Genomic DNA, 57,671 nt, shown 5'->3' with positions numbered 1-57,671 from the left:
TTTCGGTAACAACGCCATTTAAATCTGATGCTTATGCCAATCGGTATATGGAGGTTCAGGAACAGTATAGTAATAGAGAAAACCAAGTGGTTTTTACCTCTACAGCTGCTCCAATGGAAGTCTATAAGGTGTTTGTATTTAAAGGTGTAGAAACAGAAGAAAATTTAGAAGAGGTTGTTCGGGATGCTTACTATCAACAACTTGAATCTTTTTACGGTACGCCAGTAGAGCCAACAAATGTTGAAAGTATAACAATTAGTGGTTTCAAAACTAAGCAACTAGCTTTTAAACAAAAAATCCCCGCAACAAAATCAGTTATGCAAGATAGACCTGAGCTTACTATTACTCATTTAGCGTATTACGTCGAAACAGGAAATAGAGCAGCATACATTTTTGTTAACAAGCCATCTGATGGAGATATTTTCGTTGAAGGCTCAGATACTAGGATCAAGGATTTTGTCGACTCATTTAAACTGAATTGAACATAACAAATGGATAGGGAAATTACCCATACAAAGATCTTTTGGTGTGTGTCCTGAATTGAATTCGTGGATGTAGAAGCATTGATTCTCAAAAGTTTGGCTGTAGAATTTGAACACTGCGCATCTACGCATTCTTTTATATAGAAATTATGAGGTGACTCATAAGAGCAGGGCGCTATAAGCCTTAAAGTACTACTTAGGATATTGAACATTGGAAAACAGAGAGAAACAAAAAGGACCTGGTTGTCTTGGATTTGTAATTGGTGGGATGTCGTTTATTCCTGTGATTGGCGTTGTATTTGGAATTGTCGCCATTATTTGGGGTTTCAACGCAAAAAGTACAAAACTGAAATTGGTGGGCCTTTGTGGTATTAGTTTTACTGTTATCTTGTATGGGACGCTTGCGTACTTGGGCTTTGTACAACAAGGAGGAGTGTACGATGATCTACGCTCTGAATTAGTGAAAGTACAATTGACAAGTGCAGTACAAGCTATTGAATTATACAAAATTCAAAATGGTGTATACCCAGAATCATTAGAAGTCTTACAAAACACTTTACCACAAGACAGCTTGGTATTTCTAAACGATGCAGCACAAGTCAGTGTTTCCGGAGAGACACTGTATTACTATGTTGTTATTGATGAAAATCACTATCATATTCGGTCATATGGAAGAGACGGAGTAATTAATACACTGGATGATATTTTGCCAACACCGATAGAAAACGTAGGGCTAGTAGTCGACTATCAAGTAGAAAACGGATCATAATGAGCAATCAAGGTGGCCCGTTACACTCGGCAGTTTGGGTATGAAGTCCGGTGCGCTTTGTCAGTTTAGCTCGGTCACCTTATTACAGGCGTTATACCTTTATGGAAGAACAAAATAGAATGAGTGAAATTAAAACGATAGAGCAATTAAAAGAAATTTACGCAGAGCCAAGTGCCAGAGCTAAAAATAAAGCTCTATCTACTCTGGATGTTCATGCCATTACGCTAATAAATAATTGCCATTTCTCGGTTCTAAGTACTACTGATTCACAAGGCTATGTTGACCTCTCCCCAAAGGGAGGAGAGCCTGGCTTCATTAAAGTTTTAGATGAATCAACGGTATTGCTTCCCGATAGCTCGGGGAATAATCGAATAGATGGCCTTAAAAATATTATCAGTAACCCGAAAGTAGGGCTGTTGTTGATGGTCAATGGAATTGATGAAGTTGTTCGTATCAAAGGAACAGCGAGTATTCATACTGACTCCAACTTGTTATCGGTTTGTCCTGATGGGAGTAAGTCTCCTAAGGTTGTTATCAAAATAGTGATAGAAAGTATGTATTTTCACTGTGCTAAAGCAGTGATGAGAGGAAAGCTTTGGTCTGATGACTATAAAGTAAATCGCTCAATTCTTCCTTCTTTAGCGCAAATATTTAAAGACCAACAAAACTTAGAAAGTAACGCGATAGGCCAAGATGAAATGGTTAAGTATTACGAGTCAAGCCTTTAGAACGTGTCTAACAATAGATTATGGCGTCGATAGTTAATTTGGGGCGCCTTTGATATCCCACATAACACCGTCTTTTAATATTTAATTTAAGCATCACTATGTACAAACGCTAATTAAGTGGCTAAAAATGAACTGCTATCGTTCGACGAATGTACGTCAAAGTTTGGCTTGTATTTACAGTGGCCTGAATACGTTTTGTGTTATGTTGCTAGCCGCTTGGCAGGGTGATGGGTAAAGATAGTACGCACATAGGAACAATTATGAACAAAGATGAGTTAGTTGAACTAGTAGTTAAGTATTTCAAGAAAGTAGATGCCGGTGATCCTAGTTATCTGGATCTATTTTCAGAGGATGTCGATTTTTTCTTTCCTAAATTTGGACAAGCAAAAGGCAAGGACGCCTTAGTTGAGTTCGGCAATAGAATTGGTAGCTCGTTGAGCAGCATTTGGCACGATATAGATGGTTTTCAAATAACAACCGCTGGAAACAAGGTAATAGTTGAGGGACAGGAAGGTGGTGTAATGAGCGATGGCACTTCTTGGCCAGATAACAATGTTTCCACTGGTCGTTTTTGTAGTGTATTTGAATTTGAAGGAGAAAGAATAAGTCGTATGTATGTGTATGTAGATCCTGATTTTCCAAGCCAGGATTTAGAAAGAATTTCTGTGCTGTCAGGAGAAAGTTACGCATAACAAGATGCGAATGTAGTGGTCAACTAAAACTGGCCACTGCTTTGTAAGTTTCCCAGTATCGTCTATCCGATTCATGTGGAGTTAGGTCGCCGTGTTACTGGTGCGGTCTAAAGTAGCTGCAGTATCTAAAGACATGACCAAAGATGCTCTGCCAATCTTCATCTAAGCTGCGATGGTCTTTTGGTGTGTGGTCTTTTGGTGTGTGTCCTGAATTTAATCCACTGAATTTAATCCAAGCTTTTTTGTGCTACCAGTGTATTACCCTAAGTGTTATTATTCACATTAAAAATATATAAAGGTAATATTATTTATGAAATTTTTTTATTTTTTTAATCTAATCTTGAGCTCTACACTAATATGTTCTAAATCATATGCTGATGACTATGAAGAACTAAAATCATACGCTAACGATTACAGTGTTGATGTGAATTCTTTGAATAATATAACCTCTGGCCCTGAATATTTAGCATTGAAAAAACTAGCCGAACAAGGTAACTCTTATGCAATATTTTATACAGCTAAAAATGTTTATGGTTACTCTCGTTCGGGAGAGGTTATTAAATATAGGCGGGCATTCAATAAGTTTAAATTACTTGAAGCTAACGGTGATAAACAAGCAACTAAATATATCAAGAAACTTAAAGAAGATTTTGGCTATGATTTTTCTAAATTTGATAATAATATTCAGAAGCTTAGAGTGCAATCTCTCTCAGGTGATCTTAAGTCAACTCTTAAACTGGCAAGGCTTTACTATAGAGGTAAATCGGTTCCAGAGAGTTATGATGAAGCTCTTAGATTGGCCAAGCTTGCTTGGCCAAAAGTAAGACAGGGAGAGTATACAGAGTTCTTTTTAGATCTTTATTCGGTTTACAACAATATAACCTTCGACAAAAACGAGACGAAAAACTTGGTCGCTAAAGCAGCAGAATCAGGTAATGTAAAAGCGATGATTATCATGAAAAATTTAGAAAGAAACAGAAAGGACTATTGGGAAAAAAGAATTTTTATTACGCTTATGGCTCAAGCTCAGCTAGGTAATTCACAAGCACAATATATGCTTAGTAGTGAATTTAAACATCTAGAGCAGTTTCTGGATATGTCTGTTGAAAATGAGAATGCAGATGCGCTAAGGTCGAAAGCCCTTGATGTTAGTAGTGCTGCGACCAGGTATAAGGAAAACAAGAATGCGAAAGAACAATTTGAATTGGTGTTAAATCTTTTGGAGAGGGCCTATAAAGCTGGAGATAGGTCAGTTTCTGGTGATTTAGGAATGATGTATTCATATGGGCATTTTCCGCTAACTTTTGGCTATAAAACTATAGAGCCTATTGTTTCTCCTGATATTCAGAAAGGATTGGAATGGTACAACATTTATGCCCGTTATGGGGATGGCGCAGAAGGTTTAGGCGAACTTTATTATGAGCTTGGTAGGTATGAACAAGCTTATTTCTGGAGTCACATTGGTTTTCGGTATCAGGGTTCCAGACATGCTGATGAGTTGGAGTACATGTCGGCACAGAAGATAAGCACTGAAAAAAAAGCATTGTTAGAAATGCAGGCTTTTAATTGCGTCGCTTCTGACTATACTGCTTGCTCGATTAATTGATTATTATGAAATAATTAAAGCTCAAATTAATAAAATGATAAAATCCTTCTTGGGTGTATCTTAAATGTATGTGAACATAGGCTATTTATCAGTGTCTTTTGACGTATGTCCTGAATTTATTTAAATCAAAATTACTTTACTCCAATGTAGTCATTTATGATAAATTATCTGTCGGTCAAGCAGATAGAAAAACTCGACTGCCTGTTATTAATATGATGTGTTTAGGATAAGATAGTGCTAGAAGAAGCAAGTAGTAAGAGTGCTCTACGAAAGAGAGCTGATGAGATAAAAGATTTTAGATGTAAAAATCTTATTGTTGTCTTAGAAAATACTACGTCACTGAAAAATATAGAATATTAGGTGTCTGCCCCAATTAGATTTGCCAGGATCGTGGTAACTGGTTTTGCCCTAAAGTTTGCTACGCACCTCTAACCAACCACTTTATGGGACAGGAGTTTGAACTTCTTTTTCCAATCGATGTGCTGTCCGATAGTAGGCTGTTTTCAAACTACTAAATCTTGGTACGCGATAACCTCTTTTGATTGTGCTCTATCAATAATTGACCGCACAAAGAAATCCACGGATTTAGGCGTAAGTGGTAGGCTTAATGATGGCTCTGTGATCTCGAGTTCCAACAGCAGTGGCATACCGTTCTTATCTTCAATGAAGTCTAGTCTCGCGTACAAAAGCGGTTTAGAAAGCTCAAGGTTACTTTGGACTATATCCAGTATACGCTTTGCTAGGGCCTTTTCTTCACTGTTCGCATCCTTTAGCGTGCGAAATTCCATGTCAGGTTTTTTGGTTTCCCCCGTTCCGCGAGTAATGGCTCTTTCTTAATCGCATGAGAATACGTGTTGTCAAAGTAAATCATGTTTGTTTCACCATGCTTCTCAATTGTGTTGAGATAGGGTTGAAAAATGACGCCTTTTTCCAACTGTAACAGGTAGCGCACATGCTGAGTTATTTTTTCTGAATTGTCGATCGAAAGACGAACGACACCAAATGAATAGGCGCCGACTGTTGGTTTAATCACGACTTCGTTTATTTCCCATTCGCTATCTTGAAGACTGGCGAGAGCTGCTTGAATCTCTGTTTCTGAATAAATGATTTCAGTCGGGACAATGGGGACCCCTTGCTTCTCCAATAGCTTCAAGTAACTTTTGTCTGAGTTCCATTCAATGACTGATAGAGGATTAAGCAACACAGAACTCTGTTCAACCTTTTGGCAAAACTCGATGAACGGTTTTACTTTTTCCATATAGGTCCATGGAGAGCGCAGTACGACCACGTCATACATTGACCAATCAGGATGAGCGTTATCCCAGAAGATGACATCCGCTTCAACGTGAGTGCGCTTAAAAGCGTCGATTATTAGGGGCATATCATAGTCGACGGATAAGCTATCGCTATCCGATACCAATGCGACTTTCTTTGTTTTGAGCATTTAACGACTCCTTTTTTGCTACCAGGGGAGGACAGTTCCCATATGAATAAACTGACCACTGACTGAGTTGTCTGTATCAAGTACCAATTGTATTGCTGTGAGAGCACCTTCCTTGGGGGTCAACATCCCGTCCCCATCGTTTAAGTCAGTCTTCGTATAACCCGGATGGATGCTATTGACCGTAATTGAAGTATCTCGAAGCTCATAGGCAAGATGAGCTGTCCAAGAGTTGAGCGCAGTTTTTGAGGCACTGTACGCAGGGAGTGATTTGAATTCATCCGTGTAGGTATAGGAGGTGGTATCACTATGTAACGTCACTGAACCCAACAAACTTGAAACGTTGAGTATTTTGCCTTTTGTCGAACGCTTAAGTAATGGTAAGAAGCGACAAGTTACGTTTACCGTACCAAACAAGTTGGTGTCGAACGTTTCCTCCCATTGTGTGAGTGGTTGCTCAGATGGAGATTTGCCGTATTCTTCAATCCTAATCGCTGCATTATTAATAAGAATGTCGATTTTGCCGAACAAGTTTTCAACAATGCGAACAGCTTCTTGGATAGAGTCGTCGCAGGTAATATCCATTGGTAAGCAAAATGCTTCGATTCCTTGGTCGCTCAATGTAGTAACCGCTTCGCTAATCGCTACAGCGTTTCTACCAGCAAGTAGTACCGTATGACCTTGTTTGCCAAGTGCAGTTGCAATTTCAAAACCGATGCCTTTATTGGCTCCAGTGATGAGCGAAATCTGTGAATTTGTCATATTGTTCCTAGCTCTCAACTTTCATAAAGTGAGTTTGTTTCTTCGCTTCGAACAGTTTGCCGGTGCCAATAATGGAACACAGAGCAAGTAGAAGTGTTATGAAACTGAGTATTGCCACCCAGTTTCCAAAGCGTTGTGCTATAAAACCAGATGTAATGACAGGTATCGAGAATCCAATATACGAATAGATGTACATGCCAGCCGTAGAGCTTGCTTTATCAATGTTACGGTTACTGGTAAATTGAAACAGACTTGCCATGTACGTGAAACCATAACTTGAGAGGCTAGTACATCCTGCTCCAAGAAGAATGATTGTGATGGATTCACGATAGTAACCAAGCGCTATGAGGCTAAATCCCAACACCGTCAAGAAGCACCCTAGGAGTAGACTTGTGTTTGAAGACAAGCGCTTGGCAATGTGTTGAGTCAGAAAGCCGGTGCAAATAGATAGGAAGACCATTAAGCCAGTCCACTCGCTAAGACCTACCTCATTGAGTAGTATTGGGACAATGGCGATGACCATGCCCGTAGTTGCCCAAGCCATCATCATGCCTAGACCATACGTCCAGGTATTGGAGGGAAAGCAAGGCAATGTAATTAGAGTGAGGTTTGGTTGAATAGTTTGAGTGGTCGGTAAACGAACAAGCAATAGCATCAACAACGGTGCGAGCAGAAATACGCTTAGATAACTGTATGGTAGTACGCTCATACCCGCTACGTTCAAACTCGTACTCGTGGCAAGTGCGCCGCTACCAAAACCTAAAGACGTCGATGCTGCTACCAGCAATGTCCCGAATTTTAGTTCTTTCTCTTCAATTAGGTCATAGATGTAGGCCGAGACAGATGTTGTGGTCAAGGCGGTAGCAATCCCTAGTAGTAATCTTGCGACAAACAAAGCGGTCCAATTTGGCTGAATAACTAGCAGTGCCGTTGCGATGACACTCAACAGAAGTGCAATGGATATGGGCGGTTTTCTACCCACTTTATTTGAAATCCCCCCCAGCATTAATAAGGTAGGTAATAGCCCTAACACATAGGCTGCAAAGGCGATGGTTACCGCCGCGGTTCCCATGTTACTGCTTTGGACATACACTCCATAAAGTGGAGCTTGCAAGTTTACGGAGTAAGTCACGCAGAACATGATCAACGCCAAGATACTTAATGAAATTCGCTTTTCCATACGATGATTCCTTTCATGGACAATTCTTTCTGATTGAGAATACTTTTCACGCGCACAATCAACATACTCTCAGTGCTAAGAGGGAGAGCTAGGCATCACATTCAGTCGTGACAGACTCTTCACCCCAAGTCTTAATAAAAGGGTCCGTTTCCTCATTGCCAAGTTGATCGAACAGCTCGGTAGACAAATATCGTTCACCTGTATCTGGCGCCATCGCCAATATCACGCTTCCTTTAGGAGCTGATTTTGCCACTTCTAAAGCGGTTGCGACCGTCGCTCCAGCAGAGATGCCGACAAGGAGCCCTTCGGAACGGGCAAGAGCACGTGCAGTCGTGATCCCCAAATTACTATCGATAGTAACGAGGCTATCCACCACATCCTTATCCAAGACGTTAGGTATGAAATCTGGGGTCCAGCCTTGAACGGGGTGCACGGTCCATTCATTCTTAGCGAGAATCCGGGCTCCTTGAGGTTCGGGGACCACAATTTCCACTCCCGGTCGTGCTACCTTCAGCATCTGTCCGATACCTGTGAGAGTTCCGCTTGTCCCAAAGCCTGTGACAAAGTAATCCAAACGCTTACATGCAAAGTCGGAGAGTATCTCACTTGCAGTGGTCTCGCGGTGATATGCAGGGTTAGCCGGGTTATCGAACTGACGCGGTCTGAACCATCCATTCTGAGTAGCAAGATAGTCGGCAATTCGATTACCACCGCTACTTCCTTGCTCGCTCGGAAATAAGATAACTTCACCACCGTATGCACGAATCAGTTTCCTGCGTTCTAGCGAATAACCATCGCCCATGACGGCAATAAATTTGTATCCTCGTGCTGCAGCAACCATAGCGAAGGCAATGCCAACATTCCCTGACGTGCACTCAATAATGGTGTCTCCTTTCTTGAGCAAACCTTTAGTTTCAGCGTCCAAGACGATGGAGAGTGCAAGCCTGTCTTTGACTGAACCAGCTGGGTTAAAAGACTCAACTTTGACATAAACCTCGATTCCCTTTGGAGCAAGATGATTGAGTTTGACAATGGGAGTGCGCCCCACTGTTTCTATGATTGAGTTATATAAAGGCATTTGCGTTCTCTCTAATTACTTTTTATTTGATTTGATGGGACATTGGCTTGGCCGTCTGACTCTTGCTTCTTGCAACTGATATTGACGCCATTCAAGATTTTCTTGTTCGCCATAAAAGCCCAACTCTGTGGGCATTACTCCATCGTTGTAGGTTTTGACACGATTTCGAATGCGCTCGCGAGCCTGCCTTCCACCTTTCGTTTCGCCATTAGCGACGATGTCAAAGATTTCTCTGGCATTAATTACAAAGTTAAGTCGTGAGCCGAGATTTCGATTTTTAAGCTCTTTATGTTGATCCGAACTCATGTTGATGAATAGTTCGACTGCGTTAAAGCAATATGTCCATTCAGCGGCTTCGGGGTCGGTAGGAACATTCCGAGGCCATTGAGTGATGTCGTGCTCATGTGTCCAATTCAAGATCTCCCAACCAAGTTCGTGTGGTTCCATTGAAGATGAAAGCTCAGGAGAAAAGAAGACCACTAATGGTGAGAACATACGCTTATTAACTGGTGTGACGTTAAGCATATCTGTATAGGCAATCAGACCATGCAGAAACTGATAGTAACCGTTGCGACCGTCTGGCTCACAAAACAGTAGGTGAATTGTCTTAGCGCTCCACGCTCTGCGGCTAAACAGGCAAGGAAATTCTGGGGCTTTGACTCTCACACTGAATTCTTCCCACGCCTCCCTCTTCCACTTAGGTAACGTATGTAGTTTTGGCAACAACTCCGCATGTGTATACAAAGTTTTATGGTGAGTGTTAGGTGCGAGAGAGGCGGGACTCGTTTTCATGGTTACAGACTCTTATTTTGTTTGAATAGGGCATCCACAGCTTGAAGGATAAGATCTAGCCCTTTCATATTGGCTAATGACGAATGGCTATCCGCACAAAACTCAGCAAGTTCTAACCCCATGACTTGGTTGCTTGGAAGTGACTCGAATAGTTCCAACAATTGGTCGATTTTCAATCCGCCTTCAACCTTGAAGTCAGCGGAAATCTGCCCTGGATCCATAACGTCCCAATCCACGTGAACCCAAACTTTAGAATCTCCAATGAAGTGGATGACAGATTCTGGCGTCAGAGTTGAAGGGGGAAAGTGCATGACACCTGCGTTGTTCACGTTATTCAGTTCTTCTTCATCAATGTCATGCACGCCAATGAGAGCAACATTGTTGGGTTTGACGCCAGAGCCAAAGCCGCTATCCCAAAGACCACAAGTGGCGGCCAATACCATACCGCCGAGGTAGCCTGTTTCGGTTGTATCTGGTGTATTAAAGTCACTGTGTGCATCGATCCACAGAACTTTTATGTCAGGAAAAGCTGCTGCGACAACAGGGAGTGTTGCTAAGCTTGCTGAGCAGGTATTCGAGGCAAATAGGACGGGGTGGTCACCACTGGCAAGCAATCGGGAGATTTCAGTCTGTAATAGGTCGAGGGTTTGTTGAGCTTCAGGGAGTGCCAGACTCCAATCATCTGACTTTGCAGGTGATCGCTGCCCTACGTAATTAGGTGTGAGTTTATAATGTAGCGCCAGTTTATCAGCCGTGAGTTTTGCGCCCTCTAGCATACGATCTGATCTGTCCGCCACACGTCCTTGAGAACATAGAATTTGAAAAGACATTTAAAAGATTTCCATACCATTTTAAAAGGAAACCGATTTATAACCTAGATTAAATAGACATAAAATACAGGATGATTATTATTATGTTTATCATTATAAGAATATGCAACTTTAATAATTATGGGAATGATAATTATATGTGCTGATTTGGATTTCTATTGTAGGGAATATGTTCTTTTATTTACATTTGTGTGGGATAAAATTCCAAATATATACTTGTGACATTGCTCGTAAAATTAATATTTTATAAAATAAGCATTTGTAAATATTGTCTGTAATTCTGTTTTTGAGTTCGAATGCTTTATATTAATTTAAAGTTACCATCTCATTAATATAAAAATAATTGTATCTATTACAATTCTTTTTGTAGTTATTGTTAATAATTGAATAATATATTAATTGATTAAGCATTGTATCTATTACAATGTTGCAATTGCTCCCTTTAGCAAGATAGTTGTCCATTATTAAAATTTAACCAGTATGGGCGATAATGAGTGAGTCCTGTCTCGTATTCCAGCAGATAGAAAAGAAGCGACTTCCTCCATACTCAATGTCAGTGAGTGAGCTATCAAAAGAAGGAGGCATTAGCACCGCGACCCTATATCATCACAGCAAGCTAGATTACGTGACGCCTTCAGAACGTCAAAATGGAAAAGATGAAGAGATCTTGAAGCGCGAGCAGAGGTATTGCTTGCCACAAAACTGTTAAACACAGAGCGCTGGCCTGGCGATAGCAGGAACTGCGAACCAGTTGGTGAAGTAAACTTAAATCTAGAAAGAGAAGCTGATGAATAAGTAAGCATATGACGGAATGCTTGGGTGAATGGCAGACACCGCGGACAATGTGCCGTGCAGATTGCCCGCTATTGAATAACCAAATTGTCATCACCTGAGAGAAAACAGCATCGAGTTAGACCATTACTGAGCTCCACAAACTTTTCCTTAAGCGATGAGTTTCACGCGTTAAATACTTGTATCAACAATAGTTATCTTGTAAGAATACTAAAGCATGCAAGTAGCAACATGCTTTAAAAATCATATATTTGCGAGGCCTATCAGTGAAGGCGAGATATAAAAATATTGTAGATAGATATGCGGATGCGATTAGATCTGGTCGGTTACATGCAGGTACAAAATTGCCAACGCATCGAAAACTCTCCGCAGAAGAGTCAATATCGTTAGCAACGGCTACAAGAGTCTATGCAGAGTTGGGGGCGATGGGGCTCGTCAGCGGAGAGACTGGAAGAGGCACATTTGTTAGAGACATTAGCTTACCGACAAGCCATGGCATGGACCAACAAATGATAGCCTCTGATGTAGTGGATTTGAACTTCAACTATCCAACCTTACCTGAGCAAGACGAACTGTTGAGGAATGCGCTACGCACTCTATCACTGTCGGAAGGGGTCGATACTCATCTGCTTTACTCACCTCATGCGGGATCGAAGAGTGACCGCGAGACCTTCGCGCTCCATTTTTCAAAGCACGGAATGACCTTTAGTGCTGATGAGTTGCTCATTGTTAACGGTGCTCAGCACGGTTTAATGGTTGCAGTAATGGGGTTGCTACAGCCGGGAGATGTGGTTGCAGTAGATGCGCTTACTTACCCTGGCTTTAAAGCACTAGCTCAGCTCTATCATATTGAGTTGGTCCCTGTTTCGTTCGATTATGAGGGGCCTGACTTACGAGCACTTCGACATTTGTGCATTCAAAGAAAAATCAAAGCATTGTATACGATGCCAACCTTGCACAACCCGTTGGGCTGGGTCTTGAGCGATACACAACGCATGGAGATAGCAGAAATTGCTCGTCTCTATGATTTTCTAATTATTGAAGATACCGCTTACGGTTACTTGGTCGACAACCCTCCATTACCGATTTATCACCATGCACCTGAAAGAACGGTCTTCATTACTGGTTTTTCAAAAAATGTTGCGACAGGACTTCGTGTCGGTGTAGTCATAGCGCCCCAAACTCTAAGAGCAGATCTAGAAAGAGCAATCCGCGTGACAACATGGAATACACCATCGTTATTGACTACCATAGTTAGGAATTGGGTTGAAGACGGGGTGGTTAAACAGCTAGAGGAAAAGAAAAGAGCAGATGCTGGAATGCGCCAACGTTTGGTGAAGGAGATTTTAAGCCCGCTCGACTACATTAGTCATCCTGCATCTTATTTTATTTGGCTTCCTTTAGATGAGGGTGTTCGGTCAGACCATGTGACAACTTCGCTTATTAAACACAATATTTCGGTCTCTACAGCTGCTCCGTTTTGCGTTACTAAAGTCGTACCTCATGCACTCAGAATTGCGCTCGGTTCAGTTACACCTTCAACGTTGCGTACAGCATTACAGACTATCAAGGACTGTATTATTGATAACTATCGCTGAGATTTTCTGTGATGTCCTTGTCTAACCCTCATCCTTTACTCGACACATTGTTAACACCGCCTCTTAACATGAAATTTAATATCACAACCATCTTTCTGATATTGGTAACGATTGCTATTTTTTAGGTTTTCGTGCCGAAAGTCTTTGTTCATATATAGCCTTAAATACAGGGTTACATTGCGTATTTTGGCGTGTGTCCTGAATTTAATTAAGCCAAAATTACTTTACTCCAATGTGGTTATTTATGATAAATTATCTTTCAGTCAAGCAGATAGAAAAACCAGACTGCCTGTTATTAATATGATGTGTTTAGGATAAAGATAGTGCTAGAAGACGCAAGTAGTAAGAGCGTATTTTGGTGTGCGTATTTTGGTGTGTCCTGAATTTAAGTTAACTAAAATTACTTTACTCCAATGTGGTTATTTATGATAAATTATATGTCAGTCAAGCAGATAGAAAAACCAGACTGCCTGTTATTAATATGATGTGTTTAGGATAAAGATAGTGCCAGAAGAAGCAAGTAGTAAGAGTGCTCTACGAAAGAGAGCTGATGAGATAAAAGATTTTCGATGTAAAAATCTTATTGTTGTCTTAGAAAATCCTAAATCCCTGAAAAATATTGGCTCAGTTGTTCGCAATGTAAATGCACTTGGTGCAGAAAAAGTCTATATCGTAGACGAAAACCGAGATTTGCCAGAGGATTGGCAGGATATGCGCCACTGGAACCCACTCGTAAAACCCTCTGTTTCTGCAGTTAAGTGGAGTTTCGTAAAAAGATTCGATTCGACACAGTCATGTCTAGACCATTTGGCAGCGAATAAGTTTTGTTCTGTTGCAACTTCTCCTCATATGAAGGGTAAAATCAACGTTGAGCTTAACAACGGTGATTTTACACAGAAACGTTTGGCTATATGGTTTGGTAATGAATCAAAAGGCTTGAGTGAAAATGTAATAACATCCTCTGAGTTTTGTGTCAGCATTCCCATGTTTGGTATCATCGAGAGCCTAAATTTGGCAACTTCAAGTGGAATTGTGTTGTACGAAGTGACGAATCAACGTCGAGAATTTCAAAATCTAAAATATGGTCGTCGCTAATATCATACCTAGCAAGTAGCTCAAGATGTACTAACAGCGTTTTACTGTTAATCAGGCTTAATGTTTTGGTTTAGTATGATGGTTGGCGTCACTAGCCGCTTAGCAGGACGTTAGTATTCGATAGGAGAGAACATGTACATTTTGGTAGTCAGTTCGAGCTTGGACCCAAATAGTCGAAGTCGTCAAATCGCTAAGCTCTGTATTGATGAGCTACAGTCGTTGGATAGACAAGTTAAATTTGTTGATTTAGCCGAATTTAATGTGCCGAATTTTGACAACGACAAAATATATCAGACCGAACAATATAAAGCGTTACATAAACTGACGTCTGAGGCGAGTGGTATCGTGTTATGCAGCCCTATCTATAATTGGGGATGTTGTTCCGAATTAAAGAAGTATATTGAATATGTTGGGTCGACACCTCCTGATGGTAGTCTAACTGGTGCACTATTCGATAAAGTAGTGACGTTTGTTACCTCAGCAGGTCTACCTCATAGTTACATGGCTGATTCAGCGCTCTCTACGTCATTGAGTATTGACTTCAAGTGTATTATCAATCCATACAACCTATATGTTCATAATCGTCATTGGGTCAATGATGTCCTTTCGGATGAAAGGAAGCCTAGGCTTGAAAAATCTATGAAAGTAATGGATGAACTCTGTAGCTTGTTGAGTGCTAGAACCTATAAATCTGGGTGGGAACTGTAATGCTGACAAGTCTACCCTCCGAGCCCGGTGTCAATAGCAAGTTTTAGCGAGATTCTTATCTTATATTACACCATCACTTAGCATCGAGTTTAAGATCACCAACACCTTTCTTATGCAGGCAGCGATCACGATTTTTTAGGTTTACGTGCTGCAAGCTCTTTTGGTGTGTGTCCTGAATTTATGTCCTGAATTTAGAATTAGCGTGTGTCCTGAATTTAGAATTTATTTGAATTTATTGGAATTTATTGGAATTTAGAATTTACTGGATTTATGGTGTGATTTGGCTGTTAGATGAAAGGGCCAATTTCACCTTTTGGGAGTCTAAATGGTTTTTATAGCGAAATTATTCATTGCCATAGTAGTGCTATTGACGCTGGCTGGTAGTTATATATTAAAGGAAAAGAAATGGCTTCTTTCCGCTATTATTGCGCCTTTGCCTAGTGATGATAAAGCTAAAGTGTTGGATTTCTTTGATCAAAGCAAGAGTGAGCATTTTGATGAAAAGCTTTTGTCTACTCTTGGGGAAGTTGATGAGAGTAAATACTGGTTAATGTTCCGTATTGATTGGTGTGATACTGACGAGGTAGAGGCCCAAGCTAACGCAATGACGAAGACTTATAGCATGGAAGATAAATTTCATATTAATGTCTCAGTCGAAGGTGCGTCTGTATGGAGTTTATTAGTGGTTTATGATCGTTGGCTGCAAGAAAGAGGTTATCAAGTGGTGCTTTGGGATCAAGGCTCAGATGAATACTGTGGATTTATATGTAAGTCAGAAGTTCTTCGTCGATTTATAAGAGCAGGGAAATTATCTGGATTGAAGTTGATGAAGCTAGACCATGCAAATGAACAATAGGTTTGGTGAAGGTGTCCTCCAGCAAACCGCACAACAGAGATTCGTAACGCTTGGCACTTTTCATTCCATTGTTGGGTTTTATGGAGGAAGCGGTGATTTTAGGATTAAATCATATCACCATTGCAGTGAGTGATTTGGAGTCCTCTCTTAAGTTTTATAGAGAGACTTTAGGTTTCACTGCTCATGCAAAATGGGATAAGGGGGCTTACTTATCTGTAGGCGAGCTCTGGTTTTGTCTTTCTCTTGATGCGCCCTGCGCAAAAACTGACTATACCCATATCGCTTTCGATATTGCATCTGAACAATTTGAAACCTTTGCGAAGCGTGTCGTTTCATCGGGGGTGGAAGTATGGAAAGAGAATAAAAGTGAAGGACAGTCACTCTACATTTTGGACCCTGACGGTAACAAATTGGAGATACACTCAGGTTCGCTTGAAAGTAGGCTGAAATCCCTAACAACGAAACCATACACTGGGCTGGTTTGGCTTTAAATACAGGCGTTTCTCCTAGCGGACTGTTCACAGTTGGCATGATCTATTAAACCAAACCCATCAGTTATGTTTTTGGCGAAATTCATCTGTTTAGAATGGGTGATGTATATCTACTGGTTGTTTTATATGGAAATTATAAGAGGAGTCGTAATAATGCAGTGTCGTAAGTTGCCGGAGGCATTAGTGTGCTGAATATCATCCAATCAGCTCGTTATGTCATTGGACTGACGTGGATTTACCATGGATTGTTTCCAAAACTATTACAAGTTGCACCATTAGAGCAAACAATGACGGGTAGCTTAGGTTTTTCCGATGAGCATACCTATATGTTGATTAAAGCCGCAGGGGTTGGCGAGGTCATCTTTGGGCTGGCGTTTATTCTGTTTTATCGGATTACATTCATTCAAGTGCTTAATCTGGTTGGTTTGATTGGGCTGTTGGTTTTCGCGTCAGTTGTGGCCCCTTTCAGTCTAATGGCGGCCTTTAATCCGGTTACCACTAACGTTCCTCTGATTTTATTGGGGTGTGCTTTGTTGCAGCACACAGTAACCGTCAGTGAAAAAAAACTATAGTAAGCGCTATCAATGGGCGCGTTGTCATTGTTTCTTCTTTAAAAAATAATAAATACAGTGAATTAAAAGATTTTAGGCCGTTTGGTGAACTCCTTTTATTCTAAGGTGAAATGTTTAAGTGGCAGAATAAGAAAGTAGGAGACTATGGAGAAATCATGGAAGTAGTGACCATTGAAAAGCATGTATCAGAATACCCTGATCCGTTTTACTTGAAGCAAGGAGATAAAGTCTCTCTGGGTGCAATTGATGATGAATTTCCTAACTGGATCTTTATCACGAGTAATAAAGGAGAGCAGGGCTGGGCGCCAGTTCAATATATCGAAAAGAGGCAAGGCAGCTCTGAAGGTATTTTGCTTCAAGATTATGATAACGTGGAGCTTAACACCGTCATTGGCGAAAGCTTGTCAGTGCTGTATGAGCTCAATGAGTGGTATCGCGTTTCGAGGTCAACGGGAGAGATTGGTTGGGTACCCGTGCGTTCGGTACAACGCGCGTAACAAGTTTAAGAATGAATCGCACCGCGTTGTGTTTTTATAAGGCGTAGCTCACCCTTAGCAGAGCGTTAAACGTCATTCAATATCGAGGTAACGATGCAAGATAACAGCGTCAAAGATGTATATGGCTCTTATTTTCAATTTAATAATCAGCGAACTCTTTCCACAGATTTAGAAAGTGAGCTTTTTACGGCTGAGTCTCTAGGGTGTTCAGTTTTTGTAGACAAAACACGTAAGTATGACAACCAGATCATCATTCATGATGTTGTCTCTAAAGAAGGCTTAGAAAGCCATTTGAGTTTGTATCAGCATAGCTTTTCTCCAGAAATCTCTATCGAGCCACAGGCCAAAACCCATGAATTGCAGGCGTGGTTATCAAGCCATGAGTTCGTGCCAGCTTATGAGCATGAATTTCTCGAACTAAGAGCAGTAAATTACGTAGCGATTGCAGAAGCATCTGACGAGATAACGGTTGAGCGATGGACACAAGATAATGCCGATGCGTTTCTAGCTTTACTCAAAACGTCAGGTCTAGAGTGCTCAGATGCAATTTGGCAGAAGAAACGTTCGCTTTACTGCACAGATACCTTTCGTTGTTATGTTGCAAAAATAAATGGCGAGCCGTGTGCGTGGGCAACGAGCTTTATCGACAATGAATTTGCAATATTAGCCAATGCGTATACACAAGAGAACTCTCGTTCAAATGGCTGTCAAACCGCTTTGCTGAGAGCGAGAATCTCAGATGCCATCTCTCTGGGTGTAAAGGTGCTTTTAACGGATGTCATGCCAAACAGCACGAGCAGTAAGAATTGTAAAGCGGTTGGTTTTTCTCGTGTTGGTGTCCGAAGTGTGTGGTGTAAAGACTAGAGAACGACTATGAAATTTAGAGCAGCTTACAACGCTCGGCAGGGTACTCCTAACGTTAGCCAGTGTTTAAGCAGGGATGTTTACGTTTGTGGTATGCTGCCGGTCGACATCTTTAACGAAGGAATACGATGAAACAGAGCATTGTCCATGTCGCTTTAGTGGTGAAAGACTATGATGAGGCGATTGATTTTTACGTAAACAAACTCAAATTTGAGCTTATTGAAGACACTTATCAACCTGAACAAGACAAACGTTGGGTGGTTGTCGCACCACCAAACTCTCATGGTGTTACCTTGTTACTGGCTAAAGCCTCTAAACCAGATCAACATGACTTCATTGGTAATCAAACCGGCGGTCGAGTCTTTCTGTTCCTCAATACTGATGATTTCTGGCGTGACTTTGAACGTATGAAAGCGATAGGTATTAAATTTGTTCGAGAGCCAGCTGAACAGGACTATGGCACGGTCGCTGTATTCGAAGATTTGTATGGAAACCTATGGGATCTTCTTCAATTAAACCCCAATCATCCAATGGCGACAAGGTAGCATAACACAAGCAATCAATTCGCCTTTTCCAACATGATATGCAGCATGTGGAGTATTGGTGTAAGGTTTCTATCGCGTTCACACTGTCACTTGGCGAAGAGAATCAACTTAACATCGCTATCTTCTTCGCTAAATTGTCGTTTTTTTTCGCGGTCGTTTATATTCTGCGACTAAAACAGACATCTACCACATTTGGTGACTAATACGAGAGTGGATGTCTAGGATTTGTTACTTAGTGACATTGAATAAAAGGTTTTCAAAAAGGAGTAAAGTTTGAATAAGGAAGTACGAGTAGGTGTCGCTGCGGTCATTCTGAGGGAAGGACGTGTTTTACTCGGGGAGCGTATTGGTTCTCACGGTGCTCATACATGGGCGACACCCGGCGGGCATCTTGAGCTGGGGGAAAGTATTGAAGAATGCGCAAAGCGTGAAACACTCGAAGAAACAGGTTTATCTGTCGACTCGTTTAACAAACTAGGTTTCACCAATGATGTTTTTGCAAAAGAAGGTAAGCACTACGTAACATTGTTCGTGGTAGCTTCTTGTTCTAGTGGAGAGCCAGAGGTTATGGAGCCGGATAAATGTAAGCAGTGGCAATGGTTTGAGCTGGACCAACTCCCTGAGCCGTTGTTTTTGCCTCTAACAAACTTATTGGAGGAATCGGTAAACTTCAGTCAATATGGCTAACAAATTCGTCAAGAGAAAAATGCAATGCATGGCATATTTTTTATCCATTCGTTTTAACGTTTAAGATGGTGTGCGGCGGTATTGATCTTGCGTTGCTCACCCTTCAATAGTGCGGTATGTTTATCGTCCAGTCAGCGAAACTAAGGAGAGTATATGTCAAAGGAACTGAAGTCTTCGTCAATGAAAGTACAAGAGTTTTTATCTCAAAACGGCCAAGATTTTGTCGTGCAGGAGATGCCTAATTCTACACGTACAGCATCGGATGCTGCTGAATCTATCGGGTGTACAGTTTCCCAAATAGCCAAGTCGTTAATCTTTAAGCATGGAGAAACAGGTGAGCCTGTGCTCGTTGTTGCCTCTGGCTCTAACATGGTTTGCGCTGACAAAGTCAAACAAGCGACGGGGATAACTCTTACCAAAGCCGACGCTTCTTTTGTACGTGACAAAGTGGGTTACGCTATAGGCGGAGTACCGCCCGTCGCTCACAATTCATCAGTCCACACCATTTTAGACCAAGACCTAAATCAGTACTCCGAAATCTGGGCAGCAGCAGGAACACCCAGTTCAGTGTTTAAGCTGAATCCACAGAATTTAGGTCAACTTACTCAGGGACAGTGGATAGATTTAGCCAAATAAACAGCACACATATTTCAAGTCGGAATCGCAACCCGCGGCATTTTGATGATGCGTCAGCTTCGTATTGTGTTTGTCCTCTTAGTAAGAAACTGAGGGGACTTTTAAAATTAAAGGTGAAAAACACAATGCAATCAACTAAAAGTTAGATCCGTTAGACCATGATGACTGCCACCCAAAGCAGTTTGGGAACGAGCAATCATAGCAGAATAACCTACAAAGGTTCCGAACCTATGCGTTTGTATGCATTACTATAAAGCGGTCAATCCATCACCGATAGTCAACGTCAAAGGAAAAAGAATATGATTCGTTTTAACAAAGGGTTTGTACAGTATTGCAGGCTTTTGATTGCCTTGCTGATGAGTGTATTGTGGGCTCCGGTAGTGACGGGCGCGCCCCAACTGGCAAGCGGTACCTTTGTAGCCAACCAATCTTGCCCAGCCTACCAAAGTAAAAACAAACAGACTAATCCTGGTCAGTGGATGACCCAAGCCCAGCGTCATTATCAGATCAACGAGGTGATTGATTCTCCAGTTCTGTCTTGGGTACGGATCACGGTTCCAGGTGCTGAGCCTGAACTACGTTGGGTCAATGCCTCCTGCGGTGAGGCGACCTATCAAGCACGCAAGCCTCAGGAACAAGATGCTCTTAGCACCTTTTGCCGCACTCCAGGGAAAGCGACTTCGTATGTGTTTGCGGTGTCTTGGCAGCCGGGTTTTTGCCAGACCGTCTCCAATTACGATCCTAAGCAGAAACCGGAATGCGAAGTGCGCGATGAAAGCGTTAATTTTGCTAGCAATTTTGTTATTCATGGCCTGTGGCCTAATCACCCAAAATGTAATGGGCAGAATAAACGCCCGTGGTATGGCTATTGTGGTGACGTTCAAGGTAAACCCGAGAAGAACCCGAATACGCCGACATTCTGTGATTACCCGCCTGTTGAGTTGTCAGAAGACGTTCGTCGCCGACTGGGTCAAGCGATGCCAAGCGCGAAATACGGTTCGTGTCTACAACGACATGAGTGGCACAACCATGGTACTTGTCAGACGGTTTGGGATGCTGATGGCTACTACAACCAGTCTATGGCGTTGCTTGAACAGGTGAATACGTCGTCGTTTGCCCGCTTCGTGCGAACTCACATTGGTGAAGAGGTGGCGGTCAAAGATCTTAGAGTCGCATGGCAAACGGCGTTTGGCCAAAACACCGATCAGCAGTTAAGGCTTCAGTGCCGCTCTCACGCCAAGCGTTCTTATTTAACAGAACTTCAAATCGCTCTGCCGCTGGAGGTTGAAAAGCAGACCGAACTGGCCGCGTTGCTTCATATGGCCGAGCCGGGGAAATTTAGGCAAGGAAAGTGCGGTGAAAAGGTGTACATCGATCCTATCGGGCGTTGAACGATGTTCTAAATCATAAGCGTTATTGAATCAATCAGTGAGGCTAATGTCCCCGTGCTTAGCCTGAGAGTACGGGGACAGACATACACGGTTCGATGCTCATCGAAGTAAAGTCTTGCTGTATAGATATACTGAGCCGAAGATGATCGAACGGGCGGTACAAGTTGGCCCGTACAACCACGCTCGCATCGCTGGTGGCGACGCGGCGACAATCAGGATAAAGCCTTTGAAATCTCTCCCCTTACAAGACTATTTGAACACTCATTATCTTCGCCGCAGTGAGCTGGCGGAGAGGCTCAGTGTCCGCGCAGAAATGCTCACCCAGCTTATCGCATCCGGTATGATCCCATCATGGTCATATAAAGTAGAAAAGGGCTCAGTGTATACGCAAGTGTTTGGCCAACATTCAGCATACGGCTGCGTCAGCGATGAGTATTTTTCCCCGTGTGTCATTGACTGGTATCACCGCCATAGGCGGCAGTTCCCAGATTATGAAAATATCCCCAACCTTTCCGACCAACTTCGTGGTCAGTTTTTGTTGACGTTTGCAGAGACGGCGAGCGCAAATGTCGGTTTTAGGACAGTCTTTGCAGAGGCGATGAAGGATTCGGACACCTTGCAGGCAATGGCCGCCTCCACTTGGCAGCATCACCTGCAAGGAACTTTTGGGGTTTGCGTGCGTCAACCATCTAGTGTTGCCAAACTGATTGAAAAACAAGTCGCCGTGGCGGCGCTGACTCGTATAACGAACAATGGTCAAAAAAACACATACACTGAACAAGAGCGATGCGATTGGCTTCAGTGGGTCTCGATATACGATCAAGTGGCCATGCCATTTTCGCCCGTTGACTATCCGCAATCGAGCCGAAAACGTTTGGTCGATGACGTGTTGGAGGTTTTAAGGCCTGACAAACGTCTGTAACTGTCCACATTAGGGCATCAGTAGGGTGCGCGAATAAACCAAGCTGTGATGATGGCTTGCTTTCTACTATGAGCTAGATGACGGCGTGCAGTGTTTGGCGCTATGTTCGAGACAATACCTTCACACCAAAGCGAAAGCAGCTGATAGGTGGCACTTGGTGTAACGAGGTAAAGTGACACACAGGAGCACTCACACTCATTGAGGACACACAACGCTTAGCAACGGGGCGAATACCAGAGGAATGTATGGAAGATATCATTAATCAGGCGATTAAGTTGCGCCAAAGCGAAAATTACTGCGAGTCCAGAACCTTGTTGGGGACATTATTGACTGATGAAGATTACGCTGCCAAAGCGCACCTGCAGATCGCGTGGTCCTATGACAATGAAGGCAAAGAGCAAGAGGCTATTAAGCATTACTTAGCGTCGCTGGCGGGGCAGTTGTCCAGTTGTGAGCGTCTAGATGCATTATTTGGCTTGGCCAGTACTTATCGAAGTCTAGGGGAGTACGCCAGCGCTTTGAACTATTTTGAACAAACGCTGAGTGAGTACCCAGATGCCATTGAGGTGCGTCCTTTCTACGCGATGTGCTTGTACAATGTCGGCCGCTCTAAACAAGCCGTTGAGTTATTGCTAGAGCTGCTTGTATCGACCACTAACAGCGATGCGATTAGCGCCTATCAGCGTGCGATTCTACTCTACAGTGAAGACTTGGATAGAACGTGGTAGGGCCGAATCCGAGGGTGGTGGCTGAAAACTCGGTGAATTATTGCCATGTGTATGTCGTCTAATATAGGGGATATTTGACCTAAATGATGAGAGGGTGCGTATAGAGTAAAAAAATACACCAAAGAAGGTCACAATGTTTTCATTTCTTAAAAGTAATCCGATGAAAAAGCTCAAGAAACGTCATTCCATGTTGCTTGAACAAGCGATGCAAGCCCAACGACGTGGAGATATTCGCACCTACTCGCGGCTGACCGCAGAAGCGGACGAGCTTTACGGTCAAATCAAGGCTTTGCGCTCTGAACACTAAGACACTAGTCGATATGAATCGCAGCAGGCTCAGATTCATGATCACGCTAAGTGTGTCCTCAAAAAAATTGTCTAACGCATAGATAAGCCGAATGTTATGGGCGTGCTGCGTCTGACAACTTGAGCTGTTGCAGGTTTGTGTGTTTCGCTCTAACTCCTTAGTTTTGTAAGAGGGTAATGAACCCTTGAACGCACTAGGCGGCTTGTTTGAGGTAGAGGCCCATTCGGATCAGCAGTTCAATCGTGTTGTTTTCACAGATGTAGGCCATAAACATTTTTTTGTTGCTGACGTTGAGCAACTCGAAGGCGCGCTTGAGGTGGGTTTGCACCGAACTGTCTTTGATGTGCAGCGTCGACGCTACTTCTTTGACTGACAAACTCAGAGTCGAGAGCGACAGGCACTCGACTTGACGGCGAGTTAAGAATGGAGAAAGCAATTGCGGGATGATCGAATACAATTCATCTGACACCTTGTTTGACTTTATCGATGCTGAGCTCGGTGCATAGCCATCGATTAGCTGATTTAGCAGGCCTTTTGTGTCGACAACGGACGCGTAGTGACTGACTTTATTATTGACGAACGTCAATTGGGAGCGGCCCTGATAAACCAGTCCTTTGCCTGTCGCGGACACGCCCAGAAATTCACCTAAATGTGTGCCTTTGGCGCTCCATTCGATAACGATGTTGTTGTCGAAGGTGGTTACCCGGTCTTCCCTGTATTCGAGCGTCGGAAAGGCGCGTTGCCACACTTTGAGTGTCTCACAAAAAGAGCTGGAACCGACCGACAGTTGAAGCGGGCTTTCAATCACAGTGTTGGAGGTCATAACGTCGGTCACGGCCTCTGTCACTTTGTCGTTCCAAATACGATCCATAAGCTGACGTGCGGTCTGAACGCACGGTTGGCGATGAGTGAAAATACGCACCTTCCTTTGTTGTACGTGTCGGTCTACGCTTTTCTCAGACGTTGAGCGAGCGTGGTGAACTTGGTGGCAGGGAGACTGCCAATCAATAGCCCTAGGGCAATCAGGCTACAGCTTACCACTTTTTGGGTAGTAATTACCTCATCAAACCAAACACTTGAACCAAATAAGGCAAACAGGGGCACAAGAAGTGTAAATGGAGCAACATGTGATAGGTGATAGGACATCACCAATTTATTCCAAATCCAGTAGCCAAATAAGGTGGTGAAGTACGACTGATACACAATGGAAAAGGCCCCAGACAATGTCATATGGTCTATTAATGTAGTTAGCCCTTGCGTGCCCACCTGAAGATAAGACAGGAAACACAGCGGTAAAGGGGCAAAAAGCATCGACCACACACTGAAGGCGAACACCTGTTTCGTTTGGGATCGCTTGAGTATTACCCCTGATAACGACCAACATAAGGCTGCGATCAAAATCAGCCCTACACCTGCTGAAGTGACAGAGCCGTCAGTCACCGTCAAACTGAGCGTAAGACCGCACAAGGCGATCACTGCTCCTATTGAACGTTGAGGACTGACTGACTCTTTGAGTAACCACCAGCCTAGCCCCAAACCGAACACTACGTTGGTTTGGATCAGTAAAGCGGCCATACCTGGAGATAAGCCCTCACCGATTGCCCAAGTAGATAGCCCCCAAACCCCAACTGAAAATGTCAGACCATAGGCCGCGAGGTATCCCCAGTGGACGTCAGGTTTCTTAACAAAAAAAGACCGCTGGGATCGCTGCCAAAGTAAAGCGCAATGCGGTCAACAACATGGGGTCTAGAGCTTCCAACCCCAGTTTGACGACAGAAAAATTTAGCCCCCAAATTGCCATGATGAGCACGCATAGGGTGTAATCTTTTAAGCTCATGCCTTACTCCGTTATTGGCATCGTACTTGGTGCTGCTTGCTGCCACAACGCGAACTGCTTGGCAAAGTAAGTGACAATGAGATCAGCGCCAGCTCGTTTAAAACCGGTTAGGGTTTCCAACACCGCTTCCTGCTCGTTGATGACGCCCATTTGTGATGAGCATTTAATGGCCGCGTATTCTCCGCTGACCTGATAGGCAGCCAGAGGAAGCCGTGTTTGAGAACGCAACTGAGCTAAGACGTCTAGGTATGGGGTGCCGGGTTTCACCATCAAGATGTCAGCACCTTCTTGCTCATCAAGAATGGCTTCACTGAGAGCTTGACGTCCGTTGGCATAGTCGAGTTGATAGGTGTGTCGGTCACCCTGAAGTTCACACTCCACTGCTTGACGAAATGGGCCATAAAACGCCGACGCAAACTTCGCACTGTGCGCGAGGATCGCCACCTTATTAAACCCGGCGGCATCTAAACCTCGACGGATCGCCCCGACCTGACCATCCATCATTGACGATGGAGCGAGCATATCGGCTCCAGCCTCTGCGGCATTAACACATTGCTTGACTAGGTTCGCCACTGTTTGGTCATTGTCCACGTCCTGATCGGTGATGGCTCCACAATGTCCGTGCGTCGTATACTCACAGAAACAAATATCAGGAATCACCATCATGTCTGGGCATGCTGACTTAATTGTACGAATCATACGGCTGAGCAGGCCGTCTCGCTGCCAAGTGTCGCTGCCGATGTCATCTTTGTGATGACTGACTCCAAATGGCATGACGCAGCGGATCCCAACGCATCCAGTGTCCTGATCTCATCGGCCAGCTTGGATTCAGGGAGTCTTGTTAACCCTGGCAGGCCTGTGATGGGCACTGGAGAAGAGAGGTTTTCTTCAATAAAGAGTGGATAAACTAAATCGCGCAGTTGTACATCATGTTCACGAACCATGGTGCGCATGATCGGGGTGGTGCGTAAACGGCGAAGACGTTGGGTGATCCCTAGTTGAGGGGTAGAGCTGGAGGAAGATTCCACAGAGGTGACTCCTTAATGTGGGTAATGAGAAAGGCGACGAAAGGCTCCAAGGCCATGACGTCGCCCGAATAAGAGCAAAAATCAGATGCGCTCGATGATCATGGCCATGCCTTGGCCGACGCCGATACACAGACTACATAGTGCATATCTTCCCTTTTGCGAGGCCAACTGATTCATCGCCGTTCCAATCACCCGAGCCCCGCTCATGCCTAGAGGATGGCCGAGTGCGATCGCGCCACCATTGGGGTTGAGGCGTGGATCTTCAGGACTAATGCCTAAATGTTTGACCACGGAGATCACTTGAGATGCAAAGGCTTCGTTGAGCTCAATCACATCCATTTGGTCAAGAGATAGTTGAGTCAGTTCCAACACCTTTTTTATCGCCGGTGCTGGACCAAAGCCCATTATGCTGGGTTCTACGCCCGCGCAGGCCGTGGCGACGATGCGTGCCTTGGGCGTCAATTGGTGTTCGCTCAGTGCTGACTCTGAGGCAATTAAGAGTGCTGCGGCTCCATCGTTAATGCCAGATGCGTTGCCCGCCGTAACAGTGCCATGTGCCTGCACGACGGGTTTAAGTTTGGCTAAAGTCTCGAGAGTAGATAGCCTAGGATGTTCATCAGTATCGACCACTAACGGATCTTGACGCCGACGCTGTACCTCGATTGGCACGATTTCGTTGCAGAAGAAGCCGCGTTCTTGCGCCGCCGCGTATTTGGTCTGACTTGAGCGAGCAAATAGATCCTGCTCGTGTCGGCTGATGCCAAATTTAATGGCAAGGTTTTCTGCCGTTTCTGGCATTGTGCATGCGCCGTACTGCGCTTCTAGCTTAGCGTTGATAAAACGCCAACCCATGGTGGTGTCATAGAGTTCAGCGTTGCGTGCGAACGGAGCATCGGTTTTTCCCATTACGTAAGGAGCGCGTGACATAGATTCGACTCCTCCGGCAATGATAAGGTTGGCTTCGCCCGATTTAATGGCCCTCGCGGCCGTGGATACTGCTTCCATCCCAGAGGCACATAGTCGGTTGACGGTAGAGCCCGGTACTTCAGTGTCCAGTCCGGCAAGCAGTAAACTCATCCGTGCCACATTACGGTTATCTTCGCCTGCTTGATTCGCACAGCCTAAAAATAACATCGTCGACACGGCGCCAATCGACCGTGGTATGACGCTCAGTGAGTGCTTTTAAGGGAATCGCAGCGAGATCATCAGCTCGGATCGAGGATAAGGCGCCGGCATATCGACCGATCGGGGTTCTGACGAAGTCACACAGGTAAGCATTAGACATGGGCAACCTCCTCATCTGCTGGCGCATAGCACGCGGTGATCAAGCCTCTGGCAAGTTCGATTTCCGCTTGACTGACGTGATGCGCGCGTTCGCTCGCGATCTCAAGATGAACCTGTGCACCGAGTTGGCCAAAGTAGGTGGCCGTTTGCGTCACGCGTTCGGCGGGGACCCAAGTATCAGTGTGACTACCTGATAGCAGCATAGGCATGCCTTCAAATACCGGCTTCGGAGCGGAGGCCACAGGACACTCTGGACCAAACAGGCCACCAGTGTACACAATGGCACCGCCCAATGGTTGCAACGCGCGTCGAACGAACTCGGCGGCCATGCATGCACCTTGAGAAAAGCCTATGATCCAGATCCGCTGCCTTTTGACCCCTTGTGAGAGTATGGCTTGAAGGATCTGATCGATGACCTCTAATCCTTGATCCAACAGAGGTTGGTTGTCGTTGAGATCGCGAGTGAATCCACGTGGATACCAAGTAGTCTCTGGTGCACTTGGTAGGTAGTACGTCGCTTCCGTCAGAGCTAATTTATCAATCAGGTTCGCCATATCGTCTTCGGTTTGTCGGCGACCATGCAAAAGGATCACAACAGGGTTATCGTCACTCAACGGTGCCCCTGCTGTGCTCAGTGTATACGGGTGAATGTCAGTTTGAAGGGGTAACACAATCGTCATTCCTTGTCTTTTGGTTAAATTGTCATCGCTGCGATAGGGGCGGTTTGGGTGTTACTGAGGCCTAGTAGGGTTTTGGCGTCATCCACGGTGGCAACATCTCTGCCCAGTTCGTGAGATAGCCGGACAATACGGTCGACTAACTGGGCGTTGCTGGTGGCGAGTTCACCTTTTCGATAATAGATGTTGTCCTCGAGACCAGTACGCACATGACCGCCGAGTAAAATCGAATAGGTGTTGAGCGGCAGCTGTGCTTGACCGATGCCGATGGCTGACCAAAGACTGTTGGCTGGCAGGCTATCCACCAGATGAAGCAAATCTTTGCAGGTTGGGCGTACCCCACCGTGAATACCCATCGCAAAGGCAAACATTAATTTCTCGCCAAGGTAACCTTGTTGCTGGAGCGTGACAGCTTCGTGGATGACACCAGAATGGTAGATTTCAATCTCCGGTGTGACCTGATGGGCTTTAAGTGCTAGCGCGAGTTTTTTTGCCAATGCGGGACTATTAATGAAAGGTTTATCACCATGATTGACCGAGCCGCAGTTGAAAGAAGCGATTTCTGGACGATACTCGAGGTGGTTCCAAGCATCTTCTTCCGGTCTATCTTGGGGTAGGTTTAAGCCCGACGTACTAAGGTTGAGAAGGATGTCAGAACGCTCGCGGATGCGTTCTATGATTTCGCGCCACACCGATTGGTCGTAGCTGGGCCGGCCGGCGTCATCCCGAGCGTGAATGTGTGCCACACTTGCCCCCGCTTGGCTGCATTGCACGACAGCGTCAGCAATCTCCTTCGGGGTGTGTGGAATAGCGGGTTGCTTACTTCTTGGGGTTATACCGCCGTTAACTGCGGCGGTGATAATTAATTTGTCCATGTGTTTCAATTAGTTATATTATTAAATCCCCTTCATAATAAATGTATAAAATTAAAGTAATGTCCCCAAAAAATGGTGACGCAATGGATTTTTTCACTACAAGCGTGCAGTTCATGGCGACGCAAGGTATCTAAGAGCTTGCGATTTGGCCGAGGCTTAGCAACGTCTTCCCGATGACGCACGGAATGAAAATAACCAACTCGACCGTGTTACCTATGCATATAGCGATTAAACCATCGTCTATTCGGATAATACTTGAATAACAAGGATAGGCTGACCACAGCGGTGATAGATTCAGCAAACAGAACGCTAGCCCATATGCCATCGTGAGGAAATACCACGGGCAGCAGGAAAACGCCGAGCAGCACAAATACGAAGCCTCGGCTTAACGAGATCAGTGTTGCCTGTTTAGGCCTTGCAGTGGCTTGGAACAGATTGGCGATAACCATATTCAGCCCCATGAGTGGGACGCCGAAGAAGTAGAATGTAAGGGATTTAGTTGCAAGAGGAAGTAAGTCGTTTGTGCTGCCTAAATAAAACGACGCAATCACAGGAGCGAACAGCCAGATACCTAACAAAAATAGAGTACCACTTCCGATCGCAGTTTTGCCTCCTAATAGCAAAATGTCATGAAGGCGATCAGGACGATTCGCGCCGTGATTAAAGCTAATGATAGGCTGACAAGCTTGAGCAATCCCCACCATCGTAAACAGAGCGAACACACCGATATTGGTCGTTAAGCCGTAGGCGATGATATGACGTTCGCTAAATTGGGTGAGCAGGACGTAGTTAAACAACACTATGGTCATGGCGGTAGTCACTTCTATAAAGAATGTCGGAGTACCAAGACTGATAATCGCTTTTGCTCTACTGATTCCTATGCCTTGCAGGTTAAGCTTTAGCGTTCCTTGTTGTCGCACGAAGTGACTAAGAAGAATGAAGACGATCAGAGTTTGAGCAATGGCGGTGCCATAAGCGGCGCCTTTCATACCCATATTCATTGGGATGATAAACAGGTAATCGAGAATCAAATTGACGATGGCTCCAAGCGCCAAAGCGTAGGTCGCCAACTTGGGGTTAGTATCATTGCGGACAAAACTCGATAACACCCAAGCCAGTGAGTAGACCACAAAAAACGGTAGCATGGCGGACATATATTCATGGGCCAAGTACGCGATATGACCCGATGCACCAGTGAGAGCAATCAGTTCGTCTAGCCAGATCATGGCGCCAATCACAGCAATGCCAGAGAGCCAGATAACCAGCAATAGGGATTGGTTAAACCAGATTTGCTGGGATTGTGTCTTACCTGCGCCTTGTTCGATCGACATGTTGGCTGCGCCACCGATGCCAACCATCATTGCAATGGCGGTAAACAGTGCGAAAGGAGGGGTTATGAGAGCGATCGCGCCCAATCCATCCGCTCCGACCCCTATACCGATCACGAGTGCATCGCCCATGATGAACAGAGACTTTATTAACATGCCAGCGAGAGCTGGCCAGAGGTACTGATAGAAAGATGTGGAAACTGGGTTCGTTTTTAGATCAATGGTCATAATGTACAAAGTGCCCGAGAATGTTGGATACGTGGACGGGTATTATCAGTACATCTTCTTATTCAGGTAAGGGACGATACGCCTTTTATGTTGTATTATTTGAACATCTTAGTCTAAATTTGGCCGGTGACTCCTTCCTCTGTTTACGATAGAAGCGGCTAAAATACGCTGGATCTTCAAAACCCAATTCGAGGCCGATGGTTTTGATGGTCTTGGTTGAATGTGCCAAGTCTCGGTTAGCTTCAAGGATAAGTCGCTCATGAATCAATTGTGTCAAAGTTTTGCCTCGCTCAGCTTTGAGGAGCTCGTTGAGACGTTTACTAGTAAGAGCCATTTTATCGGCATAAAATGCGCACTTTTTCTCCGTTCGATAGTGTTGTTCGATGAGAGCGAATAATTGATTAATCCTCGGATCGCGAAGTTTTCCTTGCTCGTTTTTGAAACTGGCGTAGCGCAGTAAATAGCGTAAAAAACCTTCGATAAGGGCACTGATCAACCCCAGATCAATTAACTCTTGGTCGCGTTTACACTCTTCTTTCAACATATGGAACAACGGCGACAAATAGATAAGGGCTTCTTCGTGGCAATCAATATAAGGAGGCTGGCCACTATGGGGTCTAAACACTTGGTCGATCAAGTGAGTGCCGCGCGATTGGTTGTCGATTAAACCCGATGCAAACACGAGCAAACGGACGTTGTTGCCCATAGATTCAGAGAAGTGTACCTGTCCCGGTGCTATGGTGAAGAAACGGTGGCGACGATTATCATACTCAATGAAATCGATACTCTGTGTGCCTTGGTTTTCTTGGCACCACACTAGTTCCCAGTAGTCGTGGCGATGAGGCTCAAGAAATGGGCCTTCTTGCTGACCGGAAATCTCAATGGCTTGACAAGGTTGTTCAAGCTTGAGTTGAACATTAGGGATCACGGTTCTGGTGTTCATGGCAAGTTAGTGCTGTCCGCGTGATGACGAAAGCATAGGGTACCATTGCACCTGTTAGATTGGTACATGTCGTCAGCTTGACTGCGTGATTTGACTCGTGAGTAACAGTGAAACTGGCCAGTTGTCATATAACCAACAAAGGCTTCCGTTTGTTGGTAAACGGAAGCCCAGTTGTGGATCAGTTCTGCTCGGTGACGGTGATCACTTTGGTGTCGCTATCGAATGAAATCCGGTAGGAGGTGTGATCGCTGACAAGGTAATCAGTGCTAGGGTATGCGTCTGTCCAACTACCGTTATCAATTTTAAAACGGGCCGGACTCTCCTCTCCACTGAATGACTGGATCGTGACATACTTCTGGGTGGCGGCATCGTAGCTTAATTGAGTGAGGCCCCATTGGTTGGGAGTGCCACGAAAATACCACACATCATTGCCAGCTTGGCTACACTGACTGAGCGATACCCAGCTGCCGGAAGCATAGCAGAATGCTCCTTGAGATGCTGTCAGATCGTCCGTTTGTTGCGCCCCCTGATCACTAAAGATAACCTGAGCACGACTGATGGGTTGACCGAAGTCGTGGCAATACACGCCGTTTTTACGCTGCATCACAACTCCTGGCCATGTTGCGTTGTCGATAGTCGAGTCTGCGCTGACATTCCAATAGTAAAGCGTTGGCGACGCAAAGTGTTGGGCGTTATCAAAACAGATCTCCTGCTCAGTAACGGGATCGGGGTCTGTGTCCGGATCACAGTCTGTACAGGTATTTCCTACCACTGCGCCTACATGAAGAGCAGCAGCGTGATCGCCAGCAACTGAGAAGTCTGCATAGCCACCGCTGACGGTTATCGTTGTTGGCCCTTTCGCATCTGGTGCACCTAAACACTGTCCAGTCTGTTGGTTGTAGTCCGCATCAATGATGTTGCAGTAGACATTGTCAGGGAGGCCAGTGTACAAACGTTGAGACAGAGGGCTGTCATGGCGTTTGTTGATCACCACGTAGCCAAGACCTCCACGCCCAAAGGCAATCTGGTCGTTGCCGTTTTGCCACCAATCGGTCACTTTCCATTCTGCCGCTGTGTGGTTTCGAAATGCGACCATGTTGGCGATACCTCGCCATTGGTGTTCACAGACCCAACTTCCGCCGTTGAAACCACAAGCATCACCGCTATGCACCCCCTGACTTGGTGGGCCTGCATCAAAATCTCCTCCAAAGAAGTAGCCCGACATCACTTTCGGATAACCATAGGGGTAAGCCAGTGTGAAGATATTGGCTAAGTAATACCCATTGCCTGATACACCATGCCAGATAGGACCATTAGGGTTGTGTCTTTCTTCATCGTGGTTGGTCACGAAGGTGACGGCAGTATCACTTGATAGCTCGAGCTGTTGTCCGATATGACGAAGGCTCGCGATGTTGCTATTTCTAAATGCTGGCCCAACGCGTCGTGCAAAATCAAATTCGGTCACCTGACCAATGTGCGCGTACTCGGATGGTTTAACTGGCTCGGAGGCGGCTCCAATAACTTCTTGAAATAGATAGGGATTGCCGTTGAGCTTGTTCTTTATTGCCTCAATATCGCTGGCAGGGATATGTTTGGCCGCATCAATACGAAAACCCGCGACCCCCATACTAATGGCGTCATTCATGTAGTCGGCTATCTTTTGGCGGACATATTCCGACTCCGTTTTCAAATCATTGAGACCGACCAAATCACAGTTTTGCACTTGCCAGCGGTTGCTGTAGTCAATATCGCTACCGGTACAAGTATGGAAGTCGTTACTGCTGTAGGGTACATCCGGAAACGAGCGGTTCCAAGCCGCCATATGGTTAATCACGGCATCTAGATAGATATCGACACCAGCCGCTTTGCAGCGCTGAACCATGCTTTGAAACTGGGCACGGTCGCCGCTTCGGCTGTTGAACGCATAACTGACTGGCTGATAACGTGTCCACCATTGGTTGCCTGATAGCGTTGTGTTCGGTGGTGACACTTGCACCGCCGCGAACCCTTTTGGCCCAAGAAAGGTTTCACATTCTGTGGCGATGTCTTCCCAGCCCCATTCGAACAGGTGAACAAAAGCAGTTTTTGGGGTGGCAGCATGGGTCACTGTGCTGAGAGCAAGACCTGAGCTCACAGCCAGTGCTATAAAGGTTGTTTTTTTCATAGTTCTCTCATTCATAAAGTTATTGGATATAGGCTGTCGAACACGCTGCATATTATCCTCAGGCCACTTCGCCGAAACGCGCTGGCACAGGGTTTGTTATGGTTGCAGAGGTTATGAACTTAAGAGACAGGGGGCGTGTCTTTGTGTTCAACATGTTTCTTATTTTGCATGAATACCAATCAATTTGTGTGTTTTTTGTTCATAATTTAAGCGTTAATCACGAAAGGCGAGAGGGGGCCCCAATGTGCCCTGATCGGGTTCACTTTATGTGAGAGAGATGGGCGTGCGCGATCAATAACTACGCAGAAGAGCAGTATCCTCGAGCTCTCTCAAATAGCCAGATTGGTCACAGTTTGGTGTCGTCACGATTATCTGGATATGTCTCAAAATACTGTGGTGATAGCAGTCTTGTTTTTGCTCAGTAACGTATTGGCTTACTACCGGTTTTATGCACCAAACCCACAATAGCGGGCAAATCGGATGGTTAGACCAATCTCGTCCCTTTTTGCTGGCGCCTCACTGAGACGTTTATACTCTCAGCGCAATATGGTCAGCGGCTGAGCGCCCCCCGAGTTGCGTAAAATAGGCTTGTAATCCCTGATAGATAGTCTGACGATGTCTGAAGTCAGGATACACGGGCAGCACATCCTTATTGGTGGTTCCAGCCACTAGGTAGGCATTGTTAATTTCAGCACACGATTCAATCGCCGACTCAAACGCACGGGCCATCATCTCAGTAGGCGCAGAAAAATACCGTTGGGCTAATGCGCGATCAGCGTGAACACTTCGTGTGACATAGTCGTGTTTGTCGAGGGTGTCTTCACTCAGCATGGTGATGGAGAACAGAGCCATCAGTCTGTCATTGAGGGGGTGTGCGATCGGTGGTTGGTCTTCGAGCCAACAGTCACTGGCAAACTTCGGGTGCGACTTTGATGTATCAATGTTAAAGGCCTTGTCCGCAATATAATGGTCGAAGGCGTGCCAAAATTCATGCGCTAACGCGCCCGCGCCGGCATTCTTGGCTAAGGCAAGCTCACGTCGGTAAGGATCGTAGTGGGCTTGCACCCCCTGACGTCCGCCAGTGCCAAAGGCGAAGTTCAACGTACCGCGCAGGCCAATGGCATGGGGGGAAGGGCGAGTAGATAGGCCAAGTCCGCCAGAGAGTCGTAGATAAGATTGGCCGCAAGCGCTTTTTCTTCTTGTGTCACCCAACGGCCAACTCGTAGGTTGCCCATCTCAAAGGTGTGTTGGATGTCCTGAAACGTTGCAGGTTCGCCATGTCGGTAGTCCGGTCCACGGCGGATTTGATGTTTGAAATGCGTTAACTTCACTGTCGAGGTACCCGGTCGGTATATAACGAACCGGTTGTCGGTCGCCTATTGTTCTGACACGCTAGTATAACCTAATCAGCCTGTGCAAAAACAAGCTGAGTGACTGTCGAACATCAGCCTTGACTGCTGATGTCGCGTAAAACCGGAATAGACAACCCCTTTATATCATTGGGTGTGTGAACGCCCCAAAGGAGCGAAATGTGAGCCTAAACTTTAATGCGCAAGACGCTAGCCAAATATTTGTTGGTGCTTTTGCCCTTGCTGTCCCGATCGCCTTTTCAGAAGAAGCATGGCGTTTGGGCGAAACCTTACCTAGTGTCAAGCTGTGGTGGCTGTTCGCTCTCTCCATGGTGTTTTTGGCGCTCTACACTTACGAAAGTGTGTTTCAAAGGGACATATCGCAGCGACGTGCGGTGTTTGTTTTTCGCATTGTCACTGCTTATGTGATGGCAGCGTGTGTTGTCGCCTTGGTATTGTATTGTTTAGACAAGCTGCCCGTACTTGAACAGCCTTGGGTTGCTTTCAAGCGGGTCATCGTTATCACTATGCCAGCCTCTATGGGGGCCATCGTCGTTGATAGTTTCGACAAAGAGTGATTACTTGTCGATGGGTGATGGCGACGAAGGCGCTATTACCTTTATTACGCCTTTGTGCAGTAGCAAGGTATTGGGGTAGGTGATGATGTTGCCACTTTCATGGCGCAGCAGTAGATGAAACATGGTGATGTCGATGATTACCCCACTGATGTCCTCGTCCTTTTCACATACTTTGACCCGATCGCCAATCCGATAAGGAAACACGAAAAATATCAACACACTCGCAGAGATATTGCTGAGAATTGACCATTGCGCGAATAAGGCAACCCCAAGTACCGCAAACAGCGAAGAAAGGAACAATGAAATATCACCGTAGCCAATGCCTAGTAACAGCACGAACAGCGCAGCAAATACACTGAACGTTGACACATTAAACACTTTAACCACGAACTGTGTACGTGCCATCGTGACCTGCTTCTTCTCCGCAACCGACAATAGGGCGCGACGACCGATCATTCGCAGTAGGGCGTAAAATAAACCAGCAGTACGCCTAACACAAACTGTTCAAACAGAGGGTGCGCTTGCATCCAATTGACCATCAAATAAACCTCAGTGTTTTTAAAATAATAATGTCGACCCCAGCCAGTCGCATTTGAAGAGCCGTCGCCAAAACGCTAACGTCTCCCGTTGACCGGTAATCCATCCACATTCATTCCCAGTAAATCAGTGACAAAACTTGTAAGAAGAAACCCCTCTCAATACCCGAAATGAAACCTTTACGTATGATGAGCCTCTTTCGAGGCGAGCACCTCCTATGGCATTCCCATGCCTCTCGTTCAGGTGATTTTGGTTGCTCTATCAAACACTTCTGCGCATTGATGCCATGCTTCCCATCATTTAAGTAAAGCGCTTTAACTAGGTTTCAAAAAAGAAACTAAATGAAACTAAATGCAACAAAATGTAAATTTTGTAAATTTATATAATGATCTTCACAGATCTAAATGACTGATAAATAAATTGTTGTTTTCATTTAACCGGATCAATAAGCTTGCCCACCTGTTAATGATGTTGCATATCAACAGTGTGTATATGTGGAGAATTATTTTCTTCATCAACCTAATAAAAACTAAGAAGCCATTATGAAAAAACTCACGGAAGTAACCCTGGTCAAGCGCGACGATATTCCTTCGATTCGTACCATTGAAGTAGACGGCGTCGAGCATTGGTTAGGACATGTCAAAGATTTTATGAAGCAACCCCATTTGCTCGATTTCTTGCCGGATGACAACCGAGTCTCCATGGCTTGGGTACGCCTAGAAGCGGGCGAAGAGCTTGAACCCCACATTCATCCGGTCGAATCGATGATCTTGATGTGTGAAGGTGGTGCGAGAACAACTGGCGATGTTGAAGCTGATATGGCGGCTGGCGATGCCTTACTGGTGCCACCGGGACGCTTGCACGGATTTAAAGGAGCTGAGCCGAATGGGTTCTGGGGTTTATCCTTACAGTTTGATAGCCGCGGTTTGTATGAAGATTACTCCGACCCTTGGGCGACATTTTTGCCTGAGCAAGTCGAAAAATTTTTGTCTGGGACTGTTGGCGCACAGTTGATTACACGCAACGAAGCTTATATGGAACGTTTTGACAAGCATAAGCTGTTTGCGCTGGTCAATCGAGGGCTGCTTGATCACCCTCAAACCAAAGCTAAGTTCCTTGACTGCTTTCAAGTTTGGTCTGATCACTTTCAGCGAATGGTTATTGCCCGTGCTTCGACAATGACGGAAAAAACCTTTGAGCACATGACGATGTCACATTTGGAAGATGAACTGGGTCACAATCGCCAATTGAAAGCTAACCGTGACGACTTTGCAGAAGTCTTTGATCCAGTGCTGGAAGCCGCCAGTAACTGGTTTGTCAGTCAGATGCATACCGCGAGTGAACTGGAAAAAGTGGTCTTGGTTCATTTGGTAGTTGAGGCTTCGGCTGTGTTCTTTTATCAACATGTTAAGCCCGCTCTTGCTGATTCTTCGACCCACGCTCATTTCGATCTGCACAGCGTATTGGATGATGAACATGTTCGTATGGGGTATGAGTTCATCGAAACAGTCGACGTCGATGATGGACAAGCTCTGTTTGACATCCAGAACAAAGGCTGGGCAATGCTAATGACAGTGATGTCACGCATCGCCGATTTGACGGTTTACGCCAACAACGCGCGCCAAGAAGCCGAGCCGTCTCAGGAGCGTCACGATGAAACCTTGGCCTAAGGAAGGCACCCGACGGGTGCCCTCTTACGTCTATACGAGTGCCGAGCAATATCAACAAGAACAAAAGTGCCTATTCCAAGGTGACACGTGGAACTATGTCGGACTGGAAGCAGAGTTACCCAATGTCGGGGACTATCGGCAAACTTTTGTTGGAGATACGCCAGTGATAGTGGTTCGCGATCGCGAGGACACTATCCAAGTTTTGATTAACCGATGTCCTCATCGCGGGGCTAAGATGTGTCATAACGCTCACGGTAATACCAAGGTGTTCGTATGTCCGTATCATGAGTGGGCCTTCAATCTCAAGGGAGAGCTAAGAGGCATACCTTTTAAAAATGGTATCAATGGTCGAGGTGGGATGGCCGACACCTTTGATCCCCATGAGCATGGTATGACTCGGCTCAATGTAACGGTGCGCCATGGCGTGATCTTCGCCAGTCATTCGTTTTCATTGCCCGATTTCGAACGCTACTTGGATCCAAATATGTTGGCTTATTTTGACCGAGTGTGTAGTGGCCGCCCTCTCAAAGTACTAGGCAAAATGCGTCATCGAGTTAACTGTAACTGGAAACTACAAGTAGAGAATGTAAAGGACCCGTTTCATGCGGCATTATTGCACTCTTTTTTTAAGAATTTCGGTATTTGGCGATCCGATCAGGAAACCCATGTCGAAGTTTGTGAGAGTGGTGCCCATAGTGTGCTGGTTAGTACGGCATCTTTCAAAGCTCAAGAACAATTAAAGGCCGCTCCGAGTGTTCGATTGAAGGCTCCGGAACTTATTGACCACGAACGGGAGTTTGAGCATGGTACGGGGGCGATCATGACAATTTTCCCCAACCTTATTTTACTCCAGCAACTCAATTGTTTGGCGATGCGTCATGTGATCCCAGACGGCCCTGATACGTGTATCAAAGAGTGGACTTTCTTCGGTTATGCTGACGAGCCTCAGACCTTGACCGAGCGGCGCTTACGTCAAGCCAATCTGCTGGGGCCTGCCGGATTAGTGACTATTGACGACAATGAAATCTTGGCGGTCACGCAAGCTGGGGCTCATGCCAGTCCAGATTCAAATATCGTTTTGGAGGCGAGTCAGGGAGAGTCCAGTGAACCGCATATGATGACCGAGTCGGCGATCCGTGCCTTCTATCGGTATTACCAGAAAGGGATAGCGTGTGGATCTTAAATCTATTGAACCGATAGTACAGCAACGTGTGAACGCGTTTTATGCCCAGTATCACCGGGCCTTAGAGCAGCAGCATTTAATGGAGTGGGTCGACATGCTTGACCCTAACGTTTCTTATCGCATCACGTCACGGGAAAATCTTCAGCGGGGTTGGCCCCTATGTTTTGTTCGTTGCGACAATCAGGGCATGGCTCATGACCGTGCTTGTGCTCTACTGAGCTCAATTTATTTTCGTCAACGCCGCCAACAGCACGCTCTGTCCTACATTCACATCACGGACATCCGACGTGAAGGTGGTGTAATGTGGGTCTCGGTTGACACTAGTTTATCCGTGCATGAGAGCCTCAATCACGATGAAGCACGCCTGTTGGTCACGGTAACGACACATGACAAGCTGCGTTTGGACGATCAAGACGCTAGGTTCACGGAACGGTTGGTGATTTGCGAACCAGATGTCATCACCGATTCGTTGGTCTACCCCTTATAGAGGATTGGAAAAGGATACGTATTATGAACGCATTACCAATGGCTGATCTGACGGTCATTGATCTCACGCGCCATCGCGCTGGCCCTGTTACTTCGCGTCTGCTTGCTGACTGGGGTGCTACAGTGATCAAAATCGAAGAACCGACCGACCTAGGTGACAGCATGGGGGGACCGAGAGAGGGCTTCGACTATCAAAACTTACACCGCAACAAGCGGAGCCTATCGGTCGACCTTAAATCTTCCGATGGTCAGGCGATCCTCAAGCGTTTGGTCGCCAAGGCGGATATTGTTTTGGAAAACTTCCGTCCTGAAGTTAAGTTTCGTCTTGGAGTGGACTATGCCTCGCTTAAGGCTCTGAACCCAACCATCATCTGTGGCAGTATCAGTGGCTTCGGCCAGCAAGGACCTCTAGCGACACGACCAGCCGTTGACCAAATCATTCAAGGTATGTCAGGGCTGATGTCAGTGACGGGAACTGATACGTCAGGGCCGCTACGAACTGGGGTTGCGATGGCGGACGTCAGTGCCGGTATGAATTTGGCGATCGTCGTCTTGATGGCCTTGTATGAGCGGCAACGCACTCAACAGGGTCAGTGGGTCACGACGTCACTACTTGAATCCACCTTGGCTATGATGGATTTTCAGGTTGCGCGTTGGCTCCATGATGGACAGGAACCTGAACGTGTGGGCAACGACCACCCAACATTGATGCCGACGGGCGTAGTACATACTCAGGATGGAACGATCACCCTAGCGGCCGCAGAAGACGATAAGTTCCGTGTGTTGTGTGAGGTGTTGTCATTGGGACCACTGGATCAGCAACCCGAGTATCGGGATGTGAGAGCCCGTCACCAATATCGTCATGGGCTGATGGCGGTCATCAATGCGGCGACACGTCAGTGGGAAAGTGCTTCGCTTATTGAACAACTCAACGCCCGTGGGATCCCATCTGGCCCCGTACTTAGCGTAGAGGAAGCCATGAATCAACCACAAATGCGTGAACTCAACATGGTCCACCCTATGACACATCCTCAGTGGGGATCCTATGTCTTACTGGGCCAACCAATGCAAATGAGTGCCCATCCGGATGGCGCAGCCGTGCGAGCTGTTGCGCCCGGTCATGGTGAGCACACTTATGATTTGCTCACCCAAACGTTAGGATTCACGGAAGAGCAAGTGGCACAGTTTGTTGAGCGCGAAGCGATCGCCATCGCGCCCCGTTCTTCAGAAGGAGTGTCTCATGAGCCCGTCGCATAGTGGACCGATTTCCCAGTGGGGTAGGGGTTGGTTAGGTCTGGTCTTGCTCTGGTTGGCCGGAGCAGGTACCCGATTGACGATCTTAGCTACACCACCCGTGATCTCGGACATCCATGCGACGTTAGGGTTAAGTGAAACTCAGGTTGGCATGATTTCAGGGATCCCGCCAGTGCTATTCGCCGCGGCTGCAATGCTCGGTGCTCTGCTGATCACCAAAACGGGCGCTGTCAAAACAGTGGTGGTTGGATTGCTCATCACTGGACTAGGTTCTGCCCTCCGAGGGGAAGCAGACAGCGCAACCTTCTTGTATCTGGCCACCGCTCTGACTGGTCTCGGCGTTGCCTTGATGCAACCTGCGCTGCCAACTATTGTCGCCCATTGGTATCCCAAACATGTTGTGTTTGCTACGGCTATCTACGTCAATGGGCTGCTGTTGGGTGGGGAAGTGTTCCCGGTCGCGCTAACTAACACTGTTTTGGTGCCTTGGCTTGGCAGTTGGCGAGAGGCCTACATGGCTTGGGGCGCTGTCGCATGGATGATTGCGTTTGTTTTTTACTTGGGTGCACCAGATGGAAGCCAAGCTGCACAACGTAACGGGAAACGAAATATTTGGTGGCCGGATTTCCGACGGCGCGAGGTATGGAAGTTAGGTCTCATGATGGGCTGTGTCTGTGCAATCTATTTCGCTACCAATTTCTTCTTACCAAGGTATTTGGACGAAATTGGCTTGGCGTCGCAAATCGCTAGCGCCTTAATCGCGTTGAATCTGGGCCAAATACCAGCTTCTTTACTGCTTTTGTTGGCCAAACCTTCAGTGGCACATGCTCGTTGGCCCTATTTAGTCTCTGCACTTGGGCTGTTGGCGGCGCTATTGTTGTTGGTGATCTTGCCATCGAGTGCGGTGATTGCTGCATCAGCCGTGATAGGCTTTTTCTCCGCGATAGTGCTGATCCTGATGCTCGGCCTGCCTAGTGCAGTGAGTCCAAAAGAAGACGTGCATCGCGTGTCTTCATTGATGCTTACCGTTGGTTACACCTGCGCGGTCATCACGCCTGTGGTCAGTGGTGTCTGGTGGGACGCAACGCAACGGCCTGCCAGCGCGTTTTTACCCATGATGATGTGTTGCGTGTTGTTATTCGTCTGCGCCACACGTCCCGTTACTTCGTCCTCGTCTTCCCCATCGCCTGAGATGGCCAAAGGAGTCTAACATGAGCAGTACCCCTAATTTCTCGTTGACTAAACTCAGCCCATTTTTTGGCGCTCAGATCAGCGGTATTTCCATGCATGAGCCGTTATCAACGGATGTGATCCAACAACTGGAAGACGCGCTTGCCGAGCACCAAGTTTTGGTATTTCCCAATCAGACGTTGTCTTCCGAAGATATTCTTCGGGTAGGACGCTATTTTGGTCAATTGACAGTGCATCCTTTTGCTGAAAACAGTGAACAGCACCCAGAGCTTATTGTGTTTGATTATAAAGATGGTAACCCGCCTGTCTTGACCGATCGCTGGCACTCGGATGAGTCTTACAAAGCTGCCCCACCCAAAGCGACCATGCTCTATGCTCGCGTGGTGCCCGAGATAGGCGGCGACACTTGCTTCAGTAGTATGACCACCGCCTACGATTTTTTGTCGACCAAGATGCAGACGTATGTTCAGGGATTGTCAGCGATCCACGATTTTTCGCCGTATAAGTTCCTGTTCCCCAATACGCCTTCGGGCCAAGCAATGCTGCGCCAAAAAGAAGCTGAATACCCACCGATTGCGCACCCTATTGTCACTGTACATCCGACGACAGGCAAACGCGCGTTGTTCATCAATCAAAGCTACACTCGGGCAATCCAAGGCATGAGCCAACGAGATAGTGAGGCTCTACTGGCACAACTGTTTCAAGTTACGTCAGTGCTGGAGTATCAGTATCGCCATCGTTGGCAGCCGAACATGTTGGTCCTTTGGGACAACCGCTCAGTGCAGCACGCAGCGGTGCATGATTATTACCCTAATCATCGTCATATGGAGCGTGTCACCATAGCTGGCTGCCAGCCAATTGCTGCGTTTGAGCCTATTGACAGTAGTGAATTGCAAACGTTTAAGGTGCCGCCTTACGACCATGACGATTCCCGTCGTGCCCGTCGTCAATTTGAACTGGATGTCCAGTGATAAATAGGGGTGACATCATCACCCCGCTTAACTTAGGATCATGAGTGTTGTTATGAGCGAAACCGCTTCAACTCAAATTTCTCACGCGGTTAGAACCGCGAAGTGGAATGCTTTCCACGCTTCTGTGTTATTTTTGTGTTTAGCCATACTGATTTTGGATGGTTTTGATACGGCCTTGATGGGGTATGTGGCCCCTCAGATCCTCCAAGAGTGGGGGGTTGAAAAATCAGATCTGGGACTGGCCATGAGCGCTGCGTTAGTTGGGCTTGCACTGGGAGCCTTAGCATCTGGACCTTTGTCTGATCGTCTTGGCCGGAAGCCAATCATTCTGGTCTCGGTGCTAATTTTTGGTTTGTGTTGTTTAGCAACCACTCAAGCAACTTCTGTTGCTGAGCTTGCTTGGTGGCGATTTGGTACTGGACTGGGGATAGGTGCAGCCATGTCGAACGCCTTGACTATAGTGTCTGAGTTTGCTCCTGAGCGACACAAGGCTTTCATGGTCAATGCGGTCTTTTGTGGCTTCCCGTTTGGTGCTGCAATGAGCGGGGTACTGGCCTCTTGGATGGTGCCTCACTGGGGCTGGGAGAGCGTATTTCTGTTGGGTGGAGCGCTGCCACTGTTGCTGTTTATTCCTCTTTGCCGCTGGCTACCAGAGAGCGTATTGTTTTTGCTACAAAAGCCGGAAGCTCATCAGGCCATCACGAAAACGCTAAAGCGATTACTGGGTCATGCTTGGCCGCACCGCATTGCGAATACCGCTCCTCGTCAGTCAGTCGGAAATCCTGTTGGAGTCATCGTGGCGCGTTCTCGGTTGGGGGCGACACTTCTGCTCTGGATTGCCTACTTCATGGGGTTGCTGATTTTTTATGTCGTCACCAGTTGGATGCCAATCTTGATCGGAGAGGCAGGCTATGATCTACGCCATGCGGCGCTACTCACTGCCTTGTTCCCGCTGGGTGGTGCTGTCGGTACTCTTGTGTCGGGTTGGGTAATGGATCGCCTCACGCCGCATTATATCGTTGCGTTCAATTACTTCATGACAGGTGTATTTTTATTCTCTATTGCTTACCTGTCAGATATCTATTGGCTGGGACTGGCTATTTTGCTGGCTGGTACTGTGATGAATGGTGCTCAAGCGTCGATGGGGTCCATTGCTGCGCTCCATTACCCAACGTCAGCGCGAGCAACCGGGGTATCTTGGATGCTAGGCATGGGAAGAGCAGGGGGAATCGCTGGTGCCATGATGGGAGCAAGCTTACTTCAGTGGGGCCTAGGTTATCAGGACATCTTTCAAGTGTTGCTCGTGCCTAGTGTGTTGGCCGCACTGGCCTTACTTGGGCTAAAGCAACATGCTCGCCGACGTACCAAGTCACTGGCTGATCTTGTTCCGAAGGAGGCGAACTGATGGGGGGATTGTATGCGCTATCGACTTCCCAGACTTCGACACTACCACTTCTATACGGTCAAGTCAGAGAAGATGTGTCGGTGGACCTCCAGGCCTTGGCTCTGAGTCCTCATGACAGAGTACTGACAATCACTTCAGGAGGCTGTTCGGCATTGCGGTTTTTGGCCGAGGCACCTCAGCAGGTGACCGCCATAGATATCAATGCTAGTCAGTCAGCCTTATTGGCGCTAAAGTGTGCGGCTATCACCCAGTGGGATCGACAAGCCTGCCGCGAATTTTTGGGCGATTTACCGGCGTCAAGCAGTGACCGTCTGGATGGATGGTCAACCCTGAAATCCAATCTCAGCCCAGATGTTGAGGATTATTGGAATAAGCATCTCAATTTGGTGGCCAAAGGGGTCAATCAAGCCGGTCGCACTGAACGACTCAGCGTATGGACGGGACGAGTCCTGCACTATGTGACTCATTCGCCCAATCTGTTTGACGCATTGATGGCAATAGAGACCCTTGAGGAACAGCGAGAGTTTTATCGCCAACACTTCGACACACAGCGTTGGCGCACATTTTTAGCTCTGTGTGTCAACAACATAACGCTGCGTCGGGTGTATGGTGAAGGGTTCTCTCGAGCGCTGGAAAAACATGAGTCGCCTGCGGTACATCTTCGACGCAAAATTGCTCGCGCGTTTGACACCACCTTGCTCAAACACAATCCGCTAATGACGCAACTCCTGTTCGGTCGCAACCCACCTGATCTTGCTGGAGCTGCCTACCTAACGGAAGGCGTGTACGACAAGGTGAAGGCCAATTTAGACCGACTAAACATCGTCACGGAAGATCTGACCAAATGGGTGGTGCGGCCTGAGCAGCAAGGTCAATTCAACAAGTTGGCTTTGTCAAACGCACTGGAGTGTTTGCCTAGACAGGCCGTTGGCCCGTTTTTGCAACGATTGGTGCACAGCTTACCGCTAGGCGCTGTGATAGTGAACCGCTCTATGATGGGGCAGGGGTCCACTACTTGGCCCGCAGATTTGTGCTTGGATCATTCCCTCAGTGCGAAACTGAGCGAAGCGGAACGTGCTTACACGTATTCGGCTGTCTCAGTGTTTCGTAAACGTTCTTCAACTATGCACGAGGTGGAACAATGAGTCCGGATAAGATACGGCGTGCGATTTCTTATGCCTCTGAACGTTCTTTTTACCGCAAGCACTGGGGGCAACAAACCTTAGCGGGCTTGGAGGAGACACTTTTGTCGGACTTGCCAGTGGTACGCAAAACGCATCTGCGTGATCATTGGACAGAGATTATGAACCGTGATGACGCTGTCGATTACGTTAGTTCATCAGGGACGACTGGACGCCCCGTTGATGTGCCCGTCCATCGGTTGCAAGAAATGGTCTGGGTCGCCTCCATCACTCGGGTGCTACGTGAACTGGGTTTGCAATCGGGAGACCGTCTGCTTCAGACATTAAGTAACAACGATATGTTTACGTTGGGGCCACTCATTAACCAAGCTGCTAAGCAACTTGGGATCAGTGTTTTTCGTTGTTCTCCTCAGCGTGTGCAGCGGGTGGTCGATATTCTCAACTACCATCGCCCTGACGCTATCGTAGGCAACCCCTTGTTTCTTGACGAGATGGCTGCCGAACTCGGCCCCGATTTCCCTAAGCGTGTTCCCCTGCCTCGTAAAGCTTATTTTGCGGCATGCCCGACGTTTGATGCGTTATTTCAACCTACCGCGACGGTGAATAAAGTACAAACCTGGTGGCAGTTTGAGACCTACATCAACGAGTACGGCTGTAGCGAAATTGGGTCAATCGGCTTCGAGTGTCAGCAGCATCAAGGTTTCCACATCCACGATGAGTATTTGTACGTCGAACTACTTGACCCTCAGACGGGGTTACCAGTTCCTGAAGGTGAGCCTGGTGAGGTGGTAGTCACGACACTGACCCAACCTCGCGGTTTCGCTGCTGTGCGGTATGCGACGGGTGATATTGCTAGTGGTCTGTACCGAACCCCCTGTCTTTGTGGACGAACATCACCGAGGCTTGGGGCGATCGTTGGTCGTATTGACCAACAATTTAAAATTAGGGGGCAAAACCTCTACCCAGAGTTTGTTTTGAATACGCTGGAGGGGCTGACTTTCCTCCAGAACGCGCTGCTAGTACGTTATCAATCTACCACTGGAGAAAATGTGATTGAACTGTGGTTGGAGAGCGCCCTAGAGACACATGAGTCACTGTCTGCTAGGTGTAATGCGGTTAGGCGTGCACTAGAGGTTCAAGTCGCGCAGAGTCCGCCGTTTTTCTTCCTTCAGCACGGTCACTTGCAAGGCCTTATCCACGAGCACCTGCGTACGACTAACGGTGTCAAGATACCACGCCTGATCGATTTGAGTGATGACCAGTTTGAGCACGGCATCGCGCACTTCAAAGCGGTGACTGGGGAGTCTACCGCAGTATGATCTCGCGGGCTTGTCGATAAGCAATCAACCCATAACAATGAGGAGATTCTTCCTCTTGTCAATGAGTTCTTAAACGGAACAACAACGGCGGTTTTCAAGACAGATTGATGTTTCAAAATGTGCATTTTGATATGTGATCTAATGCATAATGAACATTCCATTTATTAACTAGACTTCTGACGTTAGACCCTGGGTCCCAGGGTCAGGCTCGATAGAGCTCGTCCAAGAAAGGAGTCTCATCATGTGTACCATAGGGGCCGTTTTTGACGGCAATCAACTGGTTACCTTTAAACAGTGCGATCTCATTCCAGTGACGCACTTTCACCAACCACAAGTGCGACCTGGTCAGAACGGAGTGGAATCTTACATCGCCATGACACGCGATGGCAGTGAAGGGATTTGGGCTGGATCAAACGATGCGGGCGTTAGCTTTGTGGCCGCAGATTCTTACACTACCACTGCGGCTAACTATTCCACCAATCAAGGAGAAGTACAGGCACTTTTTGAAGCCTACGAAGCCACAATACGCGACTATACCAATGCCACCGAGGCGGCAATGCATCTGACGCAGTTTTATTTATCCATGGGGAGGGCCACGCCGTTTCCTGCGCCGGATATCGCACTGATCACTGGCTGGGCCGACGATACTCACACACGAAAAGTAGCAATTTTCATTGAATACATGCCCAACCCCTTCAACCAACGGCCCGTGCGTACCATTTGTCGTGACGAAGGTTTTTTCGTGTCAACCAACCACTTTCGATTGCAACCTGACTCAGTCCATTATCCAGCCAATCACAGCACCTATTTACGTCTTAATCGAGCTGAATCGATGCTTCAGCTCTCGCCGAATCAGACTGGAGTCGAGCAGTTGTTGTCTGACCAATACTATGGTCAAACCGAACTCTCTATCTGTCGAGAAACTGAGTTCATTGGCAGCGAATTTTTCACTCAAGCCACTGCCGTGTTCTCCCTTGACCGGGGACGACCTGGGTGTCGATATCAGGTCAATGGAAATCCTCGAATTCAGCCATTGCAGTCCTTTCAGGAGGCGCCACTATGACCAAATTAGATATTAACGTTGAGCCCAGTGCATGCGCGGTCAATAAGGAGCAACGATGAATATTGGTATCATTAACACTGGCGGCACCATCAGTTGTGTCGGTGACCCACTGGCACCAATGAGCGCGTCGGCCTTTGCTCAAGCCTGCAATGTATGGATTGATCCTGTCATTCAGGCCGAATTTCCAGAGATCCAACTCCACTATTTGGTCGATGTCGTGTTTCCAGGTTCATCGACTCACACGCTAGACAGCACTAACCTGCAGCCGAGCGATTGGTGCATTATGGCTGAAGCCATTTTGGCACATTATGAGGAGATGGACGGGTTTGTGGTCTTGCATGGAACAGACAGTATGGACTTTTCCGGTGCGGCGCTGAGCTTTTTACTTAATGGCCTGAACGAACGAGGTGTCGGGGTAGCGGTATTGAGCAAGCCTGTGATCGTCACTGGTTCACAAGTGCCGCTGTTTCATCAAACCGATGGCATGCCTTGCCAGCTTAATTTCAACACCGACGCATATCAAAACTTGTGCGGTGCGATTGCAGCAGCACAAACGGGAATTGCAGAAGTGGGAGTGTATTTTCAAAATCGGTTGTATCGTGGTAACCGAGTACTCAAAACAAACGCCAGTGAGTTTAATGCCTTTGAATCGCCCAATTATCCGTACTTGGCAGAAGCGGGGGTGGCCTTTACCATTGAGAATCAACGGTGTTTGCCAGGCCCTGTCAATCACGCTGTCAGCCTTGACAACCCTTCGGTTCGCGATAGCCTACGTGCGCAAATTAATGATCTAAGTGTGCAGATGAACACCAGCTTGGTGAGCCAGCTTAATGCGTTCCCCGCGCCTTATCGAATCGCTCCACCCCAAGCTTTTTTGGCTCAAATCGTTGACGCGTTGGTCTCGGCAGGAACGCGAGGAATCATCCTCGAATCCTATGGCGAAGGCAACTTTCCCTCAGGTAGTCCAGATGAACCATCCAAAGGGGCGATCTATCAGGCCTTAGCTGCTGCGCATCAACAAGGTGTAATACTCGTCGACGCCAGCCAGGTGATTGCTGGAACTGTCAATAACAGTGCTTATGCAGCCGGAGCTTGGTTGCCTCAGGTCGGGGTTGTTTCATCTGCAGATATGACGCCGATGGCTGGCTTGGTCAAGTTAACCGTACTGTTGGCGTTGGAGAAACTGCATGGCTGGCCTGAAGGGACTGTCAATCGTCTGTTTCAGACCAATTGGGCGGGAGAAATGCAAAACACAAACCGCCTCGACAGCCGAGTTAATCCGAGTCTACTACCCGGGGAACACCTGATGACGTTTGATGGCATGGCTAGTTTGCACAATGATCCTAATCATGGACCTCGTCTGGTTCGCAACAGTGACAACGAACTCCTGTGGCAATTACCAGAATCTCTACCGACAGAAGCGTTGCCTGGTACTTTGACGATGCAAAATGACGGCAACCTGGTGTTTTACAGTCGAGATCAGGTCCCCTTGTGGGCCAGCCAGACTGGCCATTCCAGCGGCGCAGCCTCTTGGTTAGAGCTGAGCGGCTCTTCGTCCACTCAGCAACTGGCAGAAATTACGCTGACCGTTTATAACTATGCGGACCAACATGTGTCCGTGCAACTTTATCCTTCTGAAAGGAGTCACTCATGACACGAATCAAGTACAGCGGACGCATCACACCCAATTGTCCTTACCACGGTTCCTTGCTGCTGACACAAGGGCGCATTGTTGCACCGACTACCATTATGCCGCCTAACCCAGAGTGGGGTCCTGTTGCTCAATATGGCCCGACAGTATTTGGCCGTTCTACTGCGTACGATCCTGCGCGTAATTGTGATGGCAATTTCATGTCGTATAAGAACCAGCCCAATAACAATTGCTATGCCTACGGCACTAATATTGCCTCGAATTCATTTCCACAGCCGGGGCGCGCCAGTGCAGGGTCGACGCCATGGTCCACGGCGATGACGGCAGATATTGTTACGCGCAACGCGGAACTCGATGGTTTAGTTGCCTTGCCACATCAAACTCTTGACGATTTATTCGACGACCCTAAGTATCGACAAGGAGTGGATGGGCATTTTGTCGCGTTAGTATTTTCGCCACCGGAGTCTGGCTTTCAGGGTGATCCTCAAGCACAGTGGGGTGGGGATTATCACTGGGTCCGTGCTGATTTGGTGGACTATGAACGTCGCGTTATCCACTGGTCACAGAAGGACGGAGGGGATCAGGTCACCAACTTTGACTTTGCTGGCCAACCCATTACTGATCCGACTCATGCGTGCTGGACGGTCAACCTTGGACCCGTATCGGGACTCGACACCAGTCGACCTGATGATCTACACGATGTGATCGTGACGTATGAGTTTCATACTTTTATGTGGGTTCCCGCACATGGCGTGACGATTTTGTGAGTTAACTTGCGGCGTCCTATTAAGGGCGCCTATTTCGTTGATTCTCTTCCACTCACCCTTTTCTTTGTTCATTTCTGAAACGCCCCTTTGGTATCTTGTACATATTAAAGCTGTTTGTGAATCGTAGATTGATTTTGTAAATGTTTAATAAATATGGGTATTTTCTTCGCGAGATGCTTTCGTGAGGCATAAAAGGCGTATAGCACCAAATCCGCTGGAGGGTACTCCATGTCTATTTTAACCAAAGTGCCTGCGTCTAATTCCTGCTGGCAGAACTCGATGGGTAGTAGGGAAGCTCCCAATCCAGCAAGAGCGCCTGTTTTGGCGAGGTGGCCGCTATTGACCTTGAACGTCGAGTGCACTTTCTGCGTGACTAATTCACCGGTGGCATTCTCAAATACCCAAGGGCTACCATTTAACGCAGTATAGGTCGTGATGCAGGGTACGCGGCTTAAGTCGGTGGTATGAAACGGCACTGGGTATCGTTCAAGCCAGGCCGGAGAAGCCACCACGACACTTTTCCACCGGATGATTTCTTTTGCCACCCAGTTGCAGTCTGTCAGCTTCCCGCGTTGAAAGCTGATCACAATATCGAAGCCATCCAGAGGGTCATCTTTGGGGCTTATGCTGGTGTCGCAGCACAACGAAATGGAGGGGTGTTGTTGGCAGAATGAGACAACGGCCTCAGATAATGCGGGCGAATCGGGCATGAGCACTTTTAGTTGCCCTTGCACTTGCTGAGAATATTGGGTCACTTCTTCAAGTGCGTCATTGAGTTTGTTCAAAAGAGGCTGGGTTCGCACATAAAGGTGTTCCCCTGCGTCTGTTGGACTGACGCGCCGTGTGGTTCTATGAAACAACCGAGTGTCTAAGCATTCTTCGAGCAAGGCGATGTGGCGACTGATGTTGGAAGAAGGCAACCCTAGCAATTCAGCCGCCCGTTTGAAACTGTTGTTTTCGTAAACACAGTGAAAGCTGTTGAGCCATTGTTGGTCGATTTTATCTAGCACTTTTAATCCCATAATATTGGATTATTAAACCAATAAAGCCCACTTTATTATCAATAATTGGCTTATACAATGGTTCATTTATGAGTTATTGGAAAAAGGTTCCCATGGGTTGGTTAGAAAACCTCTTTGATAGAAAAAACAAAATTAGTACTCGTCGAACATTCATTCCAGAGGGCGTCTGGACTAAATGCTCCTCTTGTGACCAAATTCTCTACCGACCAGCGTTGCAAGAAAATTTGGGTGTGTGCCCTAAGTGTGATCATCACATGAGAATCAAAGCGCGGTGTCGGTTGGACAGCTTTTTAGACAAAGAACCTCGAGTGGAGCTCGCGCAAGACTTGGAACCGCAAGACTTGTTGAACTTCAAGGACTTGAAACAGTACAAAGATCGTATCGCTCAGGCACAGAAAACCACGGGTGAAACGGATGCCCTAGTGGTCATCAAAGGTGCATTGTTTGGGATGCCTGTGGTTGCGTGCGCTTTCGAGTTTTCATTTATGGCAGGGTCTATGGGGGCAGTGGTTGGTGCTCGATTTGTCAAAGCAGTAGAAGCCGCAATTGATGCCAATTGCGGCTTAGTGTGTTTTTCGGCTTGTGGCGGCGCGCGGATGCAAGAATCATTGATGTCGCTAATGCAGATGTCTAAGACCAGCGCAGCGCTTAACCGACTGTCGAGCCATGGGTTGCCCTATGTTTCGGTGCTCACTGATCAAACATTTGGTGGTGTCTCTGCCAGCATAGCGATGCTTGGGGATATCAATATTGGTGAGCCTAAAGCTATCATTGGTTTTGCTGGTCGTCGGGTCATCGAACAGACCGTGCGTGAACAACTGCCCGAAAACTTCCAATGCAGTGAGTTCTTGTTAGAGCATGGGGCGATCGATATGATTGTTGATCGTCGTCAGATGCGTCAGCGAGTCAGTGGATTGATCGCGAAAATGACTAACACTACTTTGCCTGTCGAACCGCCAACCGCGGCATAGAGTGATGAAAGAGTTTTCGTGGGTTGAATCGTCACCCACGAACGCTCTCCCCGCTCGCGTTATGTGTGACCAGCAAAGTAGAAGAGTTCTTGTTAAGCAACTAAAAGGGATTCTCTGCTCATCATTGATATTGGCTGGTTGATGGGATCAAATCGCCTTTGTTCATTGGAATGGTCAACCCTGATTGTGCGAGTAGTGTGACGTTGCCCATTAGTCCGTGACAAGAGAGTGAGTTGAATATTTTTTGCAGGTTTAATGAGCCTCGCTGATGGCTTGGTTTAATCCCACCTTGGATAAGGTCATGGGAATAAAGCGCGGTAAAGCTTCGACCCGTTTAAGCCAAGTGCTAAGCCTCGGGTAGCCTGTTAGGTCTAGGCCAGCTTCAGGTGCGAGCTTGGTATAACTGTAAATCGCCAGATCGGCCAGAGTGGGGGTTAGGCCTACCAGCCACTGCCGGTCAGATAAGTAGTTATCCAACTGCGTCAGCAAGGTAATCCCCTCTTGTTTGAGCGTATCACCCTCGATTGGGCGGTGAAACATATTGGCGGCGCGTAGCTTGGCTAAGGAGCCTGCTAGCCTATGGGCTGCGAGGGACAGAAACTGCTCAATGTGGGCGCGGTCGACCGGCGAGGGTGGCAGCCATTGCTGTTTGACATCGTAAACGCTGGCCAAATAGACCAATATCGCGTTTGAATCTGTAATGACCGTCTTGCCATCAACCAGCACCGGTACTTGACCAAAGGGATTTAGAGCTAAAAATTCTGGTTGCCGATGTTCGCCAGCAGGCAGATCAACCTTAACGAGTTTAAAGTCTAAATCGAGTAGACCCAGAAGCAGGTGAGCGCGGTGGGCGTGACCAGAAAGAGGGTGCCAATAAAGTGTGATCATATCGAATGTCCCAATCATAAAGTTTGCCCTATTTAAGAACACCTTGCGCCCTAGAAAAACCGTATTATCATAGAATGATATTTTCCAATATGTTGATAATTAATGGATACTATTGATGGTATGAGAACAGTTGTGGCGGTAATTGAAACGGGTTCTTTTACTGCTGCCGCCGAGCGCTTAGGTTTATCTAAATCCTTAACGTCTAAGTATGTTAATCAAGTTGAAGCGCAGCTTGGAGTGACGTTGTTCCATCGCACAACTCGTAAACTGTCTGTTAGCTCGCCGGGCATGCAATACTATCACCAAGCACAGCAACTATTGTCTCAATTTGATCAGCTATACAGCCAGATCCATTCTCATAAAAAAACCGCGTCTGGGTTACTTCGTGTGACAGCGTCACAAGGGTTTGCTGAAGAGCTGCTTAGCCCTCTCATTCCGGACTTTCACGCCCAGTTTCCCGAGATTCAGATTGACATCTTGGTGACCAATAAAAAAGTGGATTTGGTTGAGCAGGCCATTGACATTGCCTTTCGCGCAAGTGACCTTGAAGATTCTGGTTGGCATTACCGCCCGATCATGTCTCTACAAAGCACCGTGTACGTGGCGCCGGAACTCGCTCATTTATATGCTGACAGACCAGAAGCCCTACCGTGTCTGATTGATAGTAATCTGCACCCGACTGCGCGATGGCCCATTGCGGGCACATCGGAAACCACCCAGCGCAGTCGGATGGTCAATGCTGTGTTCAAAAGCAACAGCCCTAGGCTCATCCGTCAATTGACCTTATCAGCAATGGGGGCAAGTTACTTGCCTGATATCCTAGCTGAACCCTATGTCCAGCGAGGAGAATTGCAAAAACTGGAGGGAGACTTTGCTGCGATGACGTTTCCATTGACAGCCCTGTACCGAGGTGGTCAGTACCAACCTGAACGAGTTAAGGTCTTTTTGGACTTTGTCGCCAAGCAATTTGAGCCTTCAGCTATTAAATGAATGGGTGTGTCTATAATTTTATCTGTTGCTCAGCAAAGCAGCCGAAATGGTTGGCGATTAAATCAATAAAGGGGTGAGTACTCTGCTACAATCCTTGCCCCTTTATCTTATGAGTAGGCACTATCGTCAATGAGCCAAGAACAACCAAATAATCCATTGCATGGTTTAACCCTTGAAAAAATCCTCGTTCGTTTGCAGGAGCATTATGGTTGGCAAGGCCTTGATGCAGAAATTCCTATCAATTGTTTTTATAACAATCCTTCTATTAAATCTTCATTGAAATTCCTTCGACGCACTCAGTGGGCAAGAGACAAAGTAGAAACGCTGTATATAGAGACGTTCTGCCAATAAACGTAAACCTTACAGCGTGATTAAAACCTGTTGAAGGCAAACCAGCTTACCGTATGTTACGTCGTGAATCGGTGCTTCATTTATCTTCGTTTGGCGATTTCTTATTACCAGCCTAGTGTGCAGGTGATTGATTTGACGCTATTTAAATCAAGGGCTGTTTATTTATACAGTGTTGGTGTATTCTCTCGCGAAACAATGAAAAGGAGAAGCTCGTCATGGATCTTATATTTGAACACAAAACTCCGAGCCCTGAAGAATATTGCCAGATGCGTATCCTTGCTGGCCTTTCAGCAAAATCGCTTCAAGCGGCTGAGCTTGGTTTGCCTAATACTCTTTATGGGGTGTCAGTTCGCGATGGTGAAAAGCTTATCGGGATGGGGCGTGTAGTTGGTGACGGTGCGTGTAATTTTGAAGTAGTGGATGTTGCGGTTGACCCCAGTTATCAAGGCATGGGTGTAGGCAGAAAAGTCATGGAACATATTGACAAATACCTTTCCTCTGTTGCTCTAGAGGGGTCATATGTATCAATGATCGCGGATGAACCAGAATTCTATGAGAAGCTGGGTTATCGCTTAGTATCTCCTTCAAGCCAAGGTATGACAAAAAAGTTTAACCGTAACTGATTGTGTTTAAAAAAGGTTGATAGCTCAGTGCTGACTTGCTTGAAGTGCTCGCATAGTCCACACCGCCGAAGTATCATAACGAAAAATTATTTTAGAGAAATCGTTGAATATGTCGTTTCCTCCATGCCCGAATTGCCAGTCCGAATATGTTTATCAAGACCAGAGTCATCTTATTTGCCCAGAATGCGCGTATGAATGGAACCCTGATGAGGTGCTTGAAACTGAAACTCTCAAGGTCAAAGACGCTAACGGCACACAGCTCGCAGAAGGGGATAAAGTCACTTTAGCAAAAGATCTTAAGGTTAAAGGAAGCTCTCTTATCCTAAAAATAGGCACTAAAGCTGTGATCAGAAGAATTGTTGACGGCAAAGACCATCAGTTGGATTGTAAAGTGGATGGTGCAGGTGAAATGATGGTAACGGCACAATTTGTTAAGAAAGCTTAATGGTGCCACTTCACTTGAATGTTCTTACTACAAGGGCTCGCTGAAAAAGCGGGCCCTTGCTCGTTTATGCTTGCACTAAAGGTTTATTGCGTTCGATGACGCTGATTGAAATCGCCAAAAACAGGATATCTTTCACTAAAAAGAAATTGGTCACGAGAATGCCATCGGACACTTTCCAAGTATTTGGCGTGGTGAGAAGAAAGCTGAGTGTCGCCACAAAAATTACAGCGGCTGCTATTCCGGAAACATACGCGATTTTTGCATTTTTGAAGCCAGCAATTAGGCCAATAGCCACGATGATCTCGGTGGCACCGATAAGATTCGAAACCGCTTGCACAGAGATGATGTCATAAAGCCAATTCATCGCTGGATGGTTGACCACCAAAGGCTCAATCAACTTAGCTTCTGTCGGGGTAAACTTGTAAATACCAATCCAAGCCAACACTAATGCGACGCCAATAACGCCAAGATTGTAACCAATATGACTTTGTTTTAATTCTTTATTTTCTACATGCATGATAGGACTCCAAAATAACAATGCGTGGATATGACCGACCATCTGTTGAGAAAATTTCGCAGAGCTAGCGTTCACTCTGTACCATGTTGAACAATAAGCTTTTCAACAATCCGTTACGATATTGTGATTTGCACTTGGCCATCCGTGTTTTAAGCTTCTTTTGAGCGTGAAGCATTCTTGGAGGTACAACGTGAAAAAAATGCTAACCGTAATGATGATACTTGGTGCTCTGGTTGGATGTGATGAGGCTACTAAAGCTATCGAACAGGCGCAGGACATTGCAAATAAAGCCGTAGGCGATATTCAGCAGCAAGTTGAGTCTTTCGACTTAGAGCAGTTGAATCCGGAACACCTTGGTGATGCAGCACAATCTGCACAGGTAATGGCGGCGTCTGTTGAACAAGCCTTGACCGTTGACTTCAGCAACCCTGAGGCATTGGCTGATGTTGAAGAGCGTATTGCGAATGCGTATAGCTGTTTAGTGGCGTCTTCGTCTGAGTCGACCGCGTCTGACTTTATGGATAAATTGATATCGTCAGTGACTAGTAATGATGCAGTATCCTTGATTGAAAAAGCTATTGAGCAAGCAACAACGGCTCAGACATGTGTCATGTAAAAGCGCTATGTGCTATAAGTTCAATCGAGATATTGTGTCTGTTTTATGTGCATAGTCGATAGCATAGGAGGGAACATTTGCCAGATTCTATCTCAATTGAACCTTATCAGGACGCGTTTCGCCCTGCACTTCGCAAACTCTATCTTGAATCACGACAAGCCAGTTATATTTGGTTAGAAACCAGTGATTATGAATTGTCAGACTTCGACAACGATGTTGAAGGAGAGCAAATTTGGGTCGCGTTCATAGAGGAAAATATCGCGGGTTTCATTTCTCTATGGGAACCAGAAAACTTTATTCACCACCTCTACGTTTCACCAGCGTACATCCGCAAAGGTGTTGGTGGCCATCTAATACAACTGGCTAAAAGCCGTTACCCGACACTCAGCTTAAAATGTATGTCACTCAATAAGTCAGCGTTAGACTTTTATTATTCTCAAGGGTTTACCTGTCATTCAAAAGCCCAAGACGCCTCAGGGGAATACTACCTTCTGACATTGGGTTAATTGTTGAGTCACTCTAGGTACCCTTTTAAAGTTAAGTCTCTTCTCAATTACGTGTTGGCCTTTTCGGTCAGACAGATAATTTGAAACTAGGTCCAATAAATCAACATCACTATTTGTAGCGAAACGTTTATTTTCATATAAGTACCTCATGCTAGGACCAACCACTTTTGGCTGTTTTTGCAGAAAATGGCCAAGAGTGAAGTTATGTTGGCGTTGATGTTTATTCACGGAGCAAAGATGAAGTTCGCTAGATATTGGGCAAAAAAAAGAATTCGAAAATGAGACGGGCATATTTTGGCAAAAGAAGCTGAGTGTTTGGGGCTCATCGAATGAGAGTCAAGAACAAGCGGCGATTAACGCTGAAAATCGACGGCATTTAATGACAGATTTTTTCTCAGGTCATCACGAGAGAGGGGATGACTACGAATATTGGACGGGGGTGATTAAGGAAGAGATCTTACTAGAGCGCCAGAACAAGGATGGTGAGCCCCTAGCGATCATCAGCCGTAACGGCTACGGGGCCGCTGTACTCAATACCAGCAACGTTGTCTTCGGAGATATTGATGTGTTTGCGCCAAGTTTTGTTGACCGGTTTTTGCAGCTGTTTGGCCGTGAGAAAAAGGACAAAAGTTACTATTTAGCGTTGATAGAGGCGTACCAAAAACGCTATCCAGATCTTGCTTTTAGAGTCTACGAAACCCATTCCGGTCTTCGATTTATTCTGACAAACAAACTCTATGCACCTAGGGATAAGTTTGTCGAC

57 protein-coding genes and 6 pseudogenes (2 of these 63 cut by a window edge) are annotated in these 57,671 nt (G+C 46.3%); 42 read left to right on the top strand and 21 right to left on the bottom strand.

The annotated features are described in order from the left end of the window. The 5 genes from KW548_11775 to KW548_11755 all read left to right on the top strand — a co-directional run. Positions 1–482 carry the 3' portion of a hypothetical protein gene (locus tag KW548_11775; GenBank protein ID QXX05846.1) on the top strand. The gene continues 115 nt to the left of window position 1, outside the view, so only the last 482 of its 597 coding nucleotides appear in the window; its start codon lies off the left edge, out of view; its stop codon occupies positions 480–482. Between the two features lie 211 nt (positions 483–693). Next, a complete protein-coding gene (locus tag KW548_11770; protein ID QXX05845.1) occupies positions 694–1,251 on the top strand; it encodes a type II secretion system protein GspG in 558 nt (185 codons plus the stop codon). A gap of 119 nt (positions 1,252–1,370) precedes the next feature. Further along, on the top strand, positions 1,371–1,979 hold the full coding sequence (locus tag KW548_11765; GenBank protein QXX08056.1) for a pyridoxamine 5'-phosphate oxidase family protein: 609 nt from the start codon (positions 1,371–1,373) through the stop codon (positions 1,977–1,979). Positions 1,980–2,239: 260 nt separating this feature from the next. After that, the gene (locus KW548_11760) at positions 2,240–2,671 is read left to right on the top strand and encodes a nuclear transport factor 2 family protein (GenBank protein QXX05844.1); all 432 of its coding nucleotides are present in this window, start codon (positions 2,240–2,242) and stop codon (positions 2,669–2,671) included. A 310-nt stretch (positions 2,672–2,981) separates the two neighbouring features. Continuing rightward, positions 2,982–4,277: a hypothetical protein gene (locus KW548_11755; GenBank protein QXX05843.1), complete on the top strand. Its 1,296-nt coding sequence runs from the start codon at positions 2,982–2,984 to the stop codon at positions 4,275–4,277. A 503-nt stretch (positions 4,278–4,780) separates the two neighbouring features. On the opposite strand, the pseudogene KW548_11750 reads toward KW548_11755, so the two are convergent. From KW548_11750 to KW548_11725, 6 genes and pseudogenes are all read right to left on the bottom strand, one after another. Continuing rightward, positions 4,781–5,721 (bottom strand): annotated as a pseudogene (locus KW548_11750) (hypothetical protein). Positions 5,722–5,739: 18 nt separating this feature from the next. Further along, on the bottom strand, positions 5,740–6,480 hold the full coding sequence (locus KW548_11745; GenBank protein ID QXX05842.1) for an SDR family oxidoreductase: 741 nt from the start codon (positions 6,478–6,480) through the stop codon (positions 5,740–5,742). Positions 6,481–6,487: 7 nt separating this feature from the next. After that, positions 6,488–7,660, bottom strand: a complete 1,173-nt coding sequence (locus tag KW548_11740; GenBank protein ID QXX05841.1) for an MFS transporter — start codon at positions 7,658–7,660, stop codon at positions 6,488–6,490. Positions 7,661–7,748: 88 nt separating this feature from the next. Next, positions 7,749–8,738 (bottom strand): cysteine synthase A, encoded by a 990-nt coding sequence (cysK, locus tag KW548_11735; protein QXX05840.1) that lies wholly within the window; start codon positions 8,736–8,738, stop codon positions 7,749–7,751. Between the two features lie 15 nt (positions 8,739–8,753). Beyond that, complete coding sequence (locus KW548_11730; GenBank protein QXX05839.1) at positions 8,754–9,530, bottom strand: YqcI/YcgG family protein; 777 nt, start codon at positions 9,528–9,530, stop codon at positions 8,754–8,756. Between the two features lie 2 nt (positions 9,531–9,532). Further along, complete coding sequence (locus KW548_11725; protein ID QXX08055.1) at positions 9,533–10,306, bottom strand: arginase family protein; 774 nt, start codon at positions 10,304–10,306, stop codon at positions 9,533–9,535. A 544-nt stretch (positions 10,307–10,850) separates the two neighbouring features. Between KW548_11725 and KW548_11720 the strand changes: the two genes are divergently transcribed. From KW548_11720 to KW548_11645, 16 genes are all read left to right on the top strand, one after another. After that, entirely contained in the window at positions 10,851–11,069 is a 219-nt protein-coding gene (locus tag KW548_11720; GenBank protein QXX05838.1) for a hypothetical protein, read from the top strand. Between the two features lie 349 nt (positions 11,070–11,418). Next, positions 11,419–12,750, top strand: a complete 1,332-nt coding sequence (locus KW548_11715) for a PLP-dependent aminotransferase family protein (protein QXX05837.1) — start codon at positions 11,419–11,421, stop codon at positions 12,748–12,750. Between the two features lie 504 nt (positions 12,751–13,254). Next, complete coding sequence (locus tag KW548_11710) at positions 13,255–13,845, top strand: TrmH family RNA methyltransferase (GenBank protein ID QXX05836.1); 591 nt, start codon at positions 13,255–13,257, stop codon at positions 13,843–13,845. A 132-nt stretch (positions 13,846–13,977) separates the two neighbouring features. Further along, positions 13,978–14,553, top strand: a complete 576-nt coding sequence (locus KW548_11705) for an NAD(P)H-dependent oxidoreductase (GenBank protein ID QXX05835.1) — start codon at positions 13,978–13,980, stop codon at positions 14,551–14,553. A gap of 325 nt (positions 14,554–14,878) precedes the next feature. Beyond that, a complete protein-coding gene (locus tag KW548_11700) occupies positions 14,879–15,409 on the top strand; it encodes a hypothetical protein (GenBank protein QXX05834.1) in 531 nt (176 codons plus the stop codon). 92 nt (positions 15,410–15,501) lie between these two features. Beyond that, positions 15,502–15,900 carry a FosG/FosC2 family fosfomycin resistance glutathione transferase gene (fos, locus tag KW548_11695; protein QXX08054.1) on the top strand — a complete coding sequence of 133 codons (399 nt, stop codon included), beginning with the start codon at positions 15,502–15,504 and terminating at the stop codon, positions 15,898–15,900. A 188-nt stretch (positions 15,901–16,088) separates the two neighbouring features. Next, on the top strand, positions 16,089–16,472 hold the full coding sequence (locus tag KW548_11690) for a DoxX-like family protein (GenBank protein QXX08053.1): 384 nt from the start codon (positions 16,089–16,091) through the stop codon (positions 16,470–16,472). Positions 16,473–16,627: 155 nt separating this feature from the next. Continuing rightward, positions 16,628–16,969: a hypothetical protein gene (locus KW548_11685; protein ID QXX08052.1), complete on the top strand. Its 342-nt coding sequence runs from the start codon at positions 16,628–16,630 to the stop codon at positions 16,967–16,969. Between the two features lie 93 nt (positions 16,970–17,062). After that, entirely contained in the window at positions 17,063–17,833 is a 771-nt protein-coding gene (locus tag KW548_11680) for an N-acetyltransferase (protein QXX05833.1), read from the top strand. 128 nt (positions 17,834–17,961) lie between these two features. Beyond that, positions 17,962–18,378, top strand: coding sequence for a VOC family protein (locus KW548_11675; GenBank protein ID QXX05832.1), 417 nt, complete (start codon positions 17,962–17,964; stop codon positions 18,376–18,378). 273 nt (positions 18,379–18,651) lie between these two features. Next, entirely contained in the window at positions 18,652–19,065 is a 414-nt protein-coding gene (locus KW548_11670) for an NUDIX domain-containing protein (protein ID QXX05831.1), read from the top strand. 153 nt (positions 19,066–19,218) lie between these two features. After that, a complete protein-coding gene (locus tag KW548_11665) occupies positions 19,219–19,701 on the top strand; it encodes a YbaK/EbsC family protein (protein ID QXX05830.1) in 483 nt (160 codons plus the stop codon). A gap of 299 nt (positions 19,702–20,000) precedes the next feature. Then, entirely contained in the window at positions 20,001–21,092 is a 1,092-nt protein-coding gene (locus KW548_11660; GenBank protein ID QXX05829.1) for a ribonuclease T2 family protein, read from the top strand. 226 nt (positions 21,093–21,318) lie between these two features. Next, on the top strand, positions 21,319–22,014 hold the full coding sequence (locus tag KW548_11655; protein QXX08051.1) for a hypothetical protein: 696 nt from the start codon (positions 21,319–21,321) through the stop codon (positions 22,012–22,014). A 245-nt stretch (positions 22,015–22,259) separates the two neighbouring features. Next, positions 22,260–22,742 carry a tetratricopeptide repeat protein gene (locus tag KW548_11650; protein ID QXX05828.1) on the top strand — a complete coding sequence of 161 codons (483 nt, stop codon included), beginning with the start codon at positions 22,260–22,262 and terminating at the stop codon, positions 22,740–22,742. A 133-nt stretch (positions 22,743–22,875) separates the two neighbouring features. Further along, positions 22,876–23,049, top strand: a complete 174-nt coding sequence (locus KW548_11645) for a Lacal_2735 family protein (protein ID QXX05827.1) — start codon at positions 22,876–22,878, stop codon at positions 23,047–23,049. A gap of 193 nt (positions 23,050–23,242) precedes the next feature. Here KW548_11645 and KW548_11640 read toward each other — a convergent pair whose 3' ends face one another. The 11 genes and pseudogenes from KW548_11640 to KW548_11590 all read right to left on the bottom strand — a co-directional run bounded on the left by KW548_11640 (position 23,243) and on the right by KW548_11590 (position 34,744). Beyond that, on the bottom strand, positions 23,243–23,920 hold the full coding sequence (locus KW548_11640; protein QXX05826.1) for an ester cyclase: 678 nt from the start codon (positions 23,918–23,920) through the stop codon (positions 23,243–23,245). 74 nt (positions 23,921–23,994) lie between these two features. Then, complete coding sequence (locus tag KW548_11635; protein ID QXX05825.1) at positions 23,995–24,624, bottom strand: EamA family transporter; 630 nt, start codon at positions 24,622–24,624, stop codon at positions 23,995–23,997. 106 nt (positions 24,625–24,730) lie between these two features. After that, positions 24,731–24,886, bottom strand: coding sequence for an EamA family transporter (locus tag KW548_11630; GenBank protein ID QXX05824.1), 156 nt, complete (start codon positions 24,884–24,886; stop codon positions 24,731–24,733). A gap of 3 nt (positions 24,887–24,889) precedes the next feature. After that, positions 24,890–25,839 (bottom strand): annotated as a pseudogene (hemB, locus tag KW548_11625) (porphobilinogen synthase). Positions 25,840–25,995: 156 nt separating this feature from the next. Further along, positions 25,996–27,199: pseudogene (pcaF, locus tag KW548_11620) on the bottom strand (3-oxoadipyl-CoA thiolase). Further along, positions 27,192–27,878: a dienelactone hydrolase family protein gene (locus KW548_11615; GenBank protein QXX05823.1), complete on the bottom strand. Its 687-nt coding sequence runs from the start codon at positions 27,876–27,878 to the stop codon at positions 27,192–27,194. The pseudogene pcaF and the gene KW548_11615 overlap by 8 nt, the downstream one beginning before the upstream one ends. Positions 27,879–27,892: 14 nt before the next feature. Next, a complete protein-coding gene (locus KW548_11610) occupies positions 27,893–28,750 on the bottom strand; it encodes a 3-keto-5-aminohexanoate cleavage protein (GenBank protein QXX05822.1) in 858 nt (285 codons plus the stop codon). Between the two features lie 209 nt (positions 28,751–28,959). Beyond that, the gene (locus KW548_11605; protein ID QXX05821.1) at positions 28,960–30,306 is read right to left on the bottom strand and encodes a polysaccharide biosynthesis C-terminal domain-containing protein; all 1,347 of its coding nucleotides are present in this window, start codon (positions 30,304–30,306) and stop codon (positions 28,960–28,962) included. A gap of 85 nt (positions 30,307–30,391) precedes the next feature. Beyond that, positions 30,392–31,249: a helix-turn-helix domain-containing protein gene (locus KW548_11600; GenBank protein QXX05820.1), complete on the bottom strand. Its 858-nt coding sequence runs from the start codon at positions 31,247–31,249 to the stop codon at positions 30,392–30,394. Between the two features lie 178 nt (positions 31,250–31,427). Next, complete coding sequence (locus tag KW548_11595) at positions 31,428–33,413, bottom strand: starch-binding protein (GenBank protein ID QXX05819.1); 1,986 nt, start codon at positions 33,411–33,413, stop codon at positions 31,428–31,430. 528 nt (positions 33,414–33,941) lie between these two features. Further along, a pseudogene (locus KW548_11590) lies at positions 33,942–34,744 on the bottom strand (hypothetical protein). Positions 34,745–34,944: 200 nt separating this feature from the next. Here KW548_11590 and KW548_11585 point away from each other — a divergent pair. Further along, complete coding sequence (locus tag KW548_11585) at positions 34,945–35,340, top strand: DUF2391 family protein (protein QXX05818.1); 396 nt, start codon at positions 34,945–34,947, stop codon at positions 35,338–35,340. Here KW548_11585 and KW548_11580 read toward each other — a convergent pair. Continuing rightward, positions 35,341–35,879: pseudogene (locus tag KW548_11580) on the bottom strand (mechanosensitive ion channel family protein). It lies immediately after the preceding gene. A gap of 540 nt (positions 35,880–36,419) precedes the next feature. Between KW548_11580 and KW548_11575 the strand changes: the two are divergent. The 12 genes from KW548_11575 (at position 36,420) to KW548_11520 (ending at position 49,979) form a co-directional block, all read left to right on the top strand. Continuing rightward, on the top strand, positions 36,420–37,547 hold the full coding sequence (locus KW548_11575) for a cupin domain-containing protein (GenBank protein ID QXX05817.1): 1,128 nt from the start codon (positions 36,420–36,422) through the stop codon (positions 37,545–37,547). Beyond that, positions 37,531–38,730, top strand: coding sequence for a Rieske 2Fe-2S domain-containing protein (locus tag KW548_11570; protein ID QXX05816.1), 1,200 nt, complete (start codon positions 37,531–37,533; stop codon positions 38,728–38,730). Before KW548_11575 ends, KW548_11570 begins: the two co-directional genes overlap by 17 nt. Then, positions 38,720–39,217 carry a hypothetical protein gene (locus KW548_11565; protein ID QXX05815.1) on the top strand — a complete coding sequence of 166 codons (498 nt, stop codon included), beginning with the start codon at positions 38,720–38,722 and terminating at the stop codon, positions 39,215–39,217. The genes KW548_11570 and KW548_11565 overlap by 11 nt, the downstream gene beginning before the upstream one ends. Positions 39,218–39,240: 23 nt before the next feature. Beyond that, positions 39,241–40,473: a CoA transferase gene (locus tag KW548_11560; protein ID QXX05814.1), complete on the top strand. Its 1,233-nt coding sequence runs from the start codon at positions 39,241–39,243 to the stop codon at positions 40,471–40,473. Next, positions 40,457–41,680 carry an MFS transporter gene (locus tag KW548_11555; GenBank protein QXX05813.1) on the top strand — a complete coding sequence of 408 codons (1,224 nt, stop codon included), beginning with the start codon at positions 40,457–40,459 and terminating at the stop codon, positions 41,678–41,680. Before KW548_11560 ends, KW548_11555 begins: the two co-directional genes overlap by 17 nt. A gap of 1 nt (position 41,681) precedes the next feature. Continuing rightward, positions 41,682–42,632 carry a TauD/TfdA family dioxygenase gene (locus tag KW548_11550; GenBank protein QXX05812.1) on the top strand — a complete coding sequence of 317 codons (951 nt, stop codon included), beginning with the start codon at positions 41,682–41,684 and terminating at the stop codon, positions 42,630–42,632. Between the two features lie 52 nt (positions 42,633–42,684). Further along, entirely contained in the window at positions 42,685–44,037 is a 1,353-nt protein-coding gene (locus KW548_11545; protein QXX05811.1) for an aromatic acid/H+ symport family MFS transporter, read from the top strand. Then, the gene (locus KW548_11540) at positions 44,037–45,182 is read left to right on the top strand and encodes a BtaA family protein (GenBank protein QXX05810.1); all 1,146 of its coding nucleotides are present in this window, start codon (positions 44,037–44,039) and stop codon (positions 45,180–45,182) included. The genes KW548_11545 and KW548_11540 overlap by 1 nt, the downstream gene beginning before the upstream one ends. Then, the gene (locus KW548_11535) at positions 45,179–46,498 is read left to right on the top strand and encodes an AMP-binding protein (GenBank protein ID QXX05809.1); all 1,320 of its coding nucleotides are present in this window, start codon (positions 45,179–45,181) and stop codon (positions 46,496–46,498) included. Before KW548_11540 ends, KW548_11535 begins: the two co-directional genes overlap by 4 nt. Positions 46,499–46,739: 241 nt before the next feature. Further along, positions 46,740–47,561, top strand: a complete 822-nt coding sequence (locus tag KW548_11530) for a C45 family peptidase (GenBank protein ID QXX05808.1) — start codon at positions 46,740–46,742, stop codon at positions 47,559–47,561. 55 nt (positions 47,562–47,616) lie between these two features. Beyond that, the gene (locus KW548_11525) at positions 47,617–49,215 is read left to right on the top strand and encodes an asparaginase (GenBank protein QXX05807.1); all 1,599 of its coding nucleotides are present in this window, start codon (positions 47,617–47,619) and stop codon (positions 49,213–49,215) included. Beyond that, a complete protein-coding gene (locus KW548_11520) occupies positions 49,212–49,979 on the top strand; it encodes a hypothetical protein (GenBank protein ID QXX05806.1) in 768 nt (255 codons plus the stop codon). The genes KW548_11525 and KW548_11520 overlap by 4 nt, the downstream gene beginning before the upstream one ends. A gap of 104 nt (positions 49,980–50,083) precedes the next feature. Here KW548_11520 and KW548_11515 read toward each other — a convergent pair whose 3' ends face one another. Next, positions 50,084–51,001, bottom strand: a complete 918-nt coding sequence (locus KW548_11515; GenBank protein QXX05805.1) for a LysR family transcriptional regulator — start codon at positions 50,999–51,001, stop codon at positions 50,084–50,086. A gap of 92 nt (positions 51,002–51,093) precedes the next feature. Between KW548_11515 and accD the strand changes: the two genes are divergently transcribed. Continuing rightward, positions 51,094–51,972, top strand: a complete 879-nt coding sequence (gene accD, locus KW548_11510) for an acetyl-CoA carboxylase, carboxyltransferase subunit beta (GenBank protein QXX08050.1) — start codon at positions 51,094–51,096, stop codon at positions 51,970–51,972. A 252-nt stretch (positions 51,973–52,224) separates the two neighbouring features. Here the strand turns inward: accD and KW548_11505 are convergent, their stop codons facing one another. Beyond that, positions 52,225–52,860 (bottom strand): glutathione S-transferase family protein, encoded by a 636-nt coding sequence (locus KW548_11505; protein QXX08049.1) that lies wholly within the window; start codon positions 52,858–52,860, stop codon positions 52,225–52,227. 120 nt (positions 52,861–52,980) lie between these two features. Here KW548_11505 and KW548_11500 point away from each other — a divergent pair, with 120 nt between their 5' ends. The 4 genes from KW548_11500 (at position 52,981) to KW548_11485 (ending at position 55,269) form a co-directional block, all read left to right on the top strand. Next, positions 52,981–53,850, top strand: a complete 870-nt coding sequence (locus KW548_11500; protein ID QXX08048.1) for a LysR family transcriptional regulator — start codon at positions 52,981–52,983, stop codon at positions 53,848–53,850. Between the two features lie 129 nt (positions 53,851–53,979). After that, positions 53,980–54,201, top strand: a complete 222-nt coding sequence (locus KW548_11495) for a VF530 family protein (GenBank protein ID QXX05804.1) — start codon at positions 53,980–53,982, stop codon at positions 54,199–54,201. A gap of 215 nt (positions 54,202–54,416) precedes the next feature. Then, complete coding sequence (locus KW548_11490; GenBank protein ID QXX05803.1) at positions 54,417–54,824, top strand: GNAT family N-acetyltransferase; 408 nt, start codon at positions 54,417–54,419, stop codon at positions 54,822–54,824. Between the two features lie 109 nt (positions 54,825–54,933). Further along, the gene (locus KW548_11485; GenBank protein QXX05802.1) at positions 54,934–55,269 is read left to right on the top strand and encodes an alkylphosphonate utilization protein; all 336 of its coding nucleotides are present in this window, start codon (positions 54,934–54,936) and stop codon (positions 55,267–55,269) included. 64 nt (positions 55,270–55,333) lie between these two features. On the opposite strand, the gene KW548_11480 is transcribed toward KW548_11485, so the two are convergent. Next, positions 55,334–55,786 carry a YkgB family protein gene (locus KW548_11480; protein ID QXX05801.1) on the bottom strand — a complete coding sequence of 151 codons (453 nt, stop codon included), beginning with the start codon at positions 55,784–55,786 and terminating at the stop codon, positions 55,334–55,336. A 190-nt stretch (positions 55,787–55,976) separates the two neighbouring features. Between KW548_11480 and KW548_11475 the strand changes: the two genes are divergently transcribed. From KW548_11475 to KW548_11465, 3 genes and pseudogenes are all read left to right on the top strand, one after another. Beyond that, on the top strand, positions 55,977–56,402 hold the full coding sequence (locus KW548_11475; protein ID QXX05800.1) for a hypothetical protein: 426 nt from the start codon (positions 55,977–55,979) through the stop codon (positions 56,400–56,402). A 77-nt stretch (positions 56,403–56,479) separates the two neighbouring features. Then, entirely contained in the window at positions 56,480–56,908 is a 429-nt protein-coding gene (locus KW548_11470) for a GNAT family N-acetyltransferase (protein ID QXX05799.1), read from the top strand. 237 nt (positions 56,909–57,145) lie between these two features. Next, positions 57,146–57,671: pseudogene (locus KW548_11465) on the top strand (hypothetical protein); it runs 315 nt beyond the window's last position.

It is taken from the genome of Vibrio neptunius, from assembly GCA_019339365.1.
Classification (GTDB): Bacteria; Pseudomonadota; Gammaproteobacteria; order Enterobacterales; family Vibrionaceae; genus Vibrio; species Vibrio neptunius.
This window is presented reverse-complemented; position numbering and strand designations above follow the sequence as displayed.

Excerpts from the sequence above, each read along its gene's own strand:
- KW548_11545 (QXX05811.1), top strand. The coding sequence starts at position 42,685 with ATGAGCGAAACCGCTTCAACTCAAATTTCTCACGCGGTTAGAACCGCG.
- KW548_11535 (QXX05809.1), top strand. The coding sequence starts at position 45,179 with ATGAGTCCGGATAAGATACGGCGTGCGATTTCTTATGCCTCTGAACGT.
- KW548_11595 (QXX05819.1), bottom strand. The coding sequence starts at position 33,413 with ATGAAAAAAACAACCTTTATAGCACTGGCTGTGAGCTCAGGTCTTGCT.
- KW548_11540 (QXX05810.1), top strand. The coding sequence starts at position 44,037 with ATGGGGGGATTGTATGCGCTATCGACTTCCCAGACTTCGACACTACCA.
- KW548_11760 (QXX05844.1), top strand. The coding sequence starts at position 2,240 with ATGAACAAAGATGAGTTAGTTGAACTAGTAGTTAAGTATTTCAAGAAA.
- KW548_11550 (QXX05812.1), top strand. The coding sequence starts at position 41,682 with ATGAGCAGTACCCCTAATTTCTCGTTGACTAAACTCAGCCCATTTTTT.
- KW548_11575 (QXX05817.1), top strand. The coding sequence starts at position 36,420 with ATGAAAAAACTCACGGAAGTAACCCTGGTCAAGCGCGACGATATTCCT.
- KW548_11730 (QXX05839.1), bottom strand. The coding sequence starts at position 9,530 with ATGAAAACGAGTCCCGCCTCTCTCGCACCTAACACTCACCATAAAACT.
- KW548_11525 (QXX05807.1), top strand. The coding sequence starts at position 47,617 with ATGAATATTGGTATCATTAACACTGGCGGCACCATCAGTTGTGTCGGT.
- KW548_11610 (QXX05822.1), bottom strand. The coding sequence starts at position 28,750 with ATGGACAAATTAATTATCACCGCCGCAGTTAACGGCGGTATAACCCCA.
- cysK (QXX05840.1), bottom strand. The coding sequence starts at position 8,738 with ATGCCTTTATATAACTCAATCATAGAAACAGTGGGGCGCACTCCCATT.
- KW548_11650 (QXX05828.1), top strand. The coding sequence starts at position 22,260 with ATGGAAGATATCATTAATCAGGCGATTAAGTTGCGCCAAAGCGAAAAT.
- KW548_11665 (QXX05830.1), top strand. The coding sequence starts at position 19,219 with ATGTCAAAGGAACTGAAGTCTTCGTCAATGAAAGTACAAGAGTTTTTA.
- KW548_11555 (QXX05813.1), top strand. The coding sequence starts at position 40,457 with ATGAGCCCGTCGCATAGTGGACCGATTTCCCAGTGGGGTAGGGGTTGG.
- KW548_11675 (QXX05832.1), top strand. The coding sequence starts at position 17,962 with ATGAAACAGAGCATTGTCCATGTCGCTTTAGTGGTGAAAGACTATGAT.
- KW548_11635 (QXX05825.1), bottom strand. The coding sequence starts at position 24,624 with ATGGCCGCTTTACTGATCCAAACCAACGTAGTGTTCGGTTTGGGGCTA.
- KW548_11505 (QXX08049.1), bottom strand. The coding sequence starts at position 52,860 with ATGATCACACTTTATTGGCACCCTCTTTCTGGTCACGCCCACCGCGCT.
- KW548_11600 (QXX05820.1), bottom strand. The coding sequence starts at position 31,249 with ATGAACACCAGAACCGTGATCCCTAATGTTCAACTCAAGCTTGAACAA.
- KW548_11480 (QXX05801.1), bottom strand. The coding sequence starts at position 55,786 with ATGCATGTAGAAAATAAAGAATTAAAACAAAGTCATATTGGTTACAAT.
- KW548_11725 (QXX08055.1), bottom strand. The coding sequence starts at position 10,306 with ATGCTAGAGGGCGCAAAACTCACGGCTGATAAACTGGCGCTACATTAT.
- KW548_11720 (QXX05838.1), top strand. The coding sequence starts at position 10,851 with ATGAGTGAGTCCTGTCTCGTATTCCAGCAGATAGAAAAGAAGCGACTT.
- KW548_11700 (QXX05834.1), top strand. The coding sequence starts at position 14,879 with ATGGTTTTTATAGCGAAATTATTCATTGCCATAGTAGTGCTATTGACG.
- KW548_11685 (QXX08052.1), top strand. The coding sequence starts at position 16,628 with ATGGAAGTAGTGACCATTGAAAAGCATGTATCAGAATACCCTGATCCG.
- KW548_11645 (QXX05827.1), top strand. The coding sequence starts at position 22,876 with ATGTTTTCATTTCTTAAAAGTAATCCGATGAAAAAGCTCAAGAAACGT.
- accD (QXX08050.1), top strand. The coding sequence starts at position 51,094 with ATGGGTTGGTTAGAAAACCTCTTTGATAGAAAAAACAAAATTAGTACT.
- KW548_11630 (QXX05824.1), bottom strand. The coding sequence starts at position 24,886 with ATGAGCTTAAAAGATTACACCCTATGCGTGCTCATCATGGCAATTTGG.
- KW548_11680 (QXX05833.1), top strand. The coding sequence starts at position 17,063 with ATGCAAGATAACAGCGTCAAAGATGTATATGGCTCTTATTTTCAATTT.
- KW548_11640 (QXX05826.1), bottom strand. The coding sequence starts at position 23,920 with ATGGATCGTATTTGGAACGACAAAGTGACAGAGGCCGTGACCGACGTT.
- KW548_11500 (QXX08048.1), top strand. The coding sequence starts at position 52,981 with ATGAGAACAGTTGTGGCGGTAATTGAAACGGGTTCTTTTACTGCTGCC.
- KW548_11740 (QXX05841.1), bottom strand. The coding sequence starts at position 7,660 with ATGGAAAAGCGAATTTCATTAAGTATCTTGGCGTTGATCATGTTCTGC.
- KW548_11755 (QXX05843.1), top strand. The coding sequence starts at position 2,982 with ATGAAATTTTTTTATTTTTTTAATCTAATCTTGAGCTCTACACTAATA.
- KW548_11520 (QXX05806.1), top strand. The coding sequence starts at position 49,212 with ATGACACGAATCAAGTACAGCGGACGCATCACACCCAATTGTCCTTAC.
- KW548_11490 (QXX05803.1), top strand. The coding sequence starts at position 54,417 with ATGGATCTTATATTTGAACACAAAACTCCGAGCCCTGAAGAATATTGC.
- KW548_11560 (QXX05814.1), top strand. The coding sequence starts at position 39,241 with ATGAACGCATTACCAATGGCTGATCTGACGGTCATTGATCTCACGCGC.
- KW548_11605 (QXX05821.1), bottom strand. The coding sequence starts at position 30,306 with ATGACCATTGATCTAAAAACGAACCCAGTTTCCACATCTTTCTATCAG.
- KW548_11495 (QXX05804.1), top strand. The coding sequence starts at position 53,980 with ATGAGCCAAGAACAACCAAATAATCCATTGCATGGTTTAACCCTTGAA.
- KW548_11570 (QXX05816.1), top strand. The coding sequence starts at position 37,531 with ATGAAACCTTGGCCTAAGGAAGGCACCCGACGGGTGCCCTCTTACGTC.
- KW548_11705 (QXX05835.1), top strand. The coding sequence starts at position 13,978 with ATGTACATTTTGGTAGTCAGTTCGAGCTTGGACCCAAATAGTCGAAGT.
- KW548_11485 (QXX05802.1), top strand. The coding sequence starts at position 54,934 with ATGTCGTTTCCTCCATGCCCGAATTGCCAGTCCGAATATGTTTATCAA.
- KW548_11745 (QXX05842.1), bottom strand. The coding sequence starts at position 6,480 with ATGACAAATTCACAGATTTCGCTCATCACTGGAGCCAATAAAGGCATC.
- KW548_11615 (QXX05823.1), bottom strand. The coding sequence starts at position 27,878 with ATGACGATTGTGTTACCCCTTCAAACTGACATTCACCCGTATACACTG.
- KW548_11765 (QXX08056.1), top strand. The coding sequence starts at position 1,371 with ATGAGTGAAATTAAAACGATAGAGCAATTAAAAGAAATTTACGCAGAG.
- KW548_11515 (QXX05805.1), bottom strand. The coding sequence starts at position 51,001 with ATGGGATTAAAAGTGCTAGATAAAATCGACCAACAATGGCTCAACAGC.
- KW548_11530 (QXX05808.1), top strand. The coding sequence starts at position 46,740 with ATGTGTACCATAGGGGCCGTTTTTGACGGCAATCAACTGGTTACCTTT.
- KW548_11660 (QXX05829.1), top strand. The coding sequence starts at position 20,001 with ATGATTCGTTTTAACAAAGGGTTTGTACAGTATTGCAGGCTTTTGATT.